This is a genomic window from Bacteroides sp. 1001136B_160425_E2 (assembly GCF_015559655.1).
GTDB lineage: Bacteria > Bacteroidota > Bacteroidia > Bacteroidales > Bacteroidaceae > Bacteroides > Bacteroides luhongzhouii.
Genome location: NZ_JADMQH010000023.1, coordinates 1 through 57,671 on the forward strand (window position 1 = coordinate 1; position 57,671 = coordinate 57,671).

The following is a 57,671-nucleotide window of genomic DNA, read 5'->3' on the forward strand; positions in this document are numbered from 1 at the left end:
AAATGGACATCCATTTCACCCTCAAGCATTTTCTCCAGTACTTGGGCATGCAACTGTTTAAGAAACTTGCTCACATCAGCTTCTGTTTTGAACTGGCTAAGGAACTCCTTGCTTAATACCTCATCAGGCACTACTTGATTCTTTTCTTTCATAATCTTCTTCATTTTGCAAATGTATAAAATAAAAAATACGAGACTCAAACTGGAATCCCGTATTTCCATTTACACAAAATATTTTATAGTGCCTTTTGAGTAAAACAGAGGCTCTATTCGCACAGAACAGAGCCTCTGTTTTTTATTTGGGCAGCATTGATGTTAAGTATTCTATTTCTGCAATCAATAGTGGAATATCCTGTTTGGCATGTGTTATGAACTCCAAATCATCTTTCGATGATGGCATTTAAATCAATGTTATTCATGGGTCTTACAGTCCTTTTTTCTTTGCTTCATTCCAAATAGCATCCATCTCTTCAAGAGACATATCCTTCAGGCTTTTTCCTTCCTTGATAGTATGTTCCTCCAAATAATTGAAGCGACGGATAAACTTTTGATTGGTAAGTTCCAAAGCATTATCAGGATTGATCTTGTAGAGACGCGCTGCATTGATAAGGCTAAACATAACGTCGCCGAATTCAGCTTCCGCCTTGTCCTTATCCATATTAGCTACTTCATCCTGAAATTCTCCGATTTCTTCCTTCACTTTATCCCATACCTGTTCACGCTCTTCCCAGTCGAAACCTACATTGCGGGCTTTGTCTTGAATACGATAAGCCTTGATGAGCGAGGGGAGGGCAGCGGGTACACCGCTCAATACACTCTTGTTGCCGTCTTTCTCCTTTAGCTTCAACTGTTCCCAATTTTCGGAAACTTGTCCTGCTGTCTCTGCTTTTACCTCTCCGAATACATGCGGGTGACGGAAAATCAGTTTATCACACAGTTTATCGCAAACATCTTTGATGTCAAAATCTCCTGTTTCCGAGCCTATCTTGGCATAGAAAGCTACATGTAGCAATACGTCCCCCAATTCCTTGCAGATTTCTTTCTTGTCATCCCTCATCAGGGCGTCGCAAAGTTCGTAAGTCTCTTCTATGGTGTTGGGACGCAGACTTTCATTGGTCTGTTTGCGGTCCCAGGGACATTTAACACGCAGTTCGTCGAGAATGTCCAGGAAGCGTCCGAAGGCTTCCATCTGTTCTTGTCTGGTATGTGACATAAATCGTTTTTTATTTAAAAATTGATGCAAAGATATGACTAATAATTCATCCCGAAGTTCCAAAGAGGAATAATATTACTGTATCCGGTTTCTATATCATCTTTTACAATGTATCCTTCTTTGGCTTCGGTTATCTGTTGTTGTCCTTTGTTTTTTCCTCCTATTTCAAATGTTCTTTCTCCTATTTGGAAATCAGAAATTTTTGAAGATATAATGTCCTGTTTTACTCGCATTTGGTTATAAAAAAATGTTTCGCGGATATTACCGATATTGGAATTTTCTCTTCCTAATGCATAAATGAGATTAGTATTTTCAAGATATATTTTTTCTACTTTGCCCAGACCTCTGATCCCGCCTGTGTCATCGCGAACTTGAGCTATCATTCCCGCTTTCTCGATATAAAGTAAGTAATCGCTTAAATAATTACGACTTACTCCAATGATGTCAGCGAGTTTTTGCATGACAGGCTTAAATGGAACGTTTTTGGCAATAATCATCAACAGTTGTTTCAATTTACGTCCTGTGGAGACATTCATATTAGCATATTGAGGAATGTCATTTTCCATAGTTTGGTTGATTACTTGGTTCAACTCGATTTCAAAAGTGATATCTTTGCTAAACGGGTAATAGCCGTGTTGTATATATTCAGCGAATAGCGGAAGTGGATGTGCTATTCCCGGAATTTCAACTTTATGTTCCAGTATCTCTTCTAATGTGTAGACTGGTACATGAATTTGATGGAACATACTTAAATATTCTCTGAAAGACAGCCCTTGCATTTCATAGATGGGGGTACGTCTGCTTAAATCTGCCGTTCCTTTATAAATATCCAAAATAGAGGAACCGGTGAAAAGAACTTGCATATCAGGATAAGAATCGAATATCTGCTTCAATTCACGAGACCAGTTAGGGTATTTGTGTATTTCATCAATAAATAGGTGCTTGCCACCTTGTTTGCTGAATTTGTCTGTTAGGTCAATCAGGGAATTATCGGCAAAGTACATATTGTCTGCTGAAACATACAATGTATCTTTCGGATTCATGTTCTGCTTGATATGTTGAAGGAACATGGTGGTTTTACCTACTCCGCGTGGTCCGACAAGTCCGAGCATATGACTGTCCCAGTTTATTTCAGTATACTTGTATCGGATGAAATCGGTACTTGTAGCTTTAAGGAGTTTATTGAAGTTTTCGTATAATCTGTCCATGGTTGGTATATATTTATATGCAAATATACGTCAATTGCACAACAAAAGTGCAGAAAACTATAGTTTTCTGCACTTTTGTTGTGCAATTAGTGAGGAAAATCAAGTGAAAATGTTTTCTTGAGGAATTTATTTGGTTCAATCCGTTAATAATTCTGTTTGTATATATAGAACATAGCTGATTATCCAAAACTCAATAAATGTATATGATTTGTCCTGCCAATAGCTTTGATATGTTATTTCCAACGTTATACAATTATGAATAGCTTCAATGGCCGGTATCAGATATTGCTCTCCTGAGGGATAGTCTTCCAGTAGAATTTTATCCTTTAATTTGTGGCTTTTATTGAGGGTTGTATTGACTGCAAATGTATTCAAGGGCCATTTTCTGAGTCCTTTCTTTTTAAGTTATTCAGTGTTTTCTATGTAATAATTACATCCGTTATGTCTATCGCATTCTATGTTTATGCCGAATAGTTCCTCAATAGCCTTCCGGTGATCACACTGCAGCCATTTACGGTTAATTTCATCCTGTGTTATTGTTCCAGCCCGATAGATTGTATCTACTAACCAGAGATATCTATTAAAGAGATCTTTTGCCATAAAGAAATCAGTTTATCCGTTTTATATTAGTGCTGCAAATATCGTGAAACGATGTGCCAAAACAAGGCACAATCTATACTTATTTCTTTTTCCACTCCTGATAGGAAATCAGCAGCCCCACTACTTCCGAATAGTTTTGCCGTCCGCTTTCTATCTTATTCCCTTTCAGATAAAGGTCATATATCCAATCCTGCACAGCACCGACCACGGGGCTATACTTGGCAGCCCAATACGCCTGGTTATTCTTAGCCAATTCGATAATTTCCGGTCGGATACGTTTAAAAAGTCGGGTGTATTCTTCTTCCGGGAGTAAGCTTTGCGCATTTCCCAATACATGTCCCAATACAGAAAAGTATCCGGAAAAACGGATTCCCATTGCTTGTGAACGGGTGCAAACCTGATAAGCATAAAAATTAGCTTCCGCTTCACTGGTGATACCTAATAAATGGGCTAGTTCGTGAGCATAAGTGGCTGGATAATTAACGGGAAGCAAATCTCCGTTGAGGGTAAACTCACAGAAGAAAGGCCCCATGCTACCCGTTACTCCTACCATTGAAATGAAGGGAGTGAATAACATTGTTTTTACCCTCGGATGCTCGTGTGGAGGGCGATGTACGCCCAAGCTATCACTTAACTGATGATAGATTCGCACAGTTTCCTCTCGTATCAAGTCTTGGTTGATACTATTGACAGGAGTATACGAACGGTTAAGTTGAGTAATATAATCATCTACGAATTCTTGGAAAATCTCGGGAGTATAGGCGGTGTACCGGATTTCTGTTCGTTGATAGAAGTTTTTCTGCGAGTAGTTCAGTCCCCATGCCAGATAGAACCATACATAAATCCATAATAAGTATTCCCCATCGCGCAATAAGATTTTCTTCCAAGGCAACTTCTTGCGGAGACGGGCATAAAAGGGATAAACAATCACGCCTGTGATGCTAAGAAAAATAAATAAATCCCCTATTGCAAAAGGAAATAAACCGGAAAAAAACGACAGGACGTATGAGATAAGGGGATAGATTGTCTGAGAATAGATCGTTGCCAGAGCAGGAATCCATTGCGTTAGCCACACCAGGATTAACAATGCTCCTAAGGCTAAATATCTTACATTTGGCTTATTTTTCATCATTTGTATAATATCAGTCAACAAAAATATGCATTTAATAAACGTTGCGCGAAAAAATACCTCTATATTTGCAAAAAATCTGTTAACAGTGACTTTGTGTACCTGCGTAATCAGAGAAAGTTATTCAACATAAACCGGATAAGATGGCTACATCAGAAGAAATAGAGAAGTATTGCAGGAATTGTGTGTCACGTGATTTTGTGAACGGAAAAGGACTCGTTTGTAAACGTACCGGAGAACTTCCCGCTTTTGAAGAAGAATGTGACAGTTTTGAGCAAGATAAGGAGTTGGAAAGATTAGCGCCTCCCAAGCCGGAAGACTTTCCGGTATCTATGACAGAAGAGGAAATGCTTGCCGAAGAGAACCTGCTCAAAGGAGTATTGTGTGCGGTTGTCGCATGTATCGTTGGGGCGGTGGCATGGGGGCTGATTTCCGTTTCTACAGGTCGTCAGATAGGATTTATGCCCATTGCTATCGGATTCATGGTAGGTTTTGCGATGCGACAGGGCAAGGGAATACGTCCTGTTTTCGGAATTATCGGTGCGGCATTATCTCTGATTAGTTGTATCTTAGGTGATTTCTTGTCTATTATCGGGTATATCTCCCAAGATTATGAAATGGGCTATTTTCAAGTCCTGGCAGGTGTAGATTATGGAGAGATATTCTCTATTCTGTTGAAAAATGTAATGTCGATGACTGCCCTGTTCTACGGATTCGCTCTTTATGAGGGATATAAATTCTCTTTCCGTGCACAGAAACATCCCGAGGGTGGTAAGATTTGAATTTAAATTATTAATTTTGCACCCGTTATTTTTAGAATATACATTATCATATACATAAAACAATATGGAATTAGCAAGTAAGTACAATCCCGCTGACGTGGAGGGAAAATGGTACCAGTATTGGCTGGACCATCATTTATTCAGTTCAAAACCCGATGGTCGTGAACCTTACACCATCGTCATTCCGCCCCCGAACGTCACCGGTGTGTTACACATGGGACACATGCTTAATAATACCATCCAGGATATTTTAGTTCGTCGTGCCCGTATGGAAGGCAAGAATGCCTGCTGGGTGCCGGGAACTGACCATGCTTCTATTGCCACCGAAGCAAAAGTTGTAAACAGACTCGCTTCTCAAGGTATCAAGAAAACCGATCTGACTCGTGATGAGTTCTTAAAACATGCCTGGGAATGGACAGACGAGCACGGTGGTATTATCTTGAAACAACTCCGTAAACTCGGCGCATCCTGCGATTGGGATCGTACTGCTTTCACTATGGATGAGAAACGCAGTGAAAGTGTAATCAAGGTATTTGTCGATCTGTTCGATAAAGGATTGATCTACCGGGGCGTCCGCATGGTAAACTGGGATCCGAAAGCCTTGACAGCTCTTTCCGACGAGGAAGTAATCTACAAGGAAGAACACGGAAAGCTGTATTACCTCCGTTATAAAGTGGAAGGCGATCCGGAAGGTCGCTACGCGGTTGTTGCAACGACTCGTCCCGAAACAATTATGGGTGATACGGCCATGTGTATCAATCCGAACGACCCGAAGAACGAATGGCTGAAAGGAAAGAAAGTTATCGTTCCGCTGGTAAACCGTGTCATTCCTGTGATTGAGGATGATTATGTAGACATCGAATTCGGTACAGGTTGTCTGAAAGTAACCCCGGCCCATGATGTAAACGACTATATGCTGGGTGAAAAATATAACCTGCCTAGTATCGATATCTTCAATGACAACGGTACATTGAGCGAAGCTGCCGGTATGTATATCGGTATGGACCGTTTCGATGTTCGTAAACAAATAGAGAAAGACCTCGAAGCTGCCGGATTGCTGGAAAAAATAGAAGCCTATACTAATAAGGTCGGATATTCGGAACGTACCAACGTTGTGATCGAACCGAAATTGTCTATGCAATGGTTCCTCAAGATGCAGCATTTCGCAGATATGGCATTGCCTCCGGTAATGAACGACGATCTGAAATTCTACCCTGCAAAATACAAGAATACCTACCGTCACTGGATGGAAAACATCAAAGACTGGTGTATCAGCCGTCAGTTGTGGTGGGGGCATCGTATTCCTGCATACTTCCTGCCGGAAGGTGGTTATGTAGTAGCCACTACTCCCGAAGAAGCTCTGGCAAAAGCAAAAGAAAAGACGGGTAATGCCGCCCTGACAATGGAAGACCTGCGTCAGGAGGAAGATTGCCTGGACACTTGGTTCTCTTCCTGGTTGTGGCCTATCTCTTTGTTCGACGGAATCAACAATCCGGGCAATGAAGAAATCAAATACTACTATCCGACAAGCGACCTTGTGACAGGACCGGACATTATCTTCTTCTGGGTAGCCCGTATGATTATGGCAGGCTACGAATATGAGGGACAGATGCCGTTTAAGAACGTATACTTCACAGGAATCGTTCGCGATAAGCAGGGACGTAAGATGTCTAAATCACTCGGTAACTCTCCTGACCCATTGGAACTAATTGAAAAGTATGGTGCCGATGGCGTACGTATGGGTATGATGCTTTCAGCTCCTGCCGGAAACGACATCCTTTTCGACGACGCACTTTGCGAACAGGGACGTAACTTCTGCAACAAGATATGGAATGCTTTCCGTCTGATTAAAGGATGGACGAATGCCCAAGGAACGATTGCAGTTCCGCCCGAGGCTCATCTGGCTGTTCAATGGTTCGACCAAAGACTGGATGCAGCTGCGGTTGAAGTTGCCGATTTGTTCTCTAAATATCGTTTGAGCGAAGCATTGATGTTAGTTTACAAACTATTCTGGGATGAGTTCTCTTCTTGGTTGCTGGAAATTGTGAAACCAGCTTATGGACAGCCCGTTAATGGCTTTATTTATAGTATGGTGCTTAGTTCTTTCGAACGTCTGCTTGAGTTGCTTCATCCTTTCATGCCGTTTATCACAGAAGAACTGTGGCAGCAACTGCGTGAACGCAAACCGGGTGAAAGTTTGATGGTTACTCTCATGGAGGAGCCTCTTGAGGTAAACGAGAAATTCTTGCAAGAATTTGAATTGGCTAAGGAAATTATCAGCAATGTCCGCAGTATTCGTTTGCAGAAGAATATTGCTTTGAAAGAACAACTCGAATTGCAGATCGTAGGTAGTCATCCGGTAGAAAAAATGAATCCGGTGATTATCAAGATGTGTAATCTGTCTGCTGTAACAGTGGTGGAAAGCAAATCGGAAGGTGCTGCTTCTTTCATGATAGGAACAACAGAATTTGCGGTACCATTGGGTAATATGATTGACGTGGAAGCGGAAATTGCCCGTATGGAAGCAGAACTGAAGCATAAAGAAGGATTCTTGCAAGGCGTAATGAAGAAACTTAGCAATGAAAAATTCGTCAACAATGCTCCGGCGGCTGTTCTCGAACTGGAACGCAAGAAACAGGCCGATGCTGAAAGTATTATTAATTCTTTGAAGGAAAGCATTGCTGCTTTAAAGAAAGCGTAACTCTCTGATAGCTAAATTTCAATAATATAAGGCATCTCGATTAATTTTGAGATGCCTTTTTTTTGCGAAATGGAAATAAATACTACCTTTGCCGTAGCTATTATCGAACATCACAAATGAAACAAGTACTCCGAATCACCTCATTCTTAAGCATATTCCTTTTTATAGAAGGATTCTTATTATCTGTGTCAGCTCGAACTGATACAAAAAATAAAGAAGTACTGGTTTTAAACTCCATTAATTTTAACTTGCCTTGGGCTAAAAACTTCTATTGGTGCATACACGATGTCCTTCAGAAGCAGGGTATATCTGCCAAAGCGGAATCTCTTTCCGTACCTGCTTTGGCTAATAAGATGGAAGCAGATGCCGTAGTCACCCATTTGCGCGAGAAATACCCGGTAGCTCCCGCTGCCATCGTCTTGATTGGAGATCCGGGATGGATTGTCTGCCGTGAACTGTTTGATGACGTATGGAAAGACGTTCCGGTAATAGTGGCAAATGCCCGCGACCGCCTGCCTGCTTCTCTCGATGTTTTACTGTCTCATGCTCCGCTGACGGAAACCAACAGTGTCCCCGGTGAAGAATGGAGAAGAGGCTATAATCTGACACTTTTAAAGCAGCATTATTATGTGAAGGAAACAGTGGAACTGATTTATAAACTAATACCAGACATGAAACGTCTGGCATTTATTTCGGACGACCGATATATTAGTGAAGAAACCCGTGGGGATGTGAAGGAAGCCGTCGAAAAAAACTTCCCGGATTTACGTCTGGAGCTACTTTCTACCACTCAATTATCGACAGAAATGTTGCTGGATACCCTGCATAGTTATACACCCAATACAGGAATTATTTACTACTCCTGGTTTGAGTCTCATAATGAAAATGACAACAACTATCTTTTCGACCACATACAGGAAATTATAACCAATTTTACTCCCTCACCTCTGTTTTTGCTATCTCCCGAAAATTTATCGAACAATACTTTCGCGGGAGGGTATTATGTATCGACAGAGTCTTTTTGCGATTCTTTGCTGGAAATCCTGAATCGCATATTGAATGGAGAACAAGCCCGCAATATCCCGGGTGGAGTGGGAGGGGAAGGAAATGCCTATCTTTGTTATCCTGTATTAAAGTCTTATAATATTCCGTCAAGTCGTTATCCCGATGATGCTGTATATGTTGATAAACCTCAAACTTTTTTTCAGCAACATTGTGTTAAGATTATTTCTAGTTCAGTCTTTCTATTATTTTTGATAGCTGCTATTGTCTATTATATTCGTATTCTTCGGAAAGCGTATAGCCGTTTGAGTGAAGCAATGGAAAAAGCAGAACAGGCCAATCAATTGAAATCTGCTTTTTTGGCGAACATGAGTCATGAAATACGTACTCCTTTGAACGCAATCGTGGGATTTTCAAATATGCTTCCCAGTACAGAAGATCGTGCCGAAATGCGCGAGTACGCAGATATCATCGAAACAAATACCGATTTGCTACTCCAATTGATAAATGATATCTTGGACTTATCAAAGATTGAAGCCGGGACATTTGATTTCTATCTTTCCTCGATCGATGTTAATCAGACAATGGAGGAAATTGAACAAAGTATGCGGTTACGTTTGAAAAACAGTGATGTTACCCTTGCATTTACCGAACGCTTGCCGGGTTGTCTTTTTTATATTGACAAGAACCGCTTGATACAATTGCTTGCCAACTTTGTCAATAACGCTATCAAATTTACTCAAACAGGTACTATCTGTATGGGGTATCGTATGACAGACACCGATACTATTTATTTTTATGTATCGGATACCGGCTGTGGTATGTCGAACGAACAGTGTGAACATGTTTTCGAACGATTCGTAAAATATAACCCGTTCATTCAAGGTACCGGTTTAGGACTTTCCATCTGTCGTACGATTGTTGAGCGTCTCGGGGGGAAAATAGGAGTAGATTCAGAAGAAGGTAAAGGATCTACTTTCTGGTTTACGCTTCCTTATAGAAAGAGATGAGATTCATTAATAGATAAGTTACTGTCTCCTTCTTGCGAACTTCCTTTTCCTTATTACCAAAATTGTTTTTGCCCAAAAGAAATCTATAAACGCAAGTTGCATTTATAGTTTGTTTCAGGTCAAATAGAACTTTAGCCTTAGAGGAACGTAAGTTTATCTTTAATACAACGTAAGTTATCTATTAATACTTTAGCTGACAGGTAATGGCCAAATAAAACAATATTGGTGGTTACTTATATGACTTGTTTAGTCTTACGGGAATAAGATAGGAAGCAGTAGCGGTAGATAGTCTTTTAAATCTAAACGTAATTGTTTCAGTGCCTGCTGTATACGATAATCGACTGTTTTAGGTGATATTTCAAGAATTTCTGCAATTTCCTTATAACTCATATCCTGAAAGCGATGCATCACAAAAGCTTCTCGGTAACTTTCCGGCAAGTTGGCAATAGCATCCTTGATTTGTCGTGTCAATTCCTCTATTTGATAGATATCCGTATCTTGCAGCATTTCCTTCATTTCTTCATAGAATTGTGTGTCGGCACGTTGGGCGGCATCAATATGTGCAAGCTTGTTCAGAGCCTTGCGATATATCATTTTGTAGAGATACGAACTAAGCGAGATCTCAATAATCAGATTCTCTCTGTTCTCCCAAATCCATAAAAGAGAGTCTTGCACAATTTCCTCCGCATCTTCCAAGTCTACAAAACGATGGCCGTAAGCACACAGTGTCGGATAGTATTTCCGGAATAGTGCATCGAATGCTTTCTGGTCTCCCCGTTGTATAGCAGATAGTAAGTAATTGTTTTCTGACAGGTGGATTTCTTTCATGTATTAGTTTGGTAATTTGTTGCAAATATAGCTTTTTTAGATGAAAACAAAGATTTTCAATAAAAAAATGAGATTTGGTTTAGGAATCTCTCAAGTCTCCCTTGTCTTATAGTAAAAGGCAATAAAAACAGATATGGATAAAACAGATAGAAATACGATAGAAGAACTGCTTCCTCGTTATTGTGAAGGATTGGCAACGGAGGAAGAACGTCTGAAAGTTGAGATGTGGATGGGCGAATCGGACGAAAACCGACGGATGGCAAAACAGATACATGCTCTTTATCTTGCCACGGATACAGTCCATATCATGAAGAAAGTCGATACGGAGAAAGCATTGTTGAAGGTGAAAAGTAGAATGTCGGGTAACAGACGCAAGGGAACGATGTGGTGGCAATGGACACAACGTGCGGCAGCAATTTTGTTCATTCCACTTCTCGTTACATTGATGTTCCAGTATTGGGGAGGAAACGAACAGGAAGTGGTACAAATCATGGAAGTGAAAACAAATCCTGGGATGATGACCTCATTGATCCTGCCCGACGGGACACTTGTTTACCTGAATTCGGAGTCAACACTAAGTTATCCTTCACGTTTCGATAGTGATACAAGAAATGTGACTTTACAGGGAGAAGCTTATTTTGAAGTAGCTAAGAATCCGAAAAAGAAATTTATAATCTCCACTTCCCATCAATCACAAATAGAAGTACTGGGAACTCATTTTAATGTAGAGGCTTACGAGAAAGAAGATCGGATTTCAGCAACATTGGTAGAAGGAAAGATCGGTTTTATTTATAAATCAAATGATGTCTTGAAAAAAGTTCTGATGGATCCGGGACAGAAATTGGTCTATGATTCAAAAGATAATAAGGTTCGGCTTTATACCACTTCCGGAGAGTCGGAGATTGCCTGGAAAGAAGGTAAGATTATATTCAGAAATACTCCTTTGGAAGAAGGTTTGCGAATGTTGGAAAAACGGTATAATGTAGAATTCATTATTAAAAACGATCGTTTGAAAGAAGACTCATTTACGGGAACATTTACCAATCAACGTTTGGAACGTATTCTGGAGTATTTCCAACTTTCTTCTCAAATACGTTGGAGATATCTTGATTCCCCCAATATAAAAGATGAAAAGAGCAAAATAGAAATATACTGATTGATTAACCTTAAAACAAAAAATGCAATGAAAGACAGAGCCCCTTAATTAAAAAAACATACGGGATGATATTGGCGTATCTTCCCGTATGGAAATCGGTAAATCTTTTTGATGCTTGTTTGGCGACAAGCTTAGATAAACTTTTTATTAACTTTAAGTCATCACAAATTTATGCAAAATTATTTTAGCATCCAATTTTTATGGGTGGTAAAGTCGCTTTGGCGAGTTTCTAACAAAATCCCATTATCTATGAGACTTTTGATTTTATTCTTGGTATGCTCTATCGGGTTGGGCTATGCGTCCGATAGTTATGCACAAAAAACTTTAATCAGTATTGATGTACACAATCAGCGGGTGGAGGATATTTTAAAAGAGATTGAAGAACAGTCCGATTTTGATTTCTTTTTCAATAACAAACATGTGGATTTGAATCGTCGCGTATCTATATCAGTTGATAGAAGTAATATATTTAGTGTATTAAAGGAAGTTTTTGCTGGCACTAATGTAAGATATTCAGTGCTGGACAAGAAGATTATACTGTCTGCTGAGGTACAGTCATCGCAGCAAGACAAGAGAATGATTGTATCTGGTGTCATATCGGATATACAGGGAGAGCCGGTAATAGGTGCCAGTATTCAGGAGAAAGGAGTGGTCGGGAAAGGTACAGTCTCCGATCTGGATGGAAAATTTAAGTTGGCGGTTGCATCCGATGCCATATTGGTGATTTCATACATTGGCTTTCAGTCTCTTGAAGTAAAGGTGGGAAACCGTACAAACTTGTCAGTGGTATTGAAAGAAGATCATCAGTTACTGGATGAGGTAGTCGTTATCGGTTATGGAACGATGGAAAAACGTGCAGTGACCAGTTCCATTACTTCCATATCATCAAAAGATTTAGTGACTGGAATGGGAGGCTCCACTATTGCGACAGCTTTAAAGGGTAAAATCTCCGGTATGAATGTTTCCGAGACTTCCAGTCCGAATGCTTCTGCCAGTTTCCAGCTGCGTGGAGTAGCGTCCATCAATGCTTCCTCTTCTCCTTTGATTGTGATAGACGGAATTCCCGGAGGTGATTTGCGTTCTATCAGTCAGGAAGATATTCAGTCTATTGATGTCTTGAAAGATGCCTCTGCAGGTGCCATCTATGGAACAAGAGCAGCCGGTGGTGTCATCTTAGTGACTACCAAGAAAGCAAAAGAAGGTCCCATTACCTTATCATATACGGGCGAACTCTCTACCGAGCAAGTTTCCAGGAGACCGCAGGTCCTTGATCGTGATGCTTTCGTAAGGTTCGGAGTAGGAACAGATTTAGGTGCATCTACCGACTGGTACGGTGAACTTTTGAATGAAGGAGCACTCTCCCAACGCCATGTTGTCAACCTCTCGGGCGGCGGCCATACAGCTAAAATATATGCTACTATTATGGCACAGGATCAAAAAGGTATCGCAATTGGCGATAACCGTAAAGACTATTCGGGGCGTATCAATGCAAACTTTAATCTCCTCGATGATTTGCTGGAAATAGGCTTGCACACAGAATACCGGGAAGCACATCGGGATCAGCGGAGCAGTAGTTCCTATTTCGACATGGCATTGAAGATGAACCCGACGGAACATGTATATGACAGCACTAGTGAAACAGGATATAATGTATTGGTGGGTGGTAGTGAATATTACAATCCTTTAGCAGAAGTTATGTTGAAGCAGGCAGATAATGTTGATAAATGGCTGAAGGCGGATGCAACGGTAAAGCTCAATTTGCCTGCCGGATTCTCGGCACAAGCCACTTTTGGCTGGGAAGATCGCCAGTATCAGCAGACACATTATACGTCCGCGTTACACAGAACCTCTTTGAATGGAAGTTATAAAGGAAGAGGATTTCATGCATATAGTAAAACAGTCAATGTCTCTTTTGAACCTACCATCAATTTCACGCGTGTTTTTGCGGACGACCATACGGTTAGTGCAGTAGCCGGATATAGTTATTGGGAAAATAACTCTGAAAACTTTAATATGACTAACTACGATTTTCCTGTGGATGGAGTAGGAGCTTGGGATATGGGAACAGGTAGTTGGCTTTCCGACGGAAAGGCGGCTATGTCTTCCCACAAATATCCCCGTGAACGTCTTGTCTCATTCTTTGGCCGGGCGAATTATAGCTATAAAGACCGCTATATGTTTACAGGAAGTGTTCGTCACGAGGGGTCTTCAAAATTCGGAAAGAATCATCGTTGGGGAACATTTTGGGCAGTATCAGGCGGATGGCGTATATCCAATGAGGCGTTTCTGCGTGACGTCAGTTTTCTCGATGACCTTAAAGTACGCGTCGGTTACGGTGTAACGGGAAATAACAATTTCTCAGCGGGAGCATCCACTGCCATGTATTCTTCCAATTCAATGTGGCCGTATAACGGTACATGGATCACCTCCTATGGACCGGCCCGTAACGTCAATTATGACTTGCACTGGGAAAAGAAAGCAGAGCTTAACCTCGGCTTGGATTATGCATTTCTGAATAATCGCCTTTTTGGTAAGTTTGATATCTATAAGAGAAGAGTTTCCGGAATGTTATATAATATCAACGTTCCCAATCCTCCTGCCGTTTATGGAACAACCACCATGAATTACGGTAATCTTGAGAATACCGGATGGGAGTTCGAGATAGGAGGAGTGCCTGTCAAGACCAGAAACTTTAACTGGACAACTACCATGCGCTTATCACACTCTTCCTCCAAAATAACTTCTTTGTGGGGCAACAATACCTATCAGGATCGTGTAGGATTTCCGTCACCGGGCACAAACGGATCAGCCGGTAGAATTGAGGCAGGAACAAAGATCGGAAGCTATTACATCTGGAAATATGCCGGTATTACGGACAATGGAAGGTGGCTTCTGTATGATAAGAATGACAATATAATCCTTAGCGATAAAAAAACGTATGACGACAAACGATATATCGGCAATGCCATTCCTGCATTGATGGTATCATGGGATCATACCTTCACTTACAAGAATCTCTCTTTAGGCATCAATCTGCGCAGTTGGATCGATTTCGACGTGTTCAATACCATAAATATGTACTATGGACTTTCTGAAGTGGAAGGGCAGAACGTTCTTCGCAACGCATACATTGATAACCGGCACATCAAAGAAGTAAAGCAACTTTGCGATTACTGGCTTGAGGATGGTACATTCTTGAAGATTGATGCCATTAGTCTGGGGTATTCTCTTAACATGAAGAAATGGCAGAAGTATATAGATAAGATTGATCTTTACCTGACTGTCCGCAACGTTGCTTGTTTCACAAAATATTCAGGATTGAATCCGGAAGTGAATGTGAACGGTTTGGATCCCGGTTATGAATGGTTTAATAATATTTACCCTGAAACTCGTAGATATACCTTTGGTATGAAAATTCAATTTTAATAGTAAAATACCTATAAACTAATATAATGATATGAGACGAAATATTTTAATTATAATCTCTTTCCTCACCCTTCTGGTGGCCTCCGGTTGTACTAATCTGGATGAGAAGTGGTATTCCGAAGTAACCCCGGACACTTATTTTACGTCTAAGGAAACTGTCTACTCTTTCCTGGTACGCTCTTTTACGCACTGGCGTTGGTTTCACGGATTCGACCGTGCCATTCTTCAGGAATGTACAACAGACGAGATGTGTGTCACACAAAAAGGAATACATTACAATGATGTCCGATATGCCCAGCTGCAACACCATGACTGGACACCACTTCACCCCAACAACGAAGAAACATGGCGCGGAGTAGGTATGGGGATAGCAATGGCTTTAGCCTGTAAAGAAGACTTAGCTGGTGTAGACTATGTTTCATTAGGTATGACGGAAGAACTAAAGGCAGACCATCAGATGCAGCTCCAGACATTAGTGGCCTATTTCTATTTGAGAGGACTTGATTTCTATGGTGGTATGCCTATTTACCGACGCTCTACCACAGAGGAATCTCCACGTTCCACAGCACGGGAAACTTTTAATTATGTGGAAGAGCTCCTGCTTGCTGCCATTCCTAAACTAGAGAAAAAAACAGCAGATATGTTGGAAGAAGGTTACTTACGCCAGGGAACTGCAGCGGCTCTTCTTGCTCAATTATACTTTAATGCAGAGGTCTATACAGGGGAGAGCCGCTTTGCTGAATGTGCGCAGATTTGTCAGGATTTACTAGACGGCAAATACGGCTATTACGAGTTGGAAGAAGACTGGTTCGGTCCTTTCACCTTCGAAAATAACAAATCGAAAGAAGTGATGTGGTCCGTTCAGTCGCAATATGCGAAAGGAACTTTGTTTCAGTGGCAGTTCGAACGTTATAATCATTATAATGCGAAGAACTATTTCGATCTTAGCGGTTATTCCTCTACAAACGGTATGCATCTCCAACCATCTCTGAAACCCAATGGTGATCCCTATACAGACAAACTCGGACGTCCTTTTGCCAAGTTTCATGCGAAAGACCTTCGTAAGAAATTGTATGTATATAAAGGAAATGGCAAATACGAAGGAATGTTCCTTTATGGAAAATTACAACGTATATCAAGAAGCGGAACAGAGGTGAAATGTACAGGACTGTATGAATACCCGGGTGAGGTTCTTGAATTTGTTGACCAGGTAGCACAATTTAAGAAAGTGAAAGACGGAGAATATTCTTCAGTAAATGAGCTTCCTTCCAATATCAGTACCGGAGAAGAGAATTCGGGAATACGTTTGTGCAAACTGCCGATTCCGGACAATACAGACAAGACACTTGCTTTTAACCCAGACTATCCGGTCCTTCGTTTTGCGGAAATCTATTATATGCTTGCCGAATGTAAATACAGAAGCGGATATAAGAAAGAAGCAGCCGGTCTTTTCAACGAAGTGCGCAAACGCAACTTTGAGAATGAAGTAGACCCTGATCCGGTGACTGAAACGAATATCGACAAGTATCGGATTCTCGATGAGTGGATGGTCGAATTTCTTGGTGAGCAACGTCGGCGTACCGATCTCCGTCGTTGGGGCTTGTATACAACAGGCACCTGGTGGGATCACAAAGCTACTAATGACGATCATTATGAACTCTTTCCTATTCCGGAAAAGTCAATTTCTGTCAGTAACGTCTTGAGACAGAATCCGGGATATGGAGGCGGTAATGAAATGACGAAAGAGGAAGCCGGTATATACAGTGTTAAACAAATTGATTAATAGAACATTAAAGAATAAAACAATGAATAGTAAGATATTATTTCTAGGAGCCGTTATGATGCTGCCTACATTCGCTAGTTGCCAACAGGAAAAGCCTTTTCCGGATGATGCTGTAGATAAAGTGTATGAATACCTTCCGGAGTGGCAAGCAGGTTATTTGGACATTCATCAGATTAGCACGGGAAGAGGTAATGCCGCCTATCTTATTTTCCCGGACGGGACTACCATGTTGCTGGATGCAGGAGATTTGGGAGTACACACCGGTACCCAAGAGATCATGAAAGCAGTTCCTAATGACTCTAAACGACCTGCTGAATGGATTGCCCAATATATAAAACATTTCTCATTGCCGTTGAAAAATAACGGTGCTATTGATTATGCCTTGCTCACTCACTTCGATACAGACCATATCGGACAGAATGGAAAACTGGCAATTGAAAAAGTAGGGTTGGACTACAAACTTACCGGAATAACTCATGTGGGTAATCTTCTGGATATTTCCACATTGATAGATCGTGGTTACCCTACATACGATTATCCGACAGCGGCTAAAGTCACGGGTGCCCATATCTCAAACTATAAATTATATGTTGCCGCTCGTGACCGGGCAGGTAAGAAGAATGAAGGGTTTGTGACAGGAAGTAACACACAAATCAAACTATTAAAAGCTCCGGGTTCTTATCCTACATTCGAAGTACGTAATATAGTGGGTAATGGTAAAATTTGGACAGGCAGCGGAACGGCTTCCAAAGAGCTTGTGCCATCTACCGCTTCTTCGAGCGAACAGTTGAACGAGAACCGTTGCAGTTGTGGAATACGTATCACATACGGTAATTTCGATTACTTCTCGGGCGGAGATATCCTTGGAGTGGAAAAAGCACCGGAATGGTTTGACATAGAAACGCCTGTAGCTACATTACTGGGCGAAACAGATGTGGTAGTAGCCAATCATCATGCATATTCTGACGCTATGTGTGATACCTACATTTCTCAAGTAAAAGCGCAAGCCTATGTGATTCCCGTATGGGATTACTATCATCCTCAACCGGCCACACTAAGCCGGATGCTGTCTCAAAGTCTTTATGCTGGTGAGCGGTCTGTTTTTGCTGCCGGTTTGGTAGACAGCAACAGAAGCCGGTTGGGAGAGGATGGTTTGAAGATAAAACCTGCCGGACATGTCGTTACACGTGTTTATCCGGGAGGAGAGAAATTTCAGATTTTTGTACTGAATGATCGAAATGAAGCTTATGAGATACTATATAAAACAGGTGAAATTAAATCTAATAATTGATGAATATGAAAATTAAAGATTCAATAGCCTGGACAGCTTTTGGGGCTGTGATGGCAATTATCATGTTTCCGTCATGCTCTGACGAAAATGAAGCCGGCATATTGGAAATAACAAATAATGAGATTATTCTTCAGGCTGAAGGTGCTCCGGTTCAGGTTGAAGTGAAATCCAATACCGAGTGGCGCATAGACTTTGCAGAAGCAACCTGGCTTTCTACAGATATACGTGGAGCCCAGTCGTCAAGAACTTATTTCACAGTGATTTATGATGAGAATATCAGTGATTCCGAGCGTTTCTGCGATATACGTGTGTTTACAAAAGATGGGAAGACTGCGGATGTAATCAAGATAAAACAACTATCCCGTTATCCATTTATAGTTCCTGTCAGTGATAATATGGAACTCTTTACCAAAGGAGGCGAATATGATATGGACATTTCGACCAATGTGCCTGAAACGGATATTGTAATTACACCGACAGTGGATTGGGTGAAAGAGTATCGGATAAATGACGGAAAACTTTATTTCAATACGGAAACAAATTCTCAATCACCCCGTACAGGAAGTATAGTGTTAAGTTATGACGATCAGTACCAGCGTAAGGTCACAGCTACAATCAACCTGTCGCAAGCATATTCTGAATATGCGAATGCGGAACTTGTCAGTTATCCAACCGTCTATGGTTATCCTGTCGGTGGAATTACTAACAATGTATATATTGAAGGAACGATCGTTGCCAATGGTACATCGAAAAACTTCCCGAACAATCGTTATGTCATTCAGAATGAGACCGGGGAGACAGTGGTATTTGAATCGGAGTCTCTGATTACATTTGCGCAGTTTGCCAAAGTCTCATTGTGTCTGAAAGATGGAACGATAAAAGAAGAATCAGAGGGCAGCTTTACCTACAGACTGATTAGCGGTATCACTGCCGCCCATGTAATCAGCTCGGAACTTTCCACCTTCATGATTCCTGAAAAAACGATCGCAGGACTTACGGATAATATGGTATTCAGCCTTGTGACCTTAAAAGATGTCGAGATTGCCTCTCCGGTAGGTGCATTCACTAATTTCAAGACCACCGATCCGGGGGCTGCAGATCGTAAGGCGAATAAAAATTATTGGGTGGAGAAATTCCCGGCATACTACAGATATTATCCAACCTGCATCAGAGATAAAAACGGCTTTAATACATATATGCTTACTTCGCTGGATGCTCCTTATGCGCATGAGACACTTCCTAAAGGTTCAGGAACCATAACCGGAATCGTAGCGAAAGTCAAACTAACCAATTTTGACATCTCCGAAAACCGGTTGTGTATTCTTCCGCTTCATAGAGAGGACATCAATATCGGTGATATGAACGAGATCACTTCGGTGCTCGTGGAATGGGATTGTAATGTGCCCGATTGGAAAGAAATAGGTGCTTCTACATTTACGGAGTATCATCCTACAGGCGGAGAAGCATCGCAGTCAAATGCTATTCTTAACAAGGACGGAAATAAGCATTTCCAGCAAACCTATGCAGATTACATATTAGGTTTCCAGGATGATTTTCGGGGAGATATGAATCTTAATACCACAGATGGATATTATGGGCGTATGCGAGGAGGAGCCTTCAATAGTAGGCCATGGTCTACAAGTTCATATTTCTATGTAGATAAAATATCGACAGTAGGGATTTCTACCTCACTTTCTCTTCAGGTTGAAATGAATGCAAGTTGGGGAGGTGGTCCTGTGGCCGTGGTTGAATATGCTTATTCGATGAGTGGCGAATGGATGAAAGTAGATAATTCTGAATTCACAATCCTGGGACAGTTTGATAGAACTGCTGCAGGAGGGCAGACAGAGAGAAATATTCCGGGTTATAAGGTCTATGATTTTAAACTGCCGGATGCTTTATTGAACCGCGATAATATCTGTATCAGATTACGTCCAATCAGACTTCCGTCTGGCGTATCGAGCTTCATGCCGCTTCGACTTGCTAATATCTCGATCAAATATAATAAATAATCAATAGGAAAGTATATATAAAAATAATCGGAAGCAACAGGAAATATCCTGCTTGCTTCCGATTATCTTTATATAATGATTTCGGATATTTATATTAATCCTAAGCGAATTCTATCCCTCAAAACGCCTATGTTATTTTTCCAGCAACTCTTTTAAGAACTCGTCCAATTCCTTATCCAATCCTTTCAGCAATTCATCGTTCACCAGGATCGTATCATCGTCCACCAGTAGCAATTCCGCCACGGTTTCTTTTTCTTCATCCACCAGAACGAAAGAGTAAGGCTTCAAGATAATCACCTTGTCGAAGTCTCCGGCATCCTTCATTCTGCAAAGAATGTTGCGCAGAGAAGGCTCCACGTTTTCAAGGAAATCATCCCCTTCATACGTAGCCCATTCTTCGATCATGATGTTTGCCAGTTCTTCATCATCATCATTGTAAATATTAAGTTGTCCCGATGTCTGGTCCGGTTGGAGATGGATGTCGGTTACGACTGTTTGTTCACAGCTACATACATATTTAGCGACTGCCTTTTGGATAGCCGATTCGATAATGGATAGTGATTGTTGGCTCAGTTTCATGGGTTCCTTCTTTTTATAAGTTCAAAGGTATAAAAAAAATAAGATTTGATACACAATTTCCTTAAAAATCATCATTAAATCGGCTCATTTGTAATTTTAACTTGGGTAATTGAGCGTTTCTCTCCTTCAATTCGGCTAAATACATGGACGTGAGATAATAATTAGGCACATCATTGATGGTGGCCTGAACACTATCTGTGATATTCTTTTTGTCGATTTTCTTGGCTAGTTGCTGTGCTTTTTCCGCCCATTCTTCCGCTTTAGCCAGACTATCTTTCATTTCATAATAAACAGCTATGTTAAGAGCTGCCCGCATCTTCTTCTTTTGGTTCTTGGTGCCTTCGAAAGCCTGATTCCAAAGTTCGTATGCATCGTCCCATGAATTTTCGCGTATATAGATGGCAGCGTCACGCATGGGAACCGAGCCTCCGGTATACAGATACCGTGTTCCTTTTTTCCACATAGGGACGAGATTTTTCACCGGAACTGTCCCTGCAAATGCCGCCGCTTCCTTTAACATGTGTTTGTCGGGAATCATGCGGGTGGCAGCTTCTACGGCAGTACCTCCAAAGTCTTCCCAAAAGATGCTGTCATTAGGATGGAGCGTAGTCATCGGTCGGCTACGTTCGGGAAGATACACTTTCACCGTGGGATACACTTTTACGTCTACTGCTCCCTGAAAACAGTTGAACTCATTCAGGAAACGGACAGATTTAGTTGCTTTGAGTTGCAGGTTTTCCAGTGCAATGATAAAATCCACTCCCAAGTCGGTGGCTAACTGACGGACTTCCTCCTGGCTCAATGTATTTTCGCGGGGCAGTTTGTCATTTGCCCGTAGAGCAGAGTCGCAGATGACTACTTCTTCAAAGTAATTCTGTTGTGCGATTTCTTCGGCCAGTGATTCGGTGGCAGTCTTGGGATCACCGTTGGCATATGCTGTTGCACGACTTATCAGCGGTGTGCCTTCTTTGATTTTTTCAGTCTCTGCTATTAGTTTGTTATCCGGAGTGTTGCTGGTGTTATTCACGATAGCTACTTTCCGAAGTTGCGGAGGAAAGCTCAAGTCGGCAGGTTGCAGATAATCAATGGAAATCTGTTCCAAACTCTGACAGCTGCCCAGTGTCAGCAGGAATAAAGTGATGAAAGCCAGTGAATAAGATTTTGCCATAGTTTTGTTCTATTTAGTAATTTGAACAAAAGTACAATTTTGGTGGAATAAAAGAAAGTCTCAAACAGTTTTTAACCGTTTGAGACTTTCTTTTGTGAATTGACTCTTTATCTTAGAGATTCTTGCCGTGGCAGTTTTTGTACTTTTTGCCGCTTCCGCACGGACAAGGATCGTTACGTCCTACTGTCTTTTCTGCACGGACCGGTTCACGTTTCTGCTGTTCACGAGTATCTTGGTTGGCAGCAGCCTGCTGGTTTGGATCACTCAAATTTTCTTTGTTTTCGCGGTATTTGCTCATATCCTGACGTTGTTCAGGAGCAGCCTGACGTACTTCCACACGGCGGGCAGCCTGTTCGTCCGGAGCTTCCTGTACAGGAATTTGTCCACGCATCAAGATAGATATGGTCTGGTTGTTGATCTTGTTCACCATGGCGTCGAACAAAGTCACAGATTCCAGTTTATAGATCAACAGCGGGTCTTTCTGTTCGTAGCTTGCGTTCTGTACGGAATGTTTCAGTTCGTCCAGTTCGCGGAGATTTTCTTTCCATGCTTCATCAATTACGTGGAGCAGGATTGATTTCTCGAACGATTTCACCACTTCTTTTGATTCGGATTCGTAAGCCGCTTTCAGGTTACAGGAGATATTGTACATCCGTTTACCGTCTGTAATAGGAATCAGGATGTTTTCGTACATGTGTCCCTGATTTTCATATACCTGTTTGATAACCGGATTAGCGATCTGTGCCAGGCGTTCAGTTTTGCGTTTGAAGTTCTCCATCGCAATGTTGAAAGTCTTTTCGGACAACTTTTCCTTCTTCTCGTTACGGAATTCTTCTTCAGTGAACGGAGTTTCCATTGCCAATGTTTGAAGCAGTTCCATTTGGCAGCCTTCATAATCATTGTTTTCGATAGCGTTGGCACAACGGTCCCAAATCATGTTCACGATATCCATACCGATACGTTCACCCATCAAAGCGTGGCGACGTTTGGTGTAAACCACTGTACGCTGCTTATTCATCACGTCGTCATATTCCAACAGACGTTTACGGATACCGAAGTTGTTTTCTTCCACTTTCTTCTGGGCACGTTCGATAGAATTGGAAATCATCTTGTGCTCGATCATTTCGCCTTCCTGGAAACCAAGTTTGTCCATTACGCTGGCGATACGGTCGGATGAGAACAGACGCATCAAATCATCTTCCAGTGACACGAAGAATACAGAAGAACCCGGGTCACCCTGACGTCCTGCACGACCACGCAACTGGCGGTCTACACGACGGGATTCGTGGCGTTCCGTACCGATGATGGCCAAACCGCCCGCAGCTTTTACTTCCGGACTTAACTTGATGTCGGTACCACGGCCAGCCATGTTGGTAGCGATGGTTACTGTTCCGCTCAAACCGGCGGTAGCAACGATGTCCGCTTCTTTCTGATGCAACTTCGCATTCAATACTTTATGGTCAATCTTACGCATGGTAAGCATCTTGCTCAACATTTCGGAGATTTCTACCGAAGTAGTACCCACCAGTACCGGACGTCCTGCTTGAACCAATTTTTCGATTTCCTCGATAACAGCTTTATACTTTTCGCGTTTCGTCTTGTAAACGCGGTCGTTCATATCCTTTCTTGCTATCGGACGGTTGGTCGGGATAACGACTACGTCCAATTTGTAGATATCCCAAAGTTCGCCTGCTTCCGTTTCAGCAGTACCGGTCATACCGGACAGTTTGTGATACATACGGAAGTAGTTCTGTAGAGTAATTGTTGCGAAGGTTTGTGTAGCAGCTTCCACTTTCACACGTTCCTTAGCTTCGATGGCTTGGTGTAATCCGTCAGAGTAGCGGCGACCTTCCATGATACGGCCTGTCTGCTCGTCTACGATCTTCACTTGTCCGTCGATCACTACATATTCATCGTCTTTCTCGAACATGGTGTAAGCCTTCAACAGCTGGTTGATGGTGTGTACACGTTCCGATTTGATGGCATAGTTTGTCAGAAGCTCATCTTTCTTTTCAAGTAGTTGCTCGTTGGTCAGATGTTGGTTTTCCAGTTCCGAAAGTTGTCCGGCGATATCCGGAAGAACGAACAATGTCGGGTCTTCGGAGTTACCGGTAATCAGGTCTACTCCCTTGTCTGTCAGGTCTACACTATTCAGTTTCTCGTCGATCACGAAATACAGCGGGTCAGTAACTTCATGCATACGCTTGTTGTTCTGTTCCATGTAGATTTCTTCCGTTTTAAGCATACCTGCCTTGATACCCTGTTCACTAAGGAACTTAATCAAAGCCTTGTTTTTCGGCAATGCTTTGTGGCTGCGGTATAAAGCGAGGAATCCTTCTTCCACTTCTTTCTTATCGTTGGATGCGATCAGTTTTTTAGCTTCGGAGAGATATTTGGTAGCCAATACTTTCTGTGCTTCTACCAGGCGTTCTACTAACGGGCGGAGTTGCTCGAACAATTGGTCGTCACCTTTCGGTACAGGACCGGAGATAATCAGCGGAGTACGGGCGTCGTCAATCAATACCGAGTCGACCTCATCGACGATGGCATAGTTGTGCTGACGTTGTACAAGGTCTTTCGGGCTGATAGCCATGTTGTCACGCAGGTAGTCGAAACCGAATTCGTTGTTCGTACCGAACGTGATGTCTGCCAGGTATGCCTGACGGCGTGCATCGGAGTTTGGTTGATGGCGGTCGATACAATCCACGCTCAATCCGTGGAACATATAAAGAGGTCCCATCCATTCGGAGTCACGTTTGGCGAGGTAATCATTCACGGTAACCACGTGTACACCGTTTCCGGTCAGTGCGTTAAGGAATACCGGGAGGGTAGCTACCAATGTTTTACCTTCACCAGTTGCCATTTCCGCAATCTTGCCTTTATGCAGAACGACACCACCGAAGAGCTGTACATCGTAGTGAACCATGTTCCATACTGTGTCGTTACCACCGGCTACCCAGTGATTCTGATAGATAGCCTTGTCGCCTTCGATGCGTACGAAGTCTTTTGTTGCAGCCAGTTGACGGTCAAAATCCGTAGCGGTTACAACGATTTCTTCATTTTCTGTGAAACGTTTGGCAGTAGCCTTTACGATAGAGAAAGCAACGGGCAGTACTTCGTCCAGTGCTTTTTCATATTTTTCCAGAATTTCTTTTTCTGTCTTATCGATTTGTGCGAAGACTTCTTCGCGGTCTTCCAGTTCCAGTGTCTCGATGCTTGCCTTCAACTCTTCCACTTTCGCACGTTCGGCAGTAGCCGATTCATGGATATATTTTTTGAGTTCTTCCGTTTTGGCACGGAGGGCGTCGTTGTCTAGTTTCTCAACCTCCGGGTAGGCAGCTTTAATCTTTTCCACCCAGGGCTTGATTTCTTTCATGTCTCGTGTGGATTTGTTTCCGAAAATCGAGCTTAAAAATTCATTAAATCCCATGTTATATTATTTAGTTTATTATTTATCTTTTTCTTATTGCGGGCCACATTCATCCGGATTGATTTTTCCGTTCCGCACACAGATTTGAAAAAGAAATCTGTGTGAACCGGTGAATTCCGTGACGAATAATCTCCGCAAAGTTACATTAAAATGCTGATTTATTTATGTTTTGCTCCCTGTTTTTGTGAGTAAATTTTTACCGTAGGTCGGTAATAGGAGCAGAAGTACAGGCATTGGGAGCCCGGATGCGCATAAAATGTGCCAGTGTAGGCGCGATATGGTCAATGGTTACAGGTGTCCGGATAATGGCCGGTTTCACGGAATGTCCCATGAAAATCAGCGGTGAAGGGATATAGGAATGGCGTACCACTTTGTTTTCGCCGCCGTTCTCGTTGACGATGGTCCATCCGGGGAGGACGTCGATTACGAGGTCGCCCGAACGTTTGCGGTGGTAGCCGTTGCGTATTTTATAAATTTCCGGCGTCCATGAACCCAACAACAGCCGGTTGGCTGAATATGCTTCGTTCACTCCGCTGAACTGCATCAGGAATTCTGCTGACTTTTGCTGTACCTCTGCCAGATTCAGTTCCTTCTTTTCCAGTAATTTATGATTCAGATAAATCTGCTGGTTGTGGTGAGCTTCCACATACTTTCCTTCGCCATACGTAGCCATCAGGTACATATTCAGCAAGGCGGCACAACGGTTGAGAAAAAACTCTCCGCCGGGAATTTTGTACAATCCCGAATCGGGTGATTCGCTGTCCGTATATCCGGTGGAAGTGATGAAAATAAGTACGTTTTGTAGTCCTACTTTCTTATCGATGGCTTCGAGCAGGTCGGCAATGCTGCGGTCAAGACGCACGTAGGTGTCTTGTATTTCCATGGCACATTCCTGTACGGATTTATGCGCGTAGTTTCCTGCATAATAAGTGAGTGCCAATAAGTCAGTAATGTCGTCCATGCCGATGGAGCTTTTGTTCAATGCTTCTTCGGCAAGCGCATTCACTTCGTCATTTACAAAAGGGCTGGCGATGAAGCGTCTGTACTTATTATTGCGGTCGTCATCGAACTTATATTTGAAGAGTATATCCCGCCAATCTGGCAGAAAAGTGTACATGCCCCGGGGAAATACCGGTTCCCATGTCATGCCCGCAATACGGAAATCGATTGCCTGTCGGTCATTGTATTGGCTTGCCCACCACGGAAACTCTCCATAATAGGTCGTTCCGCTCCATTTCCCGGTGTTGGGATTGAGCCAGAAAGCACCGTTTCCGGCATGTCCGGCTGCGAAAATTGCGGCATCGCAATCAGGGGCGATGGCATATACGAGTCCTTTGCCTTGGGTCGCTATTTTGAGCTCGTCGGCAATGGTGGAAGTCAGTAATTTGGTGGGTGCGGCTGTTTGGTCGGTGTAATATCCCATGAATGCCGTATCGTCTGTGCTGTTGACGGGGCGAAGGGTAGAGGCGTCCATCCATCGTTGGGAGATGATTCCGTTCATGGAAGGCGTCGTGCCGCTGTAAATGGCTGCGATGGCAGAAGCACGGTCTACGCCGCAGAAGGTATATTCGGCGTTATGGAACACTCTTCCCTCTTTCCAAAGACGTTTGAAGCCTTTCTCACCATAAAGTGATGAAAACGCTTCCAGATAGTCCGTACGCAATTGGTCAATAGTCAGCCCTACCACTAATTTAGGGGCAGAAGGCAGTGACTGGGCCTGTAGCCCGGTGAAAGTCAGTACGGTGATGAGGGAAGTTAGTAGTCCTTTCATTATTTCTTTTTAGATGTCACAATCAAATTGCTCGCTGAACGTATCAGCAAAACGAGTGCCAAAGGTACAACAGCAAAGTCAAATCTTTGCGGAATTACAGGAAAAAGCACTATAAAAAGTGTTAAAACAACCAGATTCAAGGTCAAATACCAGCATTTCTTCCCTTTTCGGACACAATATATAATGTATGGAAGGAAAAGAAGTTGTCCCGGATGGAATACTAGTAACAGGAAATTGGAGCTGACTGCCGGGTGTTGGGAGAAGAGGGCGAGGAAGGCGAGGACGCATCCCACGATACCTGCCATACCAAAAAGAAAGAGGTCGATTCCCCATAATCCGGTTCTCCGGCGGATGCCATAGATCGTGGCGGCGGCTGTCAGTATAAATAACAGTAACGAGCATTGGAGCGGCGTAGGCATCCGGCCGCTTTCATCCGCTTCGGGAGTGACGTCGATTACCAGCTTGTTAGATGTTATGAGCGGGTGCTGGATAGAGTCGTTTTTAATCTGTGCGCCGTCAAAGGCATCCATCAGATAGAAAGGAGCAAACATCATCTGGCGTTGTGTGATGGGTTGGTCGGCTTCACTTCCGATGCAGAGATCGATGCCGAAACGCGCCCACGGATGTCCTTTACAATATTGATGCACGATGTCGCGGAAAGTGCGCGAACCATCCTGCGGCTCTGCCGGATAAACTACCTTTCCTGCGATGCTTTCTTCGATCTTGTCCCGGGGGCGGGTGGCGCAATTATCGTAAAAGAAATTATAACGATACACCCGGTTCTCCGGACGATAATTTTCTTGTAATAACCGGATTAATCCTGTTTTCTCTTCATCGGTCAGGTTCAGCGTTTGCTGCCACACGCTGCGTCCGTAGAATGCGTATTCTGCCGCAAAATGCTCATAATCCGTCACTCCCAGTTGGTAGTCAGTTTCTCCAAGCGAGAAGCGAAAGATGAAATTGGGAGTGTTGAAACTGAACAATCCGTAATTGAACACAACGTCAATCCCTTGTGAAGGATTTTCATAGCGGATGGCAGTGTGTCCGAACAGGGAATATATTTCTTCTCCGGGAGCACAAGTCAGCAGGCTTAAACGAATGGAGTCATTGCTGTTGGCAGATGCTTGTCCGGCGGACGGAAGCAACAGGAAAAAAGAGAAGATCGTATATAAGAAAAACCGTTTCATTAGCAGGTCCGTTTTATTTTGGTGGCAAATATATGAAGAATTGTTGGATTCGGGAAAACGGTGGTTCTGTTTTATCGGAATAGAAGCTCTATTTCATGCAAACAGAGGTTCTATATGGCTTAAACAGCGGCTCTGTTTTCCTCAAATAGAGTCGCTGTTCGGGCGAAATAATGTTTTTGTCTGAACGGAAAATTGATTACAAAATAGTGGAACGCTTTCTGGAACGCTGTTTTCTCCTCGCAACCTTTTGTTTATTAGCTGTTTATGGCCTGTTGAAAAAGGCTTGCCGAACGCAAAGTGGAACACATAATAAACAATAAAAGATAAATGATCTATTTAAAAATAGATAGTTCGATTTTTTTGTTTTTGAGAATTTCTAAAATGAAAAAAGAAGATAATTCCTCTTCTATGCTTCAACTTTTCTTTTTTTACTTTACCTTTGCGCCCGCTAAAGAACCAGAAGATTTGAATTTAATAATCGACATAGGAAATACAAAGGCAAAGATTGCTTTCTTCAACGGCGGAGAAATGGTGGATGTAGTTACTGAATCCAATCAGTCGCTGGGTTGCTTGAAAGCTCTTTGTTCCCAATATCCGGTTGAACAGGGGATTGTGGCTACTGTCATTGATTTAAGCGAAAAGGTATTGGCTGATTTGGCAGCTTTGCCGTTTCCTTTGCTCTGGCTCAATCATCAGACTCCGCTTCCGGTTGTCAACCTGTACGAAACTCCTGAGACATTGGGATATGATCGTATGGCTGCCGTAGTGGGTGCTAATGAGCAGTTTCCTCATCGGGATATATTGGTTATTGATGCGGGAACCTGTATTACTTACGAGTTTATCGACTCAAAAGGTCAGTATCACGGCGGTAATATTTCTCCCGGTATGCAGATGCGTTTCAAGGCACTTCATCAGTTTACCGGACGTTTGCCTCTGGTGGACACCAACGGGCGCAAACTCCCGATGGGGCGGGACACCGAAACGGCTATACGTGCCGGAGTGATGAAAGGGATGGAATACGAAATTTCAGGTTATATTGAGTCTATGAAGCATAAATATCCTGAACTTTTGGTTTTTTTAACGGGCGGAGATGATTTTTCTTTTGATAGCAGCGTAAAAAGTATCATCTTTGCAGATAGATTTTTAGTGTTGAAAGGATTAAATAGAATTTTAAACTATAATAATGGTAGGATTTAAACACACACTTTGTGCGCTTTTGCTCACGATGGTTACCGGAATGGCAATCGCTCAAAATAATACAAACTCTCCTTATACACGATATGGCTATGGCGACTTATCCGATCAGAGTTTCGGTAATAGCAAGGCGATGGGGGGAATTGCTTTTGGACTTCGGGATGGAGCGCAGATCAATCCGCTGAATCCTGCTTCGTATACAGCCATTGACTCGTTGACGTTCATTTTTGAAGGAGGCGTCAGCCTGCAAAATATGAATATTAGTGGTGGAGGTGTGAAGCTGAACGCTAAAAACTCTAGTTTTGACTATCTGGCTATGCAATTCCGTTTGCATCCGAGGATAGCGATGAGTATCGGATTATTGCCGTTCTCCAATGTGGGATATTCTGTCTCGGAAAGCAATGAGGCTACAGAAACTTCACCGTATAGCACGAAAAGTCTTACTGGTGAGGGTGGTTTACATCAATTGTATGTTGGTGTGGGTGTAAAAGTATTGAAAAACCTGTCTGTTGGTGTGAATGCTTCTTATTTTTGGGGAGATATAACCCGCTCGTTGACGCAACTTTATCCAAATAGCGCTTCTGCTTATTCTTACATTAGACAGAATGTTGTGTCAGTGTCGGATTATAAACTGGATTTTGGATTGCAATATACGCAAGAATTTAACCAAAAACATTCAGTCACTGTCGGAGCTGTATATTCTCCGAAGCATAAGCTGAATAATGATTATACAGTAACGACGCAAGCTAGTTCAACTGTCACTCAGGATTGGGATGCTACACTTAGTGTGCCTAATACTTTTGGCGTCGGCTTTACTTATAACTATGACAAACGCTTGACTGTCGGTGCGGATTATAGTTTGCAGCAGTGGTCAAAAGCTAAGTTTGGCGTAAATACATCGGATGGTGCTGTACGTGAAGAATTTGGTGAAACATACACGTATTGCGACCGTCATAAAATATCTGTGGGTGCGGAATATATTCCAAATTTGATTGGACGTTCCTATTTATCCCACATCAAATATCGTTTGGGAGCTTATTATACGACTCCGTATTATAAGATTGGCGATAAAGACGCAGCCCGCGAATATGGCGTAACTGCCGGTTTCGGTCTGCCTGTGCCTCGTTCCCGTTCCATTCTTAGCATCAGCGGACAGTTTGTTCGTGTAAGTGGACAGGAATCGACCTTTGTAAACGAAAATATCTTTCGCGTAAGCATCGGATTGACGTTCAACGAACGTTGGTTCTTCAAGCGCAGAGTCGAGTAATTGAGATGAATGTAAGAAGAGAAAGAATAGACGACTATAATAATAACAACTAAAATTTAGATACAATGAAAATTAAAACGCTTGTGGCTATGTTGTTCCTTTCGGCAGGAGCAACCACTGTGGTGGCACAGGATGCGTCTAACTGTAACTCGAACAGTAGTATCTCGCATGAAGCTGTGCGTGCTGGCAATTTTAAAGATGCGTATACTCCTTGGAAAGCTGTGTTGGAAAACTGTCCGACGCTTCGTTTCTATACCTTTACTGATGGATATAAAATTCTGAAAGGCTTGATGGGACAAATCAAGGATCGAAATAGTGCGGAATATCAGAAATATTTTAATGAACTGATGAATACGCACGACTTGCGTATGAAGTACACGGATGAATTCTTGTCTAAAGGTACAAAAGTATCTTCTGTTGACGAAGCTCTGGGTATCAAAGCGGTAGATTACATCGCTTTCGCTCCGAAGATTGACGTTAATCAGGCTTACCAATGGTTGAGCCAGTCAGTGAACGCTGTGAAAGGCGAATCAGCAGGTGCGACTATCTTCTATTTCCTGCAAATGTCTTTGGATAAACTGAAAACTGACCCGAATCATAAAGAACAGTTCATTCAGGATTATCTGGCTGCTTCTGAATATGTAGACACAGCTATTGCTAATGAAACTAATGAAGCAAAGAAGAAACCTCTGCTGGGCATTAAAGATAACCTGGTTGCTTTGTTTGTAAACAGCGGAACGGCTGATTGCGAATCACTGCAAAGCATCTATGGACCGAAAGTAGAAGCTAACCAAACTGACTTGGCTTACTTGAAGAAAGTGATCGACATCATGAAAATGATGAAATGTACTGAAAGCGATGCTTATCAACAGGCTGCTTTCTATGTTTACAAGATAGAACCTAGTGCAGAAGCTGCTACCGGATGTGCTTATCAGGCATTTAAGAAAGGTGATGTCGATGGTGCAGTGAAATTCTTTGACGAAGCAGTGAACCTCGAAACAGACAATCTGAAGAAAGCTGAAAAAGCATACGCTGCCGCAGCAGTATTGGCTTCTGCCAAAAAACTGTCTCAAGCAAGAGCATATTGCCAAAAAGCAATTGGCTTTAACGAAAACTACGGTGCTCCATACATCCTGATTGCTAATCTTTATGCAATGAGTCCTAACTGGAGCGATGAGTCGGCTTTGAACAAGTGTACTTATTTTGCAGTAATCGACAAACTGCAACGTGCAAAACAAGTAGATCCGAGCGTAGCTGAAGAAGCTAACAAATTGATCGGTAGATATTCTGGTCATACTCCGCAAGCTAAAGACCTGTTTATGTTGGGTTACAAGCAAGGCGACCGCATCACTATCGGCGGTTGGATAGGAGAGACTACAACGATTAGATAAATGTATGTTGCGAAAACGAAGAAACCGTTTATTGCATAAAAGCATGAGCATAACAATCACCTCCGGGGTGATTGTTATGCTTCTTTTATTATCTTCCTGTGGCGGAAAGAAGAAAGCTATGGGCGAGGCTATCACAGAACGTGATTCTCTTCCGGTGATGACAACATTGGGAGTCACCACTCTTATTTCCGATTCCGGAGTGACACGTTATAGGGTGAATACGGAAGAGTGGATGATGTACGACCGTAAAAAGCCTTCCTATTGGGCCTTTGAAAAAGGAGTATATCTGGAACAGTTCGACTCTATCTTTCATATAGAAGCCAGTATCAAAGCGGATACTGCCTACTATTATGACAAAGAAAGGCTTTGGAAGCTGATAGGGAATGTGGATATACAGAACCGCAAAGGAGAGCGTTTTAATACGGAACTGCTGTACTGGAACGAAGCCACCCAAAAAGTATATTCCGACAAGTTTATACGTATCCAGCAACCGGACCGAATTATTACAGGACATGGCTTCGACTCGAACCAGCAAATGACCATATACACCATCCGCAATATTGGAGGAATTTTCTATGTGGACGAGGACGCGGGCGGCCCGCCCCAACCGGAAACAAAAGCACTGCCGGATTCTGTGAATAAAGATGCTGCGAAATAGGCGAAGTCATATCAATCGTACCTCGTAAATCGTCTGATCGTAAATCAAAACTTATGAATATTTATATCTCTCTAATCATCACCATGGTCTTCTCCGCCTTCTTCTCAGGAATGGAGATTGCCTTTGTGTCGGTAGACAAACTGCGTTTTGAGATGGAACGTAAGGGGGGAATTACGTCCCGCATCCTTTCTATCTTCTTCAAGAACCCGAATGAATTTATCTCTACCATGCTGGTGGGGAATAATATCGCGCTGGTAATCTATGGTATCCTGATGGCGCAGATTATCGGCGACAATCTGCTGGCGGGATTCATCGACAATCATTTTCTGATGGTGTTGGCGCAAACCATTATTTCTACCCTGATTATTTTGGTGACCGGAGAGTTTTTACCGAAAACATTATTCAAAATCAATCCCAATCTGGTTTTGAATCTTTTTGCCATTCCGCTCATTGTTTGTTATGTCGTTCTATATCCTATCTCTAAACTGTCTTCCGGCTTGTCATGTTTGTTCCTTCGTGTCTTTGGTATGAAGGTCAATAAAGATGCGTCCGACAGGGCTTTTGGAAAAGTAGACCTGGACTATTTCGTACAAAGCAGCATTGATAATGCCGAAAATGAAGAAGAACTGGACACGGAAGTGAAAATCTTCCAGAACGCCCTCGACTTCTCGAACATAAAAATCCGCGACTGCATCGTTCCTCGTACCGAAGTGGTGGCAGTCGATCTGACCACTTCACTGGACGAGCTGAAAAGCCGCTTCATAGAATCCGGAATCTCCAAGATAATCGTGTATGACGGGAATATCGACAACGTAGTCGGCTACATCCATTCGTCGGAAATGTTCCGTGCCCCGAAAAACTGGCATGAGAATGTGACACAAGTCCCGATTGTGCCCGAAACAATGTCCGCCAACAAGCTGATGAAGCTCTTTATGCAGCAAAAGAAAACGATTGCCGTAGTGGTGGATGAATTTGGCGGTACGTCCGGCATCGTATCTCTGGAAGACCTCGTTGAAGAAATCTTTGGAGATATAGAAGACGAGCATGATAATACTTCCTATATCAGCAAGCAAATCGACGAACGCGAGTATGTGTTGTCCGCCCGCTTGGAGATAGAAAAAGTCAATGAGACGTTCGGACTCGACTTGCCCGAGTCGGATGATTATCTGACAGTAGGAGGGTTGATTCTGAACCAATATCAGAGCTTTCCGAAGTTGCATGAAGTGGTCCGGGTAGGACGTTATCAATTCAAGATAATTAAGGTCACAGCGACAAAAATAGAACTCGTGCGATTAAAAGTCTTGGAATAATGACGATAATCAAGAAATTTTTAGCTAATAAATAGATGCATATTAGCATTTTTTGTATCTTCGTGCGCTAAAACGACAAAAGAAAGAAATAATAATAAACATAAATCATATTAATCAAAATGGCAACGTTACAAAACATTAGGTCGAAAGGACCTCTATTGGTGATTGTTATCGGCTTGGCGCTGTTTGCTTTTATTGCGGGTGACGCATGGAAGGTGATGCAGCCGCATCAGGCACATGACGTAGGTGAGGTGAACGGAGACGCTCTTTCCGCTCAAGAGTATCAGAATTTGGTAGAAGAATATACCGAAGTGGTGAAACTCATGCGTGGGGTGACCGCCTTGAATGACGAACAAACCAATCAGGTGCGCGATGAAGTATGGCGTTCCTACGTAAACAATAAACTGATTGAAAAAGAAGCAAAAGCACTGGGACTGACTGTTTCTACAGCTGAAATCCAGGACATCCTGAAAGCAGGCGTTCATCCTTTGTTGAGACAAACTCCTTTCCAGAATCCGCAAACAGGAAACTTCGACAAAGATATGTTGAACAAATTCCTCGTGGAATACGCCAAGATGAGCGAATCACAAATGCCGGCACAGTATGCTGAACAATACAACAATATGTATAAATACTGGTCATTCATCCAAAAGACGCTGATTGAAAGCCGTTTGGCAGAAAAGTATCAGGCATTAGTGTCTAAAGCTCTTCTTTCTAATCCGGTGGAAGCACAGGATGCTTTCGATGCAAGAGTGAACCAATACAACGTGTTGATGGCTGGTATTCCTTACTCTTCTGTAGTAGACTCTACAATCGTAGTGAAAGAATCGGAACTGAAAGACTTGTATAACAAGAAGAAAGAACAATTCAAGCAATATCAGGAAACTCGTGACATCAAGTACATTGATGTACAGGTGACTGCAAGTGCTGAAGACAGAGCAGCTATCCAGAAAGAAGTAGACGAAGCTACTGCACAGTTGGCTACTACTACGGATGACTATACTTCTTTTATCCGTTCAGTTGGCTCGGAAGCTCCTTATACAGACTTGTTCTATAACAAAACAGCTTTCCCGTCAGATGTAGCCGCACGTTTGGACTCTGTTTCTGTAGGTGCTATTTATGGTCCTTACTATAACGGTGCCGACAATACAATCAACTCTTTCAAAGTAGTTGCTAAAGCTGTTGCTGCCGACTCTGTCGAATTCCGTCAGATTCAGGTATACGCAGAAGACGCTGTGAAGACAAAGACATTGGCCGACAGCATCTATAACGCAATCAAAGGGGGAGCTAACTTCGTGGATCTGGCAAAGAAATATGGTCAGACAGGTGATGCAAACTGGCTTACTTCTGCACAATATGAAGGTGCACAGATAGACGGTGATAACCTGAAATTTATTTCTGCTATCAACAATGCAGGTGTAAACGAATTGGTAAACTTGCCGATGGGACAAGCAAACGTAATTCTTCAGGTGACGAACAAGAAGTCTACAAAAAACAAATATAAAGTAGCTGTTATCAAACGCGAAGTAGAGTTCAGCAAAGAAACTTACAATCGTGCTTATAATGATTTCAGCCAGTTTATCGCAGCTAATCCTAGCGTAGAGAAGATGGTAGCTAACGCTGAAGAAGCCGGTTACAGATTGCTCGACAGAATGGATTTGAGCAGTTCTGAACACAACATCGGTGGTGTAAGAGGTACAAAAGAAGCGTTGAGATGGACATTTGATAAAGCAAAACCGGGTGAAGTTTCCGGCTTGTACGAATGTGGCGAAAGCGATCACATGATAGTAGTAGGTCTGGTAGGCATTAAGCCGGAAGGATACCGTCCGTTGAAAGCAGTACAGGATCAGTTGAGAGCTGAAATTGTGAAAGATAAGAAAGCTGAAAAGATTATGGCTGACATGAAAGCTGCCAATGCAACTTCATTCAACCAGTACAAAGAGATGGCTAATGCAGTCAGCGACTCTTTGAAGATGGTTACTTTTGCAGCTCCTGCATACGTATCAGCATTGCGCAGCAGCGAACCGTTGGTAGGTGCTTATGCTTCTGCAGCTGAAGTAAATCAGTTGAGCGCTCCTATCAAAGGTAATGCCGGAGTATTTGTATTGCAGGTATACGGTAAGGACAAACTGAACGAAACATTCGACGCAAAAGCAGAAGAAGCTACGCTGACTAACATGCACGCACGTTTCGCCAGCCGTCTGATGAACGACTTGTATCTGAAAGCTAACGTAAAAGATACTCGCTTCTTGTTCTTCTAAACAAGTAGCAAGTAATAGATATTAGGCACGGATTACACGGATTTACGTGGTTTAAACTTATGAGAGAACCACGAAATCCGTGTAATCCGTGCCTTTTTTATTTTCGTTTTTTCGTTTATGATCTTTGTTATCTGATTAAATTTCCATATCTTGCCAATCTTTATCAATAGGCTTTGCGAAATACTTTATTAACTAATACGAATCTATATTATGACAAAACAACTAGCCCAGTATTCAGTTCCCGCTGAAAATTCACGTGTTATTCGTGTGTTTCTTTCGTCAACGTTCAGAGACATGGAAATGGAACGTTCTGCATTAGTCAAACTCTTTAAGGGTTTGCAAGTAAAGGCTGCCAGCCGTGGTGCCACCGTTTCATTGGTTGATTTGCGCTGGGGAATCACAGAAGAAGATGCGAAAAGTGGCAAGGTTGTTGAAATATGCCTGAAAGAAATAGTTAACTCCCGGCCTTTCTTCATTGGTATGGTAGGCGACCGCTATGGATGGTGCCCCAATTATGAGGACTTATCTCAAACTTTCAATGACAGCTTGGAATATCGTTGGATAGAAGATGACTTGAATCATCATTTAAGTGTGACGGAAATTGAAATGCAGTTTGGTGTACTGCGCAATCCCAATCCGTTACATGCCTATTTTTATATAAAACAGTCGGCAGATGATGAGCTGTCTTGCCCTAAAGAGGAGTCTCTTAAACTGAAACGTCTTAAAGAACGTATTTTGCAGCAAGATCGTTATCCTGTGCAAGAGTATGACTCGCCCGAGCAGTTGTGTAACCTTGTGGAAGGTGCTTTCACGGAATTGCTTGAACGGGAGTTTCCAGATATACTGACCGTTGAAGATAATCAAGCATTGCAAGAACAACTGACACGCAATGAACTCTTATTCAATTATCACTCCATACCAGAAGCAGATCAGGCGTTTGCTGACTTTTTGGCAGCGGATGAGCAGCGATGTTTGGTGGTAACGGGCGATTGTGGTCTTGGCAAGAGTGCTTTATTGGCTCATTGGAGCGATTTGGTGAACAATGATATGCCGATGATTCCCATCTATCATCGCTTGGATAGTACTACATTGTCTTCTTATCCGGAAACGTTGGCGAGAATGTTAGCCTCAAAATGCCAGAACGCACTCAAACATCAATCTTTAGGTGAAGAAAATTTGTTTGCGGCTGAAGTATCAAAAGAACTGGACTCGACCCAGAGCACTGCCAAATCCATCATGGACATCGTGAAAAATTCGGTTTTGATGGGAGATGCTGGCTTGAACACTTTTGCGGGGAACACACTTCGGAACCTCAAGGAGATTGAAGAGGATTTGAATTCTATCCAAAAGTTCAGTCAGTTGTGGAGTGCGCTGGGTGCATCAAGATATCCTATCATTCTGTTGATTGATGACATCAGTTATCTGAATCCGACTGAAGCATCCCTGTTTTCTTTATTTGCATCTATTCCCTCGAACGTAAAAGTCGTGTTGAGCTTTTCTGCGTCATCCACCGCCTACCTGCCCTTTGTTCGGAATGGTTACGTTCATTTCCAGTTGAATGGTTTTTCACAAGCGGATGCCAAGTCGTTCTCAAAACAATATCTGTCTACTTACTCCAAGGCCTTGTCCGCACAGCAGGAAGATATTCTTGCTTCGTGGGTGCTGGCCAAACAACCGCGCTGTTTAAGTGTATTGCTCAACGAGTTGGTTTCGTTCGGTCAGTATGATGCTCTGAATGAATATATGAGTGGATATTGCCGGCTCAATGAGATTGAGCAGTTCTACGACAGTGTGCTTCGGCGTTTGTCGGCTGATTATGGTTTCGAAGAGATTGGAAGAACGCTTCTGATGCTCTCACTTACTTTAGAAGGATTTACCGAAGATGAAGTAAAGAGCATGGCAGGCATTAATCAGATACTTTGGTCACAGTTGAGAGTGGAAATGAGTAGCTGGCTCACCAACAAAGGAGGGCGATATTGCATTGGTGACACACAAATGGTAGAGGCGATTGAACGCTGTTTCGCTCAAGATGAAGAATGTATAGATGATAGTCGGCATGAAATTATTTCCGCTCTGCTGGATGAGGAAGAGATCCTTTCCCATCCGTTGACTTTTGCCGATTATAACTATCGCATGAAACAGTTCTGCTACCATGATTCGTATCGCTATAAAGTGGAGATTACCTATCAATGCTATAAGATGCAAGAATGGGATTTATTGAAGGATTGGATTTGTGATGTGGAGATTTTCGAGATTCTGTATCGCACGAATCGTTCTCTGTTGGAAGATAGCTGGAAGGCGATCATGAATGACAATCCTGGCATTACGCCTGAAGTCTATGCCGAATTGGACTTTGATGAGGTTGATTCTTTTTTAATTCCTGTCATTGCTAATGATATGGCTACTTTCTTGAGCAGTTCTTTCCATCTGACGGAGGCAGCGGCTGCTGTGAGTGAGAAGAGTATGGAAGGCGCTGCCATCCCACCAATTGCCAGATCGGTATTGAAGATGAATGAGGGATGCCGGTATGCCCGTAATGAAGAATACGAAATGGCATGCGACTGTTTTCTGAAAGCATTAGTGATGCAGGAAAACATTGTACCGACTCCGGAACTGGAGATTGCCAACACCTGCCGGAATCTAGCTTTGGCATATTACTACAATGAGCAATACAATGAAGCGGGGATCTATTTGAATAGGGCGCTTGATTATCATGCGGCTTCTGCTGACGAGAAGAGTCAGGCAGAAGTCATTGAACTTTCCGAATACCTGGCTTATTGTGATTACTATAAGAATGAGGAAGAGAGTGCTGCCGAAAAATTCCGGAAAGTAGCTGAAATGCACGAGTCTTTGAATGGCAGGCTGTCGGGTGGAGTGGCTAAATGTTTGTGTATGCAGGGTAAATGTCTTTATTATATCAAACGATACGATGAAGCATGGATGCTGATGAATCAGGCGTTGGACATTGCTATGCAGATAGATAACAAAAAACAGATAGTTGCTTGTCATAAACAGTTGTATTATTTATGCAGAGAATTCAAACGAATGATGAATGAACGTGGCGATGGGCAGGCTTCTACTTTATTCTTCCGTGAGTCTCTTTTGCATGAAATGTTTTTCAGCGAAAAACCGCGTCTGGCGGAATTGACTGTCCGCTACGAGGCATTGAGATGTGATATAATGCAGCAATATTACGAGCGTAAAGATTATGATAGTGTGATCCGCATCGCAACTTCCCTGGATATTCACGATGATGCTGATCCCGATGCTTCCTGTCAGGTATATTACTACAAAGCACAGGCTTATGCGAAGATGGAGAATTATCCAATGGCGAAAGAGGCTTTCTTCAGAGAGTTTGAATTGCGAAAGAAATCTTTTGGATGGGAGGACAGACAGACGGTTCTGGCTTGTCAGAATCTAGGGGTGTTACACAGTTTTTGTAATGAACAGGAAGATGCGCTGGCTTGTTTTCGTGAAGCGTACGGTCATGAAGTGAAAAAGAATGGAAAGGACTCTGAAGTGGCGCAAAAGCTACTTCAATATATCAGCGTGGTTGAATCATAACGGAGGCATACTTCCCTTTTTTGTTAACTTTTACATTCCCGTTATACGGAAATCGACTTTATTTCCTTACATTTGCAAATATAAACCATCAACAGAAAGAAGAATGTCTAAATATCCCCTTTTAGGAATGACTCTTGTAGAGCTTCAATCATTGACAAAAAGACTGGGTATGCCCGGTTTTGCTGCCAAGCAGATTGCATCCTGGCTTTACGAAAAGAAGGTAGCCTCGATTGATGATATGACTAATTTGTCATTGAAACACCGGGAGTTGCTCAAGCAGAACTATGAGGTGGGAGCGGAAGCTCCGGTAGATGAAATGCGCTCTGTAGATGGTACGGTGAAGTATCTTTATAAAGTGGGTGAGAACCATTTTGTGGAATCGGTTTATATACCGGATGATGACCGCGCAACATTGTGCGTGTCGTCACAAGTGGGTTGCAAGATGAACTGCAAGTTCTGTATGACAGGCAAACAGGGTTATACCGCTAACCTGACCGCCGGCCAGATCATTAACCAGATTTATTCGCTGCCGGAACGGGATAAACTGACCAATGTCGTAATGATGGGAATGGGCGAGCCGCTCGATAACCTGGATGAGGTGTTGAAAGCATTGGATATACTTACCGCTACCTACGGTTACGCATGGAGTCCGAAGCGTATCACGCTTTCTACAGTCGGGCTGCGGAAAGGATTGCAGCGTTTTATCGAAGAAAATGACTGCCATCTTGCCATCAGCCTTCACTCTCCGCTGACCGTTCAACGTTCTGAATTAATGCCGGCGGAAAAGGCGTTTTCGATCACCGAAATGGTGGAACTGTTAAAAAACTATGATTTTAGTAAACAACGTCGACTTTCGTTTGAATATATTGTTTTTAAAGGGCTCAATGATTCGCAGGTCTATGCCAAAGAGTTGCTGAAACTTCTTCGCGGACTGGATTGCAGGGTGAATCTGATTCGTTTTCATGCCATACCGGGGGTAGACCTCGAGGGAGCGGATATGGATACGATGACCCGTTTTCGTGATTATCTGACGTCACACGGACTTTTCACCACTATCCGTTCATCCAGAGGCGAAGATATTTTTGCTGCTTGCGGTATGCTCTCGACAGCGAAACTGGAGGAAAATAATGAAAGTTAATATATAAAACCGAACATCATGAAAAAGTACTCTTTTATTTTATGCATCGCTTTGGTAGCCTTTGTCGTTGCGTCTTGTGGTCTGAAAGGAAATCACACCTCTAGTGGTCGTGCTTACGAGCTTTTGGTTGTAGTAGATCACGGTGTTTGGGATCGTGCTGCCGGAAGGGCTTTACATGATGCGCTCGATTCTGATATGCCCGGTTTGCCGCAGTCGGAACCTTCTTTCCGGATTATGTATACTTCGCCGAAAGATTATGATTCTACACTGAAGTTGATACGTAACATTATTATTGTAGATATACAGGATATATATACGAAAGCCTCGTTCAAATATGCGAAGGACGTGTATGCCAATCCGCAGATGATATTGACTATCCAGGCTCCGAACGAAGAAGAGTTTGGGAAGTTTGTGGAAGAGAACAAAAAGACGATTGTCGACTTCTTTACCCGTGCGGAAATGAACCGTCAGATTACGTTCCTGGAAGGGAAACACAGTAATTTCATTTCGCAGAAAGTGGACAGTTTGTTCGGATGCGACATTTGGATAGATGCCGAACTGGCCAATTCAAAGACCGGGAAGGATTTCTTCTGGGCTTCTACCAACACAGGTACTGCCGACCGTAACTTCGTGATGTACTCTTATCCGTATACTGACAAGGATACGTTTACCAAAGAATACTTTGTGCACAAACGTGACTCCGTGATGAAAGCCAATATACCCGGATTCAAGGAAGGCGTTTATATGTCGACCGATAGTTTGCTGACCGATGTCCGTCCGATCAATGTAAAGAACAGCTATACCATGGAAGCACGTGGCCTGTGGCGTATGAAGGGCGACTTTATGGGTGGCCCATATGTGTCTCATACTCGTCTGGACGAGAAAAACCAACGAATTATTACAGCAGAAATATTTGTTTATTCACCTGATAAAATGAAACGCAACCTGGTACGCCAGATGGAAGCATCTCTGTATACACTGAAACTTCCGAATGAAGTTCAGCAGAATCAGATTCCATTGGGAGAAGCATCTAAGGAGGCGGAACAAACTAATAAATAAAAACATGGAAGATAACAAGATAAGAATAGGTATCACCCAGGGAGATATTAACGGGGTGGGCTATGAGGTGATTCTTAAGACATTTTCTGACCCTACGATGTTGGAACTATGTACTCCGATCATTTATGGCTCACCGAAAGTAGCGGCTTATCATCGCAAAGCGCTGGATATACAGACCAGTTTCAGCATTGTCAACTCTGCTAGCGAAGCAGGGTACAACCGTTTGAGCGTAGTGAACTGCACGGATGATGAGGTGAAAGTGGAATTTTCCAAACCCGACCCCGAAGCCGGTAAAGCTGCGCTGGGAGCTTTGGAACGTGTCATCGAAGAATATCACGAAGGGTTGATAGACGTTATCGTAACAGCTCCGATCAACAAACATACGATTCAGTCGGAAGAATTCTCATTCCCCGGACATACGGAATATATCGAAGAACGTTTGGGCAATGGTGATAAATCATTGATGATTTTGATGAAAAATGACTTCCGGGTGGCTCTGGTGACGACGCATATCCCTGTCAGGGAGATCGCGACTACGATTACCAAAGAACTGATTCAGGAGAAACTGATGATATTCCATCGTTGCTTGAAACAGGATTTCGGTATCGGTGCTCCGCGTATTGCGGTGCTCTCTCTCAATCCTCATGCCGGAGACGGTGGTTTGTTGGGAATGGAAGAACAGGAAGTGATTATCCCTGCCATGAAAGAAATGGAAGAGAAAGGAATCCTTTGCTACGGTCCTTATGCGGCCGACGGCTTTATGGGTTCAGGCAATTATACTCATTTTGACGGTATCCTGGCGATGTATCACGATCAGGGGCTGGCTCCGTTCAAGGCATTGGCCATGGAAGACGGGGTGAACTATACGGCAGGCCTGCCGGTAGTACGTACTTCTCCGGCTCATGGAACGGCTTATGACATTGCAGGCAAGGGGATGGCTTGTGAAGATTCTTTCCGTCAGGCAATCTATGTTGCCATCGATGTGTTCCGTAATCGTCAGCGTGAAAAAGTGGCTCGTGCCAATCCGTTGCGTAAACAATATTACGAGAAACGTGACGATAGTGATAAACTGAAACTGGATACAGTGGACGAAGATTAAAAACAAGTGATGATAAAAGCAGAGATACAACAAGTGAAACAGCGTTTCGGTATTATTGGAAATACCGAAGCATTGTCGCGCGCTATAGATGTTGCCATTCAGGTAGCTCCTACCGATTTGTCTGTGCTGATTACCGGAGAAAGTGGAGTCGGAAAAGAAAGTTTTCCGCAGATTATTCATCAATATAGCCGGAGGAAGCACGGACAGTATATTGCTGTCAACTGTGGCGCTATTCCGGAGGGTACGATTGACTCCGAACTGTTCGGACATGAGAAAGGTGCGTTTACCGGTGCGATTGGCGAACGGAAAGGGTACTTTGGCGAAGCCGACGGTGGTACTATTTTTCTTGATGAAGTAGGAGAGTTGCCGATGTCTACCCAGGCACGTTTGCTCCGTGTATTGGAGAGTGGCGAGTTTATGAAAGTAGGTTCGTCCAAAGTGCAAAAAACGGATGTGCGTGTGGTGGCAGCTACCAATGTCAATCTGACACAAGCGATTGCAGAAGGACGTTTCCGTGAAGATTTATATTATCGGTTGAATACGGTGCCTATCCAGATTCCTCCTTTGCGTGAACGTGGAGACGATGTGCTCCTGTTGTTCCGTAAGTTTTCCGCAGACTTTGCAGAGAAATACCGGATGCCTGCTATCCAGCTGACAGAAGATGCAAAGAAAGAGTTACTGGCTTACCCGTGGCCCGGAAACGTGCGTCAGTTGAAGAACATCACCGAGCAAATATCTATCATTGAAACCAACAGGGAGATCTCAGCAGCTATCTTGCAGAATTATCTTCCCGCACAAAATACGCAACGTCTTCCCGCACTGATGGGAACGCGTGAAAGTAAAGGCTTTGAGAGCGAACGGGAGATTCTTTATTCTGTTCTGTTCGACATGCGCCAGGAAGTGGCGGAGCTGAAGAAGATGGTGCACAACCTGATGGCGGAACGTGCCGGACAGGTGGGGCAGGTAGGACAAATGGGAACGGTGGTTACTACTCCGGTAGTGACGGCGCATCAACCTTCGGTACCTGCTATCATTCATACCATGCAGCCTACGGTTTGCAAGGATGATGATGACATACAAGACACGGAAGAATATGTAGAAGAATCTCCTTTGTCACTAGACGAAGTGGAGAAAGAAATGATACGCAAAGCACTTGAGAGGCATCATGGAAAGCGAAAGAGCGCGGCCAAGGACTTGAACATTTCCGAGCGTACACTTTATAGAAAAATAAAAGAATATGAATTGGATTAAGAAAATAATACGTCCTTTGTTACTGTTCGGCTTGCCGTTGGTAGTCATTGCGTGCACTGTTTCCTATAAGTTTAACGGATCGTCTATCAATTATGATAAGGTAAAGACCATTTCGATAGCCGACTTCCCGATCAAGTCGGAGTATGTGTATGCCCCGTTGGCAACCAAGTTCAATGAGGACCTGAAAGATATCTTCATCCGGCAGACCCGTCTGCAACTGCTCAAGCCGAATCAGAATGCCGACTTGCAGATTGATGGAGAAATCACAGGATACAATCAGTACAACCAGGCAGTATCTGCCGACGGTTACTCTTCGGAGACGAAGTTGACTATCACCGTCAATGTACGTTTTGTCAACAACACCAATCATGCCGAAGACTTTGAACAACAGTTTTCTGCGTTCCGTACCTACGACTCTACCCAGTTGCTGACTGCCGTACAGGACGGATTGATTGCTGAAATGTCTAAAGAGATCACTGACCAAATTTTTAATGCAACTGTAGCAAACTGGTAATATAAATGACTTCTGTTAACTTTCAACAATGGATTCAGCATCCCGAGACGCTGAATAGGGATACTTTGTACGAACTGCGCAATCTTCTTGCGAGGTATCCGTATTTTCAGTCACTTCGTCTGCTGTATCTGAAGAACCTGTATATTCTCCATGATATTAGTTTCGGTGGAGAACTGCGGAAAGCAGTTCTTTACATTGCAGACAGGCGGCAGTTATTCCAGTTGATTGAAGGTGATCGCTATGATGTGCAGGCACGGAAAAAGGGAGTACCTCTCACGGAAGTGCTGAAAGACGAACCGTCTGTAGACCGCACATTAGCATTGATCGACGCTTTCTTGTCCACAGTACCCGAAGAGGTGACTGCCCGGACCAGCTTCGATTATTCGGTGGATTACACCTCTTATCTTTTGGAGGAGACTACAGCCACGGAACAGTCGTCCGAAGAAACGCCCAAACTCAAAGGCTACGAACTGATTGACGACTTTATAGAAAAGAGCGAGAGCGACTCTCCCCTCTGCATGAAACCTTTAAGAGAAGAAATGCCATCTGCCACAACCTCTTCGGGCGAGCTCCCTGAAGAAGAAACGATGGAGGAAGAAGAGGAAGATGACAGCTGTTTTACGGAAACTTTGGCAAAAATCTATGTTAAACAGCAACGATATTCAAAAGCTCTTGAAATAATTAAAAAATTAAGCTTGAAATATCCAAAAAAAAATGCTTACTTTGCAGACCAAATCAGATTTTTGGAGAAATTGATTATTAACGCTAATTCAAAATAACTAAAAATGTACTTATTATTCGTTATCTTAATGGTTATTGCAGCCTTGTTGATGTGTTTCATCGTGCTGATTCAGAACTCAAAAGGGGGCGGGCTTGCTTCTGGTTTCTCTTCATCTAACGCCATCATGGGCGTGCGCAAGACTACAGATTTTCTGGAAAAAGCAACATGGGGTTTAGCTATCTTCATGGTGGTAATGAGCATTGCTACTGCTTATGTAGTTCCTCGCTCTGCTGTTGCTAAAGACGCAGTGTTGGAACAGGCACAGAAAGAACAACAGACTAACCCGTATAACTTACCCGCAGGTACGGCTGCGCCGCAAACTGAAGCTCCTGCTACCAACGCACCTGCTACAGAAACTCCGGCACCGGCTACTGAAACTCCTGCTCCTGCAGCAGAGTAATTCACTCCGTCGTCAGGTAAGGCTTTGGGGTAAAACCATTAATGGGAAGGTGCAGACAGATGCTGCATTTCTTTGATATTTAAGTGCGGATTACGCAGATTACACGGATTCTCAATCTTCCGCGTGGTCAGTGTAATCCGCACTTAACTTTTTCTTGTAAAAACAATCTCTTTGTGATAGAAACAAACGAGATTTAACTACCTTTGTTGGCTGTATAAGATTATTAACTACTTTTTTAAATATAACAATGACAGAACATTTGAAACAAAAATTGAATGACTCCGCCGTACTCCGATGGAGCGTTCTTGCATTGGTCGCATTTACTATGCTATGCGGCTATTTCCTCACCGACGTAATGTCTCCTCTAAAACCCATGCTTGAGAAAGAACTACTATGGGACAGTCTTGATTATGGTTTCTTCACAAGCGCTTACGGATGGTTTAATGTATTCCTGTTGATGCTGATCTTCGGTGGTATCATTTTGGATAAGATGGGAGTCCGTTTCACTGGAATGGGAGCTTGTTTGCTGATGGTGCTGGGTTGTGGATTGAAATACTATGCGATTTCTACTACTTTCCCGGAAGGTGCCATGCTCTTCGGGTTCAAAACACAGGTGACTTTGGCTGCATTGGGGTATGCTATCTTCGGTGTAGGTGTGGAGATTGCCGGTATCACAGTTTCCAAGATTATCGTGAAATGGTTCAAGGGCAAGGAAATGGCATTGGCTATGGGACTTGAAATGGCTACGGCACGTATCGGAACAACTTTGGCAATGGTGCTCACGGTTCCTTTGGCTGACTTCTTCGGATATACGGATGAGAGTGGCGCATTCCATACCAATATTCCTGCTCCAATTTTGTTTTGTCTGATTATGTTGTGCGTGGGTACGATTGCTTTCTTCCTTTATACTTTCTATGACAAGAAGCTGGATGCTTCTTTGGACGCAGAGGGATTGGAACCGGAAGAGCCGTTCCGTATGAAAGATATTGTGTATATCATTACCAATAAAGGATTCTGGTTGATTGCATTACTCTGTGTATTGTTCTACTCGGCTGTATTCCCCTTTATCAAGTATGCTGCCGACTTGATGGTGCAGAAATATAATGTAGATCCGAAGTTGGCGGGAACGATTCCCGGATTGTTACCGATTGGCGCGATTATCCTGACTCCGTTGTTCGGTTCGTTATATGACCGTATCGGTAAGGGAGCCACATTGATGGTCATCGGATCGTTGATGCTTATTTTTGTACATACGATGTTTGCTCTGCCTATACTGAATATATGGTGGTTTGCTACTATTATCATGATTATATTGGGATTTGCCTTCTCGTTGGTGCCTTCAGCTATGTGGCCATCTGTTCCGAAGATTATCCCGGAAAAACAGTTGGGTACAGCTTATGCATTGATTTTCTGGGTACAGAACTGGGGATTGATGGGTGTTCCTTTGCTGATTGGATGGGTGTTGAATACTTATTGCAAAGGTCCGGTAATAGACGGTGCACAGACTTATGACTACACGTTACCTATGACTGTTTTTGCTCTCTTTGGTGTACTTGCTCTGCTTGTGGCTTTGATGTTGAAGGCAGAGGACAAGAAGAAGGGATATGGTTTGGAAGAGGCGAATATCCAAAAGTAACTAGGGAATTCGGTATCTAAAGTAACAAAGGAATTTTGTATCAAGGTGTAAACAAAAGAGTATCAGTATTAATACTCTGAAATAAAAAAATAAGAAGTATGGCTGCCAAAGAGAAAATCAACCTGTTAGAGGTCATTCCCTGTCGCAGTGAACATATTACAGCAGAAAGGGAAGGGGAGACGATTGTGCTCTCCTTTCCCCGTTTTAAATATCCGTGGATGCAACGCTTCCTTGTGCCGAAAGGAATGTCGAAAGAACTTCATGTGAAATTGGAAGAACACGGTACGGCTGTATGGGAACTGATAGATGGAAAACGCAATGTTCGTGAGATTATAGAAAAACTCGCAGAGCACTTTCAAAATGAAGAGGGCTACGAGTCACGTGTATCGGCTTATCTTTCTCAAATGCAGAAAGATGGATTTATAAAATTGATGACACCAGTCGTATAAATGGGAATTTATATTTCACCACAGAGGACACGGAGGACACCGAGTTCTTCTCTCTCTTTCCGTAAGTAAAACAGAGCGATAAATACGATTATAAATACGTGAGGCTCTGTGGTACTCTATAGTGAATAAAAAAGATTAAACCTCTGTGTCCTCCGTGTCCTCTGTGGTGAACTCATTATTATTTATTTGATAAATACAGCCCAAAGTATGACGGCAATTGCTATCAGGATACCCATGATAATAAGTGTTCCCCAAACAAAATAATTGCTGTCTTTCTCTTTCTTTTTCTCCGAGTCGTGGATAATACGTTCCATTTCTTCGGGAGTAGTATTGGGTAGTGGATAAGGTTCGTTGGTGCGGTTGAGATGCTTCAGTTTCTCGTTAGCACGTTCACGACGCAGTCGGGAAGCTTCCCGACCTTCACTAAGCCGGCGTATCATGTCGAGCATATGTCCTTCACCACCCATATTCTTTATTTTTTAGAAGTTTAGTTTCTTGTTTTTCTATTTCCCTTCCTCTCTGTCCACTTTGAGCAATCCTCCCGTATTCGGATCAAAATAAACTTTGATGGTAGAATTCTTGTTGAACAAAACCGGAGCCAGATATTCTATCACACCGAATTGAGTAATAGGAAGCTCACCTTCGTAAAGTTTCTTTTTACCGTCGGTCAATGTAACCATAGCTTGTCCGGGTACGTTGTAGGCGATTCCATCCAAATCTTTCTTTTTCTTACCGTCTTCCTGCGGTATCTTGACAGATTTCAGGTCTTTCAGACTGATATAAAACGGAGTTCCTGCCAAATCATTGTTGGCAACTACACCTAACTTCTTTGAGAAACGGAAAGCAACTTCGTTGTTGAGTTCCTTGTCAGGAGTAAGGCGGACAGTGAATGTTCTCTCTTCCTTGTTGCAGGTGCCGGAGAACATTTGCGTCATGGCTTCTTCCTGTGCATTCAGATTGTCGAGCATAATCTTAAGTTGTGCTCCGTCTGAAGGCATATTATCAGCTTGTCCGCGCAATAAGGCATTCTTGCTTTCGCGGATGTTATAGATTTCTTTAGCTACCAGCTCGGCCATCTTGGCGGTAGAGCTAGCCATCAGAATCTCTTCGGTCAGGAATTCACGAGGATTTGCTTTCTTTTGGAGGACTGTGGGAGCGGGAGCGGCTTTTTTGCCTACACTGCTGTTGCTGTAAGGAACATTGATTGTTTTCACAATGCCATCCTCTGTCAGTTCCATGAGCGGTGCTACTGTCTTATCCTTCAATTTTACGAAATACGTCGTTTCGCTGTTGGGCACACCTACGGATTTCACTTTTACGCTAGCCAGTTCCCAGTACTCTTCAGGGTCGGCGGAGACGTTGGTCAGTCGCAGGTAACGATCAGCATATTTGCTGAATTCTCCCGGAGTATAGTTGACTTTGTTGGCTTTTATTTCAAGTTCTATTTGGGTTTTGGGAAGACTGTAAACCACTCCATAGTCTTTTCCCCGGGTAACCCCTGTCAGTACTTCGGTTTGTGCATAGGCGGACGTTGTCATAAGTAGTCCTGCTGCTATAATCAACTTTTTCATATTCGGTTCTTTTTAACTGGTTTTGAAAACAAAGTTAATGAAGTTATTGAAAAAACTGTAAGTTCTTAACTTTTATTCGCTTACAAGTCGCCACGCTGTCGGCAGACAGGTGATAATATCGCTTGCGATCATTCCGATCATTCCTTGCTTCTTTTGAGCGACATCGCCCGCCAATCCGTGAATGTAAGTGCCGATTTTAGCGGCTTCCTCGGTGGGGTAACCTTGGGCAAGCAGTGCCAGGATTACTCCGGTCAGTACGTCACCGCTACCCCCGGTTGCCATTCCCGGATTTCCGGTTGGGTTGAAGAAACATTTACCTTCGGGGGTGATGATGGTGGAGTAGGCTCCTTTTAAAATTATATGGACATGGGCGGCACGGGCCAGTTCGCAAGCCTTCATCAGACGTTCGTAAGAGTCCTGGCATTTACCGGTCAGACGTTCCAGCTCTTTTGGATGCGGGGTGAGGATGGAGCCCTTCGGCAAGTGGGTAAGGGCATGACGGTGGTTGGCGAGGATATTAAGAGCGTCGGCATCCACTACAACAGGAGTTTGGCAGTGCTCCAGTTGCTCCAGTAGGGCGGCTTCCGTTTCCTCGTTTCGTCCCAGTCCCGGGCCGATACCGACTGCTTGATAATCGTCCGTGTCGGTAGGTATGGCAAAACAGGTTTCGTTGGCGTCAGTTTCTACGATTGCTTCGGGTATGGAGGTCTGCAAGATGTCGTTGTTGCACATTGGCGCATGAACAGTCAGCAGCCCTACTCCCGAACGGAGGCAGGCGCGGGCAGCGAGCACAGAGGCCCCTGCCATTCCTTTTGAACCGGCAATCAGCAGTGCATGACCGAAGTTTCCCTTGTGGGCAAACTGTTTTCGTGGCTTGATGAGTGAACGGATTTCCTCTATTTCCAACATTTCGTAGTTCGTTCCCATCTCTTCAATACCGTCTTCGCTCAATTGGATGTCCAACAATTCCCATTCTCCGACAAATTCAGTGTTTTCTGCGAAAAGAAAGGCGAGCTTCGGCAGTTGCAGACTGAAAGTTACGTCGGCACGGATAATATTAGCTTTTACGTTGAATGTATTTTCTTCTCCCATCAGTCCGGAAGGAATGTCGATGGCTACTACCATGGCAGGGGAAGAATTGATGTATTTCACTACGGCAGCGAATCCGCCGCTCAACGGTTTGTTCAGACCTGAACCGAATAATCCGTCGATTACCAGATGGTCGGGCGTCAGGGCGGGAGGTACGAATTGGGTACTGATTTCGTGGAATTTTACTTCTTCCATCATTTCTACCAGTTCTTTATTGGTCTGGCAGTCGGGCGAAAGTTCTCCTTTCGTGTTGAAGAGAAATACCTCGATCTTATATCCTTTTTCAGCCATCATGCGGGCTACGGCAAGAGCGTCTCCGCCATTATTCCCCGGCCCGGCAAAGATGGTGACCGGTGTTTCCGTATTCCATCTGTCTGTGATGGCTTTTGTTAATGCGGTTGCTGCACGTTCCATCAGGTCGATTGATGCAATAGGTTCGTTCTCAATGGTATAAGCGTCCAATTTCTTGATACTGCTGCTTGGAAATATTTTCATTGCGATGTTCTTTTAGTTTTCGGATTACAAATGTACATGATTCTTCTGACTTTTCCCGTTTGTTATGGGAAGAAAACCATAATTGCAACTTTTAATTCATCATTAGTTCTATCTTTTGGTCAAAGAAATATCTGCTTTTGAACTATTAAGCGTTAGAATAACTCCGCCAAAAAATAATTCAATGCTGCACCATTATGAACTTACTTTTATTTCTCCCTGAAAAAGATTTCTTCATTTCATTTCTCATATTCTCATTGTTTTTCGATAAACGAAAGATAATCAAATAGATATCTTATGAGAAACACTTTTCCAAAACGGTATTTCTCATAAGTTCTCCCATATTTTGGCTCAAAAGCCACCTTATTCTCATAGTATTTCAGGGTATTTCTCATAGTCAAAAGCCATTCTTTCTTCCTTTTTTCTTTCAGCCTGCCTTATTTTTATCAGGAAATGAAGCTACTATTTAGATAAAATAGTGGCTTTTTGCTTGAAGATACTCGTTGGTCTCGATTGTCCCATATATTGTGGGAAAGTATTCCCGTATATTGAAGGAAAACTTTCCCACAAAATAAGGGAATACTTTCCCAAGCCTTAGGGAATCTTTTCCCACAATATGTGGGACTAAGACACTGTGTATGGAAGCAAGCAAAAGGAATGCATAGTTCTATTTATTCAATGTCAGCTTCCGGCACACTACACTATGAGGAATGAAGCAAAATCCGGGTTATTTTGCGAAAAAACTATGAGAAATGCCTGTTTTGAAATCATTTCTCATAGTCTATCTTATTAGTTTACTGCCACTTGTGTCTTATTTATGAGAATATGAGAAATGAAAATGAAAAATCTTTTTCTGTAGAGGGGCGGATGGAAATTGTGTTTAGTTTATCTCCATACCTTCTTGAACAAACTTTTGATACGCCCCTTCCCCTGATTGACCCTTTGATTATTTGCCGTTTCCGATAAAAATGTTATCTTTGGAGATAGGTAATGTGCATCAGCATCACATTAATTTCCTGTGCTCACAATGAATTAGAATCTAAATAACGGATTGTTTAATCTTCTAAAGTTTGCATGATGGAAAAGACAAAAATTGGCTCGAATGCCGGGAAAGTATGGCGCATCTTAAATGAAAAAGGTGAACTTTCAATATTCGATTTGTGCCGTGAATTAAGTTTGACGTTTGAAGACGTAGCTCTCGCTATTGGTTGGCTGGCCCGAGAAGACAAAATCTTTTTGAGGAAAAGAGAAGGAATGCTTTTTGCCAGTATCGAAAATGTCGAATTTACTTTTGGCTAAGGTGGTAGCTAACCTCCATTTAAGATAGATTTCCACTTTATTATTTACACTGCTAAAAAAGTAATGAAGTGGATGAGTAGGATTTTTTATGCTCGTTTTTACTATTCCCCCTATTATTCTGTTTGATAAGAGAAGCATCTAATCTACTTTTTCTGTACCTTTGCACCCCATAAACTACTAAACACATAAATTCATGAGTGCATTGAAAGGGCATCCGAAAGGCCTTTATTTGATTTTCGCGACAAGCACGGCAGAACGTTTCAGTTACTACGGTATGCGTGCGATCTTTATTCTTTTCCTGACGCAGGCATTATTGTTTGACAAAGAAGCGGCAGCATCCATCTACGGAAGTTATACCGGATTAGTTTATTTAACCCCGTTGATTGGCGGATACATTGCCGATAAATATTGGGGAATCCGTCGTTCCGTATTTTGGGGAGCGGTGATGATGGCAGTCGGACAATTCCTGATGTTTATGAGTGCCTCCACTTTAGATAATACGAACCTTGCCCACTGGATGATGTATGGTGGACTCGGCTTCCTGATTCTGGGCAATGGTTGCTTCAAACCCACTGTCTCTTCTCTGGTAGGTCAGCTCTACGAACCCGGAGACAGGCGGCTGGATGCTGCATACACCATTTTTTATATGGGAGTGAATGTAGGCTCTTTTGCTGCCCCTTTGATTTGTGGTTATCTGGGTGATACCGGTGATCCGCACGACTTTAAATGGGGATTTCTTGCAGCCGGAATCATGACACTGTTCACCGTTGTTCTTTTCGAGACTCAAAAGAATAAATATCTTTTTTCTCCTTCCGGAGAACCGATTGGCATTATTCCCGATGCTAAACGTGAAAAGAAAGAAGACAAGGCCGATCATATCTCACACCCGAAGATGGACAAACGTACCAAAGTACGTAATACCCTTGTAATCACAATTCTTACCATTGCTTTAATAGCCTTCTTTAACTATGCATTTGAAGGTGACTGGGTGAGCATCGGTATTTTTACCGCCTGCATTGTTTTCCCTGTTCTGATCCTGTTAGACGGTTCATTGACCAAAATAGAACGCAGCCGTATTTTCGTTATCTATATAGTAGCTTTCTTTGTCATCTTCTTCTGGGCAGCCTACGAACAGGCGGGAGCTTCTTTAACTCTCTTTGCGTCCGAACAGACGAATCGTGACATATTCGGTTGGGAAATGCCGGCTTCGTGGTTTCAATCTTTCAATCCCCTGTTTGTAGTTATCCTGGCATATATCATGCCGGGTGTGTGGGGCTTCCTGAACAAGAGAAAGATGGAACCCGCTTCTCCTACCAAACAAGCGATTGGTCTGTTACTCCTGTCTTTAGGTTATCTTTTCATCTGTTTCGGAGTGAAAGATGCTGTTCCCGGAGTGAAAGTGAGCATGATTTGGCTGACAGGACTTTACTTTATTCATACCATGGGTGAAATAGCCTTGTCGCCTATCGGACTTTCGATGGTTAATAAATTGAGTCCGCTGCGTTTCGCCTCCCTGATGATGGGAATCTGGTATCTGTCTACTGCCACCGCCAATAAATTTGCGGGAATGTTGAGCGGACTCTATCCGGAAGCCGGGAAAGTGAAATCAATCTTTGGTTATCAGATTGCTACCATGTATGATTTCTTTATGGTATTCGTCGTGATGTCCGGTGTTGCTTCGTTGATTCTGTTCCTTCTCTCGAAGAAATTACAGAAGATGATGCACGGGGTAGAATAAAAAATCGTATTTTTGCAAGGTTATTTTTAAATTACTGGTTATGGATACCATTCAGATAAAAGACAAATTGTTTACCGTTTCTATTAAGGAACAAGATATTCAGAAGGAAGTGATTCGCGTAGCGAACGAAATTAACCGCGATTTGGCAGGTAAGAATCCGCTTTTCCTTAGTGTGTTGAACGGTTCGTTCATGTTTACCGCTGATTTACTGAAGCACATCACTATCCCTTGTGAAATTTCATTTGTGAAGTTGGCGTCTTATCAGGGTATCACTTCCACCGGAGTGATTAAAGAGGTAATCGGCCTGAATGAAGACATTGCCGGACGTACCATTGTGATCGTAGAAGATATCGTAGACACGGGACTGACGATGCAGCGACTGCTCGAAACATTAGGTACACGCAATCCCGAAGCCATTCATATCGCTTCTCTGTTAGTGAAACCAGAAAAGCTCAAGGTAAACCTCAACATTGAATATGTAGCGATGGAAATCCCGAACGACTTTATCGTAGGTTACGGACTGGATTATGATGGTTTCGGACGTAATTATCCCGATATTTATACAGTAGTAGATTAATATTAAATAGGTACCAGTTTAAATGGTAAATAGTAAATCGTTAAATTGTAAATAACAAAATGTTGAACATCGTAATTTTCGGTGCTCCGGGTTCAGGAAAAGGAACACAGAGCGAACGTATCGTAGAAAAGTATGGAATCAATCACATCTCAACAGGAGATGTATTGCGTGCTGAAATTAAGAATGGCACAGAACTGGGTAAAACAGCTAAAGGTTACATCGACCAAGGTCAATTGATTCCTGATGAATTAATGATTGATATTCTGGCAAGCGTATTCGACAGCTTCAAAGATAGCAAAGGTGTAATTTTCGACGGTTTCCCAAGAACAATTGCACAGGCAGAAGCATTGAAGAAAATGTTGGCAGAAAGAGGACAGGACGTTTCTATAATGGTTGACCTGGATGTTCCGGAAGAAGAACTGATGGTACGTCTGATTAAACGTGGCAAGGATTCCGGTCGTGCTGATGATAACGAAGAGACAATCAAAAAACGTCTGCACGTATATCATTCACAGACTGCTCCACTGATCGACTGGTACAAGAACGAAAAGAAATACCAACACATCAACGGCTTGGGTACTATGGAAGGTATCTTCGCTGATATCTGCGAAGCAGTAGATAAATTGTAATAATACAATATTATAAATAAATAAGTCAGTAGCCGGAGTGTTCTAATTAACTGCTCTAACTACTGACTACTTTAATTACTTGAAAAAATATGGCTGAATCGAATTTTGTTGATTACGTAAAGATATACTGTCGCTCGGGTAAGGGCGGAAGAGGCTCTACGCACATGAGGCGCGAGAAATATTGTCCTAACGGAGGTCCCGATGGGGGCGATGGTGGAAGAGGAGGTCATATCATCTTGCGCGGTAACCGTAATTACTGGACATTGCTGCACTTGAAGTATGACCGTCATGCAATGGCCGGTCATGGTGAATCGGGGAGCAAAGGACGTAGCTTCGGAAAAGACGGTGCGGATAAAATAATAGAAGTACCCTGCGGAACGGTGGTTTATAATGCCGAGACAGGGGAGTATCTTTGTGACGTAACAGAAGACGGACAGGAAGTGGTCTTGCTCAAAGGCGGTCGCGGCGGTCAGGGTAACTGGCATTTCAAGACAGCCACCCGTCAGGCTCCGCGTTTTGCGCAGCCGGGAGAGCCGATGCAGGAAATGACCGTTATCATGGAGCTGAAACTGCTTGCCGATGTCGGTCTGGTGGGTTTCCCGAATGCGGGAAAGTCAACTTTGCTTTCTTCCATTTCGGCTGCCAAACCGAAAATTGCCGATTACCCGTTTACTACGCTCGAACCCAACTTGGGTATCGTTTCCTATCACGGTGGAAAATCCTTTGTGATGGCGGACATACCGGGTATTATCGAAGGAGCCAGTCAGGGGAAAGGTTTGGGACTGCGTTTCTTGCGTCATATCGAGCGTAATTCATTACTGCTGTTCATGGTTCCGGCAGACAGCGACGACATTCGTAAAGAATACGAAGTCTTGCTGAACGAACTGCGTACCTTCAATCCTGAAATGTTGGACAAGCAACGCGTGTTGGCTGTCACCAAGAGCGATATGCTCGATCAGGAGTTGATGGACGAGATTGAACCTACATTGCCGGAAGGCATTCCACATGTATTCATATCTTCTGTTTCCGGTTTGGGCATCTCGGTGTTGAAAGACATCCTTTGGGAAGAACTGAACAAGGAAAGCAATAAGATAGAGGACATCGTTCACCGTCCGAAAGACGTGACCCGTCTGCAACAGGAACTCAAAGACATGGGCGAAGATGAAGACATCGTTTATGAATATGAGGAAGATGTCGACGACGACGATGATATCGATTATGAATACGAAGAAGAAGATTGGGAAGAAAAATGATTTCACTTACAAAACATAACGAGTTGAAGGGATATAAGTCACTGGATGCATATCCCGAAGTAGCTCATTTCGTAACTACGCGTCACGAAGGTATAAGCACCGGAGCTTACGGCTCTTTCAACTGTTCGCCTTATACCAACGACTCATGCATGAACGTCAATCGTAATCAGAGCTGGTTGTTTCAGTGCATGAATCATCAGATAAAGGAATTATTTATTCCAGAACAGAATCATGGCTGTGCCAGTCTGATTATCAATGAATCATTTTTTAAAGAATCATTGGAAATGAGACGGCTACTTCTGCGAGGAATGGATGCCTTGATAACTAATGTGCCGGGATATTGCGTTTGTGTCACGACGGCGGATTGTGTTCCTGTATTGCTGTACGACAAAAAACAACACGTTGTGGCTGCCGTTCACGCCGGATGGAAAGGAACAGTGAAGCATATTGTCAGTAATGTGATGGATCACTTGAATAAGATGTTCGGGACGCAGGGCGAAGATGTGATAGCTTGCATCGGGCCGAGCATTTCGCTCGAATCATTTGAAGTAGGTGATGAGGTGTATGATGCTTTTGAAGAAAGCGGTTTCGATATGTCTCTTATTTCTATGAAGAAGAAGGAGACGGGCAAATATCATATTGATTTGTGGGAAGCCAACCGGATTGAATTACTGAATCTCGGAGTGCCTGCAGAACAGATAGAAGTGGCTGGAATCTGTACCTATATTCATCATGATGAATTCTTCTCTGCACGTAGACTGGGAATAGATTCCGGT

At 42.9% G+C, this 57,671-nt stretch carries 42 protein-coding genes and 1 pseudogene (1 of these 43 running past the window's edge); 30 read left to right on the forward strand and 13 right to left on the reverse strand.

Features of this window, described 5'->3' with window-relative positions; genetic code table 11:
• The 4 genes and pseudogenes from I2I04_RS23570 to I2I04_RS19605 all read right to left on the reverse strand — a co-directional run.
• Nucleotides 1-164: pseudogene (locus I2I04_RS23570) on the reverse strand (IS256 family transposase); the annotation flags it as partial.
• Nucleotides 165-423: 259 nt separating this feature from the next.
• The gene (gene mazG, locus I2I04_RS19595) at nucleotides 424-1,212 is read right to left on the reverse strand and encodes a nucleoside triphosphate pyrophosphohydrolase (protein WP_008020955.1); all 789 of its coding nucleotides are present in this window, start codon (nucleotides 1,210-1,212) and stop codon (nucleotides 424-426) included.
• A gap of 38 nt (nucleotides 1,213-1,250) precedes the next feature.
• Nucleotides 1,251-2,420, reverse strand: coding sequence for an ATP-binding protein (locus I2I04_RS19600; RefSeq protein ID WP_195358981.1), 1,170 nt, complete (start codon nucleotides 2,418-2,420; stop codon nucleotides 1,251-1,253).
• 679 nt (nucleotides 2,421-3,099) lie between these two features.
• Entirely contained in the window at nucleotides 3,100-4,152 is a 1,053-nt protein-coding gene (locus I2I04_RS19605) for a DUF3810 domain-containing protein (protein WP_195655738.1), read from the reverse strand.
• A 140-nt stretch (nucleotides 4,153-4,292) separates the two neighbouring features.
• Here I2I04_RS19605 and I2I04_RS19610 point away from each other — a divergent pair, with 140 nt between their 5' ends.
• The 3 genes from I2I04_RS19610 (at nucleotide 4,293) to I2I04_RS19620 (ending at nucleotide 9,644) form a co-directional block, all read left to right on the forward strand.
• A complete protein-coding gene (locus I2I04_RS19610; protein ID WP_195655739.1) occupies nucleotides 4,293-4,931 on the forward strand; it encodes a hypothetical protein in 639 nt (212 codons plus the stop codon).
• A 64-nt stretch (nucleotides 4,932-4,995) separates the two neighbouring features.
• Nucleotides 4,996-7,632 (forward strand): valine--tRNA ligase, encoded by a 2,637-nt coding sequence (locus I2I04_RS19615; protein WP_195655740.1) that lies wholly within the window; start codon nucleotides 4,996-4,998, stop codon nucleotides 7,630-7,632.
• A gap of 116 nt (nucleotides 7,633-7,748) precedes the next feature.
• Complete coding sequence (locus I2I04_RS19620) at nucleotides 7,749-9,644, forward strand: ATP-binding protein (protein ID WP_195655741.1); 1,896 nt, start codon at nucleotides 7,749-7,751, stop codon at nucleotides 9,642-9,644.
• Nucleotides 9,645-9,896: 252 nt separating this feature from the next.
• Here the strand turns inward: I2I04_RS19620 and I2I04_RS19625 are convergent, their stop codons facing one another.
• On the reverse strand, nucleotides 9,897-10,472 hold the full coding sequence (locus I2I04_RS19625; RefSeq protein WP_195655742.1) for an RNA polymerase sigma-70 factor: 576 nt from the start codon (nucleotides 10,470-10,472) through the stop codon (nucleotides 9,897-9,899).
• A 133-nt stretch (nucleotides 10,473-10,605) separates the two neighbouring features.
• Between I2I04_RS19625 and I2I04_RS19630 the strand changes: the two genes are divergently transcribed.
• From I2I04_RS19630 to I2I04_RS19650, 5 genes are all read left to right on the forward strand, one after another.
• Complete coding sequence (locus I2I04_RS19630; RefSeq protein ID WP_195655743.1) at nucleotides 10,606-11,628, forward strand: FecR family protein; 1,023 nt, start codon at nucleotides 10,606-10,608, stop codon at nucleotides 11,626-11,628.
• A 249-nt stretch (nucleotides 11,629-11,877) separates the two neighbouring features.
• On the forward strand, nucleotides 11,878-15,054 hold the full coding sequence (locus I2I04_RS19635) for a SusC/RagA family TonB-linked outer membrane protein (protein ID WP_195655744.1): 3,177 nt from the start codon (nucleotides 11,878-11,880) through the stop codon (nucleotides 15,052-15,054).
• A 31-nt stretch (nucleotides 15,055-15,085) separates the two neighbouring features.
• The gene (locus I2I04_RS19640) at nucleotides 15,086-16,837 is read left to right on the forward strand and encodes a RagB/SusD family nutrient uptake outer membrane protein (RefSeq protein ID WP_195471694.1); all 1,752 of its coding nucleotides are present in this window, start codon (nucleotides 15,086-15,088) and stop codon (nucleotides 16,835-16,837) included.
• 22 nt (nucleotides 16,838-16,859) lie between these two features.
• A complete protein-coding gene (locus I2I04_RS19645; RefSeq protein WP_143258168.1) occupies nucleotides 16,860-18,128 on the forward strand; it encodes a hypothetical protein in 1,269 nt (422 codons plus the stop codon).
• Nucleotides 18,128-20,140, forward strand: a complete 2,013-nt coding sequence (locus I2I04_RS19650) for a DUF5689 domain-containing protein (RefSeq protein ID WP_195655745.1) — start codon at nucleotides 18,128-18,130, stop codon at nucleotides 20,138-20,140. The genes I2I04_RS19645 and I2I04_RS19650 overlap by 1 nt, the downstream gene beginning before the upstream one ends.
• Nucleotides 20,141-20,272: 132 nt before the next feature.
• Here the strand turns inward: I2I04_RS19650 and I2I04_RS19655 are convergent, their stop codons facing one another.
• From I2I04_RS19655 to I2I04_RS19675, 5 genes are all read right to left on the reverse strand, one after another.
• Complete coding sequence (locus tag I2I04_RS19655; RefSeq protein WP_143258170.1) at nucleotides 20,273-20,719, reverse strand: hypothetical protein; 447 nt, start codon at nucleotides 20,717-20,719, stop codon at nucleotides 20,273-20,275.
• 61 nt (nucleotides 20,720-20,780) lie between these two features.
• The gene (locus I2I04_RS19660) at nucleotides 20,781-21,887 is read right to left on the reverse strand and encodes a DUF6340 family protein (RefSeq protein WP_195655746.1); all 1,107 of its coding nucleotides are present in this window, start codon (nucleotides 21,885-21,887) and stop codon (nucleotides 20,781-20,783) included.
• Between the two features lie 112 nt (nucleotides 21,888-21,999).
• Nucleotides 22,000-25,317, reverse strand: coding sequence for a preprotein translocase subunit SecA (gene secA / locus I2I04_RS19665; protein WP_143258172.1), 3,318 nt, complete (start codon nucleotides 25,315-25,317; stop codon nucleotides 22,000-22,002).
• A 196-nt stretch (nucleotides 25,318-25,513) separates the two neighbouring features.
• Nucleotides 25,514-27,088: an alkaline phosphatase family protein gene (locus I2I04_RS19670; RefSeq protein ID WP_195655747.1), complete on the reverse strand. Its 1,575-nt coding sequence runs from the start codon at nucleotides 27,086-27,088 to the stop codon at nucleotides 25,514-25,516.
• Nucleotides 27,088-28,275 carry a DUF4105 domain-containing protein gene (locus I2I04_RS19675; RefSeq protein WP_143258174.1) on the reverse strand — a complete coding sequence of 396 codons (1,188 nt, stop codon included), beginning with the start codon at nucleotides 28,273-28,275 and terminating at the stop codon, nucleotides 27,088-27,090. Before I2I04_RS19675 ends, I2I04_RS19670 begins: the two co-directional genes overlap by 1 nt.
• A 408-nt stretch (nucleotides 28,276-28,683) precedes the next feature.
• On the opposite strand from I2I04_RS19675, the gene I2I04_RS19680 reads away from it, so the two are divergent.
• From I2I04_RS19680 to I2I04_RS19755, 16 genes are all read left to right on the forward strand, one after another.
• Entirely contained in the window at nucleotides 28,684-29,472 is a 789-nt protein-coding gene (locus I2I04_RS19680) for a type III pantothenate kinase (protein ID WP_195471777.1), read from the forward strand.
• Nucleotides 29,459-30,736, forward strand: a complete 1,278-nt coding sequence (locus tag I2I04_RS19685) for an OmpP1/FadL family transporter (RefSeq protein WP_195655748.1) — start codon at nucleotides 29,459-29,461, stop codon at nucleotides 30,734-30,736. The genes I2I04_RS19680 and I2I04_RS19685 overlap by 14 nt, the downstream gene beginning before the upstream one ends.
• 65 nt (nucleotides 30,737-30,801) lie before the next feature.
• Nucleotides 30,802-32,127 carry a hypothetical protein gene (locus tag I2I04_RS19690; protein WP_143258176.1) on the forward strand — a complete coding sequence of 442 codons (1,326 nt, stop codon included), beginning with the start codon at nucleotides 30,802-30,804 and terminating at the stop codon, nucleotides 32,125-32,127.
• 43 nt (nucleotides 32,128-32,170) lie between these two features.
• The gene (lptC, locus tag I2I04_RS19695) at nucleotides 32,171-32,785 is read left to right on the forward strand and encodes an LPS export ABC transporter periplasmic protein LptC (RefSeq protein WP_185911437.1); all 615 of its coding nucleotides are present in this window, start codon (nucleotides 32,171-32,173) and stop codon (nucleotides 32,783-32,785) included.
• Nucleotides 32,786-32,838: 53 nt separating this feature from the next.
• Nucleotides 32,839-34,095 (forward strand): hemolysin family protein, encoded by a 1,257-nt coding sequence (locus I2I04_RS19700; protein WP_143258177.1) that lies wholly within the window; start codon nucleotides 32,839-32,841, stop codon nucleotides 34,093-34,095.
• 119 nt (nucleotides 34,096-34,214) lie between these two features.
• Nucleotides 34,215-36,356 (forward strand): peptidylprolyl isomerase, encoded by a 2,142-nt coding sequence (locus I2I04_RS19705; protein ID WP_143258178.1) that lies wholly within the window; start codon nucleotides 34,215-34,217, stop codon nucleotides 36,354-36,356.
• Between the two features lie 210 nt (nucleotides 36,357-36,566).
• Nucleotides 36,567-39,920: a DUF4062 domain-containing protein gene (locus I2I04_RS19710; RefSeq protein ID WP_195655749.1), complete on the forward strand. Its 3,354-nt coding sequence runs from the start codon at nucleotides 36,567-36,569 to the stop codon at nucleotides 39,918-39,920.
• Nucleotides 39,921-40,023: 103 nt separating this feature from the next.
• Entirely contained in the window at nucleotides 40,024-41,058 is a 1,035-nt protein-coding gene (gene rlmN / locus I2I04_RS19715) for a 23S rRNA (adenine(2503)-C(2))-methyltransferase RlmN (RefSeq protein ID WP_143258180.1), read from the forward strand.
• 18 nt (nucleotides 41,059-41,076) lie between these two features.
• The gene (locus tag I2I04_RS19720; RefSeq protein ID WP_143258181.1) at nucleotides 41,077-42,117 is read left to right on the forward strand and encodes a DUF4837 family protein; all 1,041 of its coding nucleotides are present in this window, start codon (nucleotides 41,077-41,079) and stop codon (nucleotides 42,115-42,117) included.
• 4 nt (nucleotides 42,118-42,121) lie between these two features.
• Nucleotides 42,122-43,216: a 4-hydroxythreonine-4-phosphate dehydrogenase PdxA gene (pdxA, locus tag I2I04_RS19725; protein WP_195655750.1), complete on the forward strand. Its 1,095-nt coding sequence runs from the start codon at nucleotides 42,122-42,124 to the stop codon at nucleotides 43,214-43,216.
• 9 nt (nucleotides 43,217-43,225) lie between these two features.
• A complete protein-coding gene (locus I2I04_RS19730; protein ID WP_143258493.1) occupies nucleotides 43,226-44,467 on the forward strand; it encodes a sigma-54 interaction domain-containing protein in 1,242 nt (413 codons plus the stop codon).
• The gene (gene lptE / locus I2I04_RS19735; RefSeq protein WP_009039716.1) at nucleotides 44,454-44,981 is read left to right on the forward strand and encodes an LptE family protein; all 528 of its coding nucleotides are present in this window, start codon (nucleotides 44,454-44,456) and stop codon (nucleotides 44,979-44,981) included. Before I2I04_RS19730 ends, lptE begins: the two co-directional genes overlap by 14 nt.
• A 5-nt stretch (nucleotides 44,982-44,986) precedes the next feature.
• A complete protein-coding gene (locus I2I04_RS19740) occupies nucleotides 44,987-45,760 on the forward strand; it encodes a tetratricopeptide repeat protein (RefSeq protein WP_195471671.1) in 774 nt (257 codons plus the stop codon).
• A gap of 6 nt (nucleotides 45,761-45,766) precedes the next feature.
• Nucleotides 45,767-46,162, forward strand: coding sequence for a preprotein translocase subunit SecG (gene secG / locus I2I04_RS19745; protein WP_004301890.1), 396 nt, complete (start codon nucleotides 45,767-45,769; stop codon nucleotides 46,160-46,162).
• A gap of 247 nt (nucleotides 46,163-46,409) precedes the next feature.
• Entirely contained in the window at nucleotides 46,410-47,798 is a 1,389-nt protein-coding gene (locus tag I2I04_RS19750) for an MFS transporter (RefSeq protein ID WP_195655751.1), read from the forward strand.
• Between the two features lie 98 nt (nucleotides 47,799-47,896).
• On the forward strand, nucleotides 47,897-48,247 hold the full coding sequence (locus I2I04_RS19755; protein ID WP_143258185.1) for a PqqD family protein: 351 nt from the start codon (nucleotides 47,897-47,899) through the stop codon (nucleotides 48,245-48,247).
• Nucleotides 48,248-48,429: 182 nt separating this feature from the next.
• Here I2I04_RS19755 and I2I04_RS19760 read toward each other — a convergent pair whose 3' ends face one another.
• From I2I04_RS19760 to I2I04_RS19770, 3 genes are all read right to left on the reverse strand, one after another.
• Nucleotides 48,430-48,714, reverse strand: a complete 285-nt coding sequence (locus I2I04_RS19760) for a hypothetical protein (RefSeq protein ID WP_143258186.1) — start codon at nucleotides 48,712-48,714, stop codon at nucleotides 48,430-48,432.
• Nucleotides 48,715-48,750: 36 nt separating this feature from the next.
• On the reverse strand, nucleotides 48,751-49,818 hold the full coding sequence (locus I2I04_RS19765; protein WP_143258187.1) for a DUF4831 family protein: 1,068 nt from the start codon (nucleotides 49,816-49,818) through the stop codon (nucleotides 48,751-48,753).
• A gap of 72 nt (nucleotides 49,819-49,890) precedes the next feature.
• On the reverse strand, nucleotides 49,891-51,402 hold the full coding sequence (locus tag I2I04_RS19770; RefSeq protein ID WP_195655752.1) for an NAD(P)H-hydrate dehydratase: 1,512 nt from the start codon (nucleotides 51,400-51,402) through the stop codon (nucleotides 49,891-49,893).
• Between the two features lie 1,071 nt (nucleotides 51,403-52,473).
• Here I2I04_RS19770 and I2I04_RS19775 point away from each other — a divergent pair.
• From I2I04_RS19775 to pgeF, 6 genes are all read left to right on the forward strand, one after another.
• On the forward strand, nucleotides 52,474-52,698 hold the full coding sequence (locus I2I04_RS19775; RefSeq protein WP_195655753.1) for a winged helix-turn-helix domain-containing protein: 225 nt from the start codon (nucleotides 52,474-52,476) through the stop codon (nucleotides 52,696-52,698).
• Nucleotides 52,699-52,891: 193 nt separating this feature from the next.
• Nucleotides 52,892-54,436: a peptide MFS transporter gene (locus I2I04_RS19780; RefSeq protein WP_195471465.1), complete on the forward strand. Its 1,545-nt coding sequence runs from the start codon at nucleotides 52,892-52,894 to the stop codon at nucleotides 54,434-54,436.
• A 40-nt stretch (nucleotides 54,437-54,476) separates the two neighbouring features.
• Complete coding sequence (hpt, locus tag I2I04_RS19785; protein WP_024986256.1) at nucleotides 54,477-55,013, forward strand: hypoxanthine phosphoribosyltransferase; 537 nt, start codon at nucleotides 54,477-54,479, stop codon at nucleotides 55,011-55,013.
• A gap of 59 nt (nucleotides 55,014-55,072) precedes the next feature.
• Nucleotides 55,073-55,642, forward strand: a complete 570-nt coding sequence (locus tag I2I04_RS19790) for an adenylate kinase (protein ID WP_121960022.1) — start codon at nucleotides 55,073-55,075, stop codon at nucleotides 55,640-55,642.
• An 89-nt stretch (nucleotides 55,643-55,731) separates the two neighbouring features.
• A complete protein-coding gene (gene obgE / locus I2I04_RS19795) occupies nucleotides 55,732-56,895 on the forward strand; it encodes a GTPase ObgE (RefSeq protein ID WP_008021004.1) in 1,164 nt (387 codons plus the stop codon).
• A protein-coding gene (gene pgeF / locus I2I04_RS19800; protein ID WP_143258191.1) for a peptidoglycan editing factor PgeF crosses the window boundary here: on the forward strand, nucleotides 56,892-57,671 show its 5' portion. Its footprint extends 33 nt past the window's final position; 780 of the gene's 813 nt are visible here — the first part of the coding sequence; its start codon is at nucleotides 56,892-56,894; its stop codon lies beyond the right edge, outside the window. The genes obgE and pgeF overlap by 4 nt, the downstream gene beginning before the upstream one ends.

Bases quoted from the DNA above. Each gene is read 5' to 3' on its own strand.
- I2I04_RS19675 (WP_143258174.1), bottom strand. From the start codon at position 28,275: ATGAAACGGTTTTTCTTATATACGATCTTCTCTTTTTTCCTGTTGCTT.
- I2I04_RS19780 (WP_195471465.1), top strand. From the start codon at position 52,892: ATGAGTGCATTGAAAGGGCATCCGAAAGGCCTTTATTTGATTTTCGCG.
- I2I04_RS19600 (WP_195358981.1), bottom strand. From the start codon at position 2,420: ATGGACAGATTATACGAAAACTTCAATAAACTCCTTAAAGCTACAAGT.
- I2I04_RS19655 (WP_143258170.1), bottom strand. From the start codon at position 20,719: ATGAAACTGAGCCAACAATCACTATCCATTATCGAATCGGCTATCCAA.
- I2I04_RS19670 (WP_195655747.1), bottom strand. From the start codon at position 27,088: ATGAAAGGACTACTAACTTCCCTCATCACCGTACTGACTTTCACCGGG.
- I2I04_RS19605 (WP_195655738.1), bottom strand. From the start codon at position 4,152: ATGATGAAAAATAAGCCAAATGTAAGATATTTAGCCTTAGGAGCATTG.
- I2I04_RS19625 (WP_195655742.1), bottom strand. From the start codon at position 10,472: ATGAAAGAAATCCACCTGTCAGAAAACAATTACTTACTATCTGCTATA.
- secA (WP_143258172.1), bottom strand. From the start codon at position 25,317: ATGGGATTTAATGAATTTTTAAGCTCGATTTTCGGAAACAAATCCACA.
- hpt (WP_024986256.1), top strand. From the start codon at position 54,477: ATGGATACCATTCAGATAAAAGACAAATTGTTTACCGTTTCTATTAAG.
- I2I04_RS19730 (WP_143258493.1), top strand. From the start codon at position 43,226: ATGATAAAAGCAGAGATACAACAAGTGAAACAGCGTTTCGGTATTATT.
- I2I04_RS19775 (WP_195655753.1), top strand. From the start codon at position 52,474: ATGATGGAAAAGACAAAAATTGGCTCGAATGCCGGGAAAGTATGGCGC.
- I2I04_RS19700 (WP_143258177.1), top strand. From the start codon at position 32,839: ATGAATATTTATATCTCTCTAATCATCACCATGGTCTTCTCCGCCTTC.
- I2I04_RS19645 (WP_143258168.1), top strand. From the start codon at position 16,860: ATGAATAGTAAGATATTATTTCTAGGAGCCGTTATGATGCTGCCTACA.
- I2I04_RS19740 (WP_195471671.1), top strand. From the start codon at position 44,987: ATGACTTCTGTTAACTTTCAACAATGGATTCAGCATCCCGAGACGCTG.
- I2I04_RS19760 (WP_143258186.1), bottom strand. From the start codon at position 48,714: ATGGGTGGTGAAGGACATATGCTCGACATGATACGCCGGCTTAGTGAA.
- I2I04_RS19680 (WP_195471777.1), top strand. From the start codon at position 28,684: ATGCTTCAACTTTTCTTTTTTTACTTTACCTTTGCGCCCGCTAAAGAA.
- secG (WP_004301890.1), top strand. From the start codon at position 45,767: ATGTACTTATTATTCGTTATCTTAATGGTTATTGCAGCCTTGTTGATG.
- I2I04_RS19660 (WP_195655746.1), bottom strand. From the start codon at position 21,887: ATGGCAAAATCTTATTCACTGGCTTTCATCACTTTATTCCTGCTGACA.
- pdxA (WP_195655750.1), top strand. From the start codon at position 42,122: ATGGAAGATAACAAGATAAGAATAGGTATCACCCAGGGAGATATTAAC.
- I2I04_RS19610 (WP_195655739.1), top strand. From the start codon at position 4,293: ATGGCTACATCAGAAGAAATAGAGAAGTATTGCAGGAATTGTGTGTCA.
- rlmN (WP_143258180.1), top strand. From the start codon at position 40,024: ATGTCTAAATATCCCCTTTTAGGAATGACTCTTGTAGAGCTTCAATCA.
- I2I04_RS19685 (WP_195655748.1), top strand. From the start codon at position 29,459: ATGGTAGGATTTAAACACACACTTTGTGCGCTTTTGCTCACGATGGTT.
- I2I04_RS19720 (WP_143258181.1), top strand. From the start codon at position 41,077: ATGAAAAAGTACTCTTTTATTTTATGCATCGCTTTGGTAGCCTTTGTC.
- I2I04_RS19620 (WP_195655741.1), top strand. From the start codon at position 7,749: ATGAAACAAGTACTCCGAATCACCTCATTCTTAAGCATATTCCTTTTT.
- I2I04_RS19690 (WP_143258176.1), top strand. From the start codon at position 30,802: ATGAAAATTAAAACGCTTGTGGCTATGTTGTTCCTTTCGGCAGGAGCA.
- I2I04_RS19710 (WP_195655749.1), top strand. From the start codon at position 36,567: ATGACAAAACAACTAGCCCAGTATTCAGTTCCCGCTGAAAATTCACGT.
- I2I04_RS19650 (WP_195655745.1), top strand. From the start codon at position 18,128: ATGAATATGAAAATTAAAGATTCAATAGCCTGGACAGCTTTTGGGGCT.
- I2I04_RS19755 (WP_143258185.1), top strand. From the start codon at position 47,897: ATGGCTGCCAAAGAGAAAATCAACCTGTTAGAGGTCATTCCCTGTCGC.
- I2I04_RS19770 (WP_195655752.1), bottom strand. From the start codon at position 51,402: ATGAAAATATTTCCAAGCAGCAGTATCAAGAAATTGGACGCTTATACC.
- I2I04_RS19630 (WP_195655743.1), top strand. From the start codon at position 10,606: ATGGATAAAACAGATAGAAATACGATAGAAGAACTGCTTCCTCGTTAT.
- mazG (WP_008020955.1), bottom strand. From the start codon at position 1,212: ATGTCACATACCAGACAAGAACAGATGGAAGCCTTCGGACGCTTCCTG.
- lptC (WP_185911437.1), top strand. From the start codon at position 32,171: ATGAGCATAACAATCACCTCCGGGGTGATTGTTATGCTTCTTTTATTA.
- lptE (WP_009039716.1), top strand. From the start codon at position 44,454: ATGAATTGGATTAAGAAAATAATACGTCCTTTGTTACTGTTCGGCTTG.
- I2I04_RS19640 (WP_195471694.1), top strand. From the start codon at position 15,086: ATGAGACGAAATATTTTAATTATAATCTCTTTCCTCACCCTTCTGGTG.
- I2I04_RS19705 (WP_143258178.1), top strand. From the start codon at position 34,215: ATGGCAACGTTACAAAACATTAGGTCGAAAGGACCTCTATTGGTGATT.
- obgE (WP_008021004.1), top strand. From the start codon at position 55,732: ATGGCTGAATCGAATTTTGTTGATTACGTAAAGATATACTGTCGCTCG.
- I2I04_RS19750 (WP_195655751.1), top strand. From the start codon at position 46,410: ATGACAGAACATTTGAAACAAAAATTGAATGACTCCGCCGTACTCCGA.
- I2I04_RS19615 (WP_195655740.1), top strand. From the start codon at position 4,996: ATGGAATTAGCAAGTAAGTACAATCCCGCTGACGTGGAGGGAAAATGG.
- I2I04_RS19790 (WP_121960022.1), top strand. From the start codon at position 55,073: ATGTTGAACATCGTAATTTTCGGTGCTCCGGGTTCAGGAAAAGGAACA.
- I2I04_RS19635 (WP_195655744.1), top strand. From the start codon at position 11,878: ATGAGACTTTTGATTTTATTCTTGGTATGCTCTATCGGGTTGGGCTAT.
- I2I04_RS19765 (WP_143258187.1), bottom strand. From the start codon at position 49,818: ATGAAAAAGTTGATTATAGCAGCAGGACTACTTATGACAACGTCCGCC.